The organism is uncultured Erythrobacter sp. (genome assembly GCF_947492365.1).
Classification (GTDB): Bacteria; Pseudomonadota; Alphaproteobacteria; order Sphingomonadales; family Sphingomonadaceae; genus Erythrobacter.
Genome location: NZ_CANLMB010000001.1, coordinates 337,852 through 391,158, shown reverse-complemented (window position 1 = coordinate 391,158; position 53,307 = coordinate 337,852). Strand labels below are relative to the sequence as shown.

Annotated in this window: 63 protein-coding genes (2 of these 63 cut by a window edge); 31 read left to right on the top strand and 32 right to left on the bottom strand. The window is 61.2% G+C overall.

The features are described 5' to 3' along the window. Both Q0887_RS01915 and Q0887_RS01910 read right to left on the bottom strand, forming a co-directional pair. Positions 1-346: the 5' portion of a hypothetical protein gene (locus tag Q0887_RS01915; protein ID WP_299191887.1), read on the bottom strand. Its footprint begins 119 nt before the window's first position; the window shows 346 of its 465 coding nt (coding positions 1-346); it begins with the start codon at positions 344-346; the stop codon falls past the left edge of the window. 112 nt (positions 347-458) lie between these two features. Next, positions 459-2,855 (bottom strand): YadA-like family protein, encoded by a 2,397-nt coding sequence (locus tag Q0887_RS01910; protein ID WP_299191886.1) that lies wholly within the window; start codon positions 2,853-2,855, stop codon positions 459-461. Between the two features lie 284 nt (positions 2,856-3,139). On the opposite strand from Q0887_RS01910, the gene astD reads away from it, so the two are divergent. Next, positions 3,140-4,555 (top strand): succinylglutamate-semialdehyde dehydrogenase, encoded by a 1,416-nt coding sequence (gene astD / locus Q0887_RS01905; RefSeq protein ID WP_299191885.1) that lies wholly within the window; start codon positions 3,140-3,142, stop codon positions 4,553-4,555. Positions 4,556-4,565: 10 nt separating this feature from the next. On the opposite strand, the gene Q0887_RS01900 is transcribed toward astD, so the two are convergent. Continuing rightward, positions 4,566-5,288 (bottom strand): hypothetical protein, encoded by a 723-nt coding sequence (locus Q0887_RS01900; protein ID WP_299191883.1) that lies wholly within the window; start codon positions 5,286-5,288, stop codon positions 4,566-4,568. Positions 5,289-5,643: 355 nt separating this feature from the next. Between Q0887_RS01900 and rarD the strand changes: the two genes are divergently transcribed. Then, a complete protein-coding gene (rarD, locus tag Q0887_RS01895; RefSeq protein WP_299191881.1) occupies positions 5,644-6,573 on the top strand; it encodes an EamA family transporter RarD in 930 nt (309 codons plus the stop codon). Here rarD and pyrC read toward each other — a convergent pair. Then, positions 6,570-7,607 (bottom strand): dihydroorotase, encoded by a 1,038-nt coding sequence (pyrC, locus tag Q0887_RS01890; RefSeq protein ID WP_299191880.1) that lies wholly within the window; start codon positions 7,605-7,607, stop codon positions 6,570-6,572. The two genes, rarD and pyrC, sit on opposite strands and share 4 nt — an antisense overlap. A 66-nt stretch (positions 7,608-7,673) precedes the next feature. On the opposite strand from pyrC, the gene Q0887_RS01885 reads away from it, so the two are divergent. Continuing rightward, positions 7,674-8,561, top strand: a complete 888-nt coding sequence (locus Q0887_RS01885; protein WP_299191878.1) for a hypothetical protein — start codon at positions 7,674-7,676, stop codon at positions 8,559-8,561. Further along, positions 8,558-9,289 carry a folate-binding protein gene (locus Q0887_RS01880; protein WP_299191877.1) on the top strand — a complete coding sequence of 244 codons (732 nt, stop codon included), beginning with the start codon at positions 8,558-8,560 and terminating at the stop codon, positions 9,287-9,289. The genes Q0887_RS01885 and Q0887_RS01880 overlap by 4 nt, the downstream gene beginning before the upstream one ends. Here the strand turns inward: Q0887_RS01880 and Q0887_RS01875 are convergent. The 4 genes from Q0887_RS01875 to rplU form a co-directional block, all read right to left on the bottom strand. Beyond that, on the bottom strand, positions 9,286-9,888 hold the full coding sequence (locus tag Q0887_RS01875) for a helix-turn-helix domain-containing protein (protein ID WP_299191875.1): 603 nt from the start codon (positions 9,886-9,888) through the stop codon (positions 9,286-9,288). The two genes, Q0887_RS01880 and Q0887_RS01875, sit on opposite strands and share 4 nt — an antisense overlap. Positions 9,889-9,964: 76 nt before the next feature. After that, positions 9,965-10,522 carry a GNAT family N-acetyltransferase gene (locus tag Q0887_RS01870; RefSeq protein ID WP_299191873.1) on the bottom strand — a complete coding sequence of 186 codons (558 nt, stop codon included), beginning with the start codon at positions 10,520-10,522 and terminating at the stop codon, positions 9,965-9,967. Between the two features lie 214 nt (positions 10,523-10,736). Further along, positions 10,737-11,006 carry a 50S ribosomal protein L27 gene (gene rpmA / locus Q0887_RS01865; protein WP_299191871.1) on the bottom strand — a complete coding sequence of 90 codons (270 nt, stop codon included), beginning with the start codon at positions 11,004-11,006 and terminating at the stop codon, positions 10,737-10,739. Positions 11,007-11,018: 12 nt separating this feature from the next. Continuing rightward, on the bottom strand, positions 11,019-11,531 hold the full coding sequence (rplU, locus tag Q0887_RS01860) for a 50S ribosomal protein L21 (protein ID WP_299191870.1): 513 nt from the start codon (positions 11,529-11,531) through the stop codon (positions 11,019-11,021). A 226-nt stretch (positions 11,532-11,757) separates the two neighbouring features. Here rplU and Q0887_RS01855 point away from each other — a divergent pair, with 226 nt between their 5' ends. Further along, on the top strand, positions 11,758-12,270 hold the full coding sequence (locus Q0887_RS01855) for a hypothetical protein (RefSeq protein WP_299191869.1): 513 nt from the start codon (positions 11,758-11,760) through the stop codon (positions 12,268-12,270). After that, positions 12,267-12,971 carry a Crp/Fnr family transcriptional regulator gene (locus Q0887_RS01850; RefSeq protein WP_299191867.1) on the top strand — a complete coding sequence of 235 codons (705 nt, stop codon included), beginning with the start codon at positions 12,267-12,269 and terminating at the stop codon, positions 12,969-12,971. The genes Q0887_RS01855 and Q0887_RS01850 overlap by 4 nt, the downstream gene beginning before the upstream one ends. A 41-nt stretch (positions 12,972-13,012) precedes the next feature. On the opposite strand, the gene Q0887_RS01845 is transcribed toward Q0887_RS01850, so the two are convergent. From Q0887_RS01845 to coxB, 16 genes are all read right to left on the bottom strand, one after another. Then, positions 13,013-13,456, bottom strand: a complete 444-nt coding sequence (locus tag Q0887_RS01845) for a hypothetical protein (RefSeq protein WP_299191865.1) — start codon at positions 13,454-13,456, stop codon at positions 13,013-13,015. Positions 13,457-13,534: 78 nt separating this feature from the next. After that, positions 13,535-13,981, bottom strand: coding sequence for a molybdenum cofactor biosynthesis protein MoaE (locus Q0887_RS01840; protein WP_299191863.1), 447 nt, complete (start codon positions 13,979-13,981; stop codon positions 13,535-13,537). 9 nt (positions 13,982-13,990) lie between these two features. After that, positions 13,991-14,233 carry a MoaD/ThiS family protein gene (locus tag Q0887_RS01835; RefSeq protein WP_299191861.1) on the bottom strand — a complete coding sequence of 81 codons (243 nt, stop codon included), beginning with the start codon at positions 14,231-14,233 and terminating at the stop codon, positions 13,991-13,993. A 4-nt stretch (positions 14,234-14,237) separates the two neighbouring features. Beyond that, complete coding sequence (moaA, locus tag Q0887_RS01830; RefSeq protein ID WP_299191859.1) at positions 14,238-15,260, bottom strand: GTP 3',8-cyclase MoaA; 1,023 nt, start codon at positions 15,258-15,260, stop codon at positions 14,238-14,240. After that, positions 15,253-15,570, bottom strand: a complete 318-nt coding sequence (locus Q0887_RS01825) for a Rossmann fold domain-containing protein (RefSeq protein ID WP_299191857.1) — start codon at positions 15,568-15,570, stop codon at positions 15,253-15,255. Before Q0887_RS01825 ends, moaA begins: the two co-directional genes overlap by 8 nt. Positions 15,571-15,574: 4 nt before the next feature. Continuing rightward, positions 15,575-15,958, bottom strand: coding sequence for a dihydroneopterin aldolase (locus tag Q0887_RS01820; RefSeq protein WP_299191855.1), 384 nt, complete (start codon positions 15,956-15,958; stop codon positions 15,575-15,577). Between the two features lie 10 nt (positions 15,959-15,968). Beyond that, positions 15,969-16,868, bottom strand: coding sequence for a class I SAM-dependent methyltransferase (locus Q0887_RS01815; protein WP_299191853.1), 900 nt, complete (start codon positions 16,866-16,868; stop codon positions 15,969-15,971). After that, a complete protein-coding gene (thrC, locus tag Q0887_RS01810) occupies positions 16,868-18,274 on the bottom strand; it encodes a threonine synthase (protein ID WP_299195175.1) in 1,407 nt (468 codons plus the stop codon). The genes Q0887_RS01815 and thrC overlap by 1 nt, the downstream gene beginning before the upstream one ends. Positions 18,275-18,335: 61 nt before the next feature. Next, entirely contained in the window at positions 18,336-18,938 is a 603-nt protein-coding gene (locus Q0887_RS01805; RefSeq protein WP_299191852.1) for an SURF1 family cytochrome oxidase biogenesis protein, read from the bottom strand. After that, positions 18,935-19,219, bottom strand: a complete 285-nt coding sequence (locus Q0887_RS01800; RefSeq protein ID WP_299191850.1) for a DUF983 domain-containing protein — start codon at positions 19,217-19,219, stop codon at positions 18,935-18,937. Before Q0887_RS01800 ends, Q0887_RS01805 begins: the two co-directional genes overlap by 4 nt. Before the next feature lie 95 nt (positions 19,220-19,314). Then, positions 19,315-20,202: a cytochrome c oxidase subunit 3 gene (locus Q0887_RS01795; protein ID WP_299191848.1), complete on the bottom strand. Its 888-nt coding sequence runs from the start codon at positions 20,200-20,202 to the stop codon at positions 19,315-19,317. A 33-nt stretch (positions 20,203-20,235) separates the two neighbouring features. After that, positions 20,236-20,832, bottom strand: coding sequence for a cytochrome c oxidase assembly protein (locus Q0887_RS01790; protein ID WP_299191846.1), 597 nt, complete (start codon positions 20,830-20,832; stop codon positions 20,236-20,238). Between the two features lies 1 nt (position 20,833). Next, positions 20,834-20,959, bottom strand: a complete 126-nt coding sequence (locus Q0887_RS01785) for a hypothetical protein (protein ID WP_299191845.1) — start codon at positions 20,957-20,959, stop codon at positions 20,834-20,836. Continuing rightward, positions 20,956-21,903 (bottom strand): heme o synthase, encoded by a 948-nt coding sequence (locus tag Q0887_RS01780; RefSeq protein ID WP_299191843.1) that lies wholly within the window; start codon positions 21,901-21,903, stop codon positions 20,956-20,958. The genes Q0887_RS01785 and Q0887_RS01780 overlap by 4 nt, the downstream gene beginning before the upstream one ends. 100 nt (positions 21,904-22,003) lie before the next feature. Then, the gene (gene ctaD / locus Q0887_RS01775; protein WP_299191841.1) at positions 22,004-23,713 is read right to left on the bottom strand and encodes a cytochrome c oxidase subunit I; all 1,710 of its coding nucleotides are present in this window, start codon (positions 23,711-23,713) and stop codon (positions 22,004-22,006) included. Positions 23,714-23,769: 56 nt separating this feature from the next. After that, complete coding sequence (gene coxB / locus Q0887_RS01770; RefSeq protein WP_299191839.1) at positions 23,770-24,768, bottom strand: cytochrome c oxidase subunit II; 999 nt, start codon at positions 24,766-24,768, stop codon at positions 23,770-23,772. 243 nt (positions 24,769-25,011) lie between these two features. Here coxB and pyrE point away from each other — a divergent pair, with 243 nt between their 5' ends. From pyrE to ruvX, 7 genes are all read left to right on the top strand, one after another. Further along, positions 25,012-25,617 carry an orotate phosphoribosyltransferase gene (gene pyrE, locus Q0887_RS01765; RefSeq protein ID WP_299191837.1) on the top strand — a complete coding sequence of 202 codons (606 nt, stop codon included), beginning with the start codon at positions 25,012-25,014 and terminating at the stop codon, positions 25,615-25,617. 8 nt (positions 25,618-25,625) lie between these two features. After that, a complete protein-coding gene (locus tag Q0887_RS01760) occupies positions 25,626-26,366 on the top strand; it encodes a pyridoxine 5'-phosphate synthase (protein WP_299191835.1) in 741 nt (246 codons plus the stop codon). Between the two features lie 16 nt (positions 26,367-26,382). Further along, a complete protein-coding gene (locus Q0887_RS01755; RefSeq protein WP_299191833.1) occupies positions 26,383-26,664 on the top strand; it encodes a pyridoxal phosphate biosynthetic protein in 282 nt (93 codons plus the stop codon). Beyond that, positions 26,661-27,065, top strand: a complete 405-nt coding sequence (acpS, locus tag Q0887_RS01750; protein WP_299191831.1) for a holo-ACP synthase — start codon at positions 26,661-26,663, stop codon at positions 27,063-27,065. Before Q0887_RS01755 ends, acpS begins: the two co-directional genes overlap by 4 nt. A 123-nt stretch (positions 27,066-27,188) precedes the next feature. Continuing rightward, entirely contained in the window at positions 27,189-28,085 is an 897-nt protein-coding gene (gene lepB / locus Q0887_RS01745; RefSeq protein WP_299195173.1) for a signal peptidase I, read from the top strand. A gap of 18 nt (positions 28,086-28,103) precedes the next feature. Further along, entirely contained in the window at positions 28,104-29,270 is a 1,167-nt protein-coding gene (locus Q0887_RS01740) for a DUF3089 domain-containing protein (protein ID WP_299191829.1), read from the top strand. Then, positions 29,267-29,737, top strand: coding sequence for a Holliday junction resolvase RuvX (ruvX, locus tag Q0887_RS01735; RefSeq protein ID WP_299195170.1), 471 nt, complete (start codon positions 29,267-29,269; stop codon positions 29,735-29,737). The genes Q0887_RS01740 and ruvX overlap by 4 nt, the downstream gene beginning before the upstream one ends. A gap of 105 nt (positions 29,738-29,842) precedes the next feature. Here ruvX and Q0887_RS01730 read toward each other — a convergent pair whose 3' ends face one another. Genes Q0887_RS01730 through Q0887_RS01720 form a run of 3 tightly spaced genes read right to left on the bottom strand, consistent with a single transcriptional unit; the run spans position 29,843 to position 31,908 of the window. Further along, positions 29,843-30,742 carry a transposase gene (locus tag Q0887_RS01730; protein WP_299191827.1) on the bottom strand — a complete coding sequence of 300 codons (900 nt, stop codon included), beginning with the start codon at positions 30,740-30,742 and terminating at the stop codon, positions 29,843-29,845. Further along, a complete protein-coding gene (locus tag Q0887_RS01725; RefSeq protein ID WP_299191826.1) occupies positions 30,742-31,701 on the bottom strand; it encodes a hypothetical protein in 960 nt (319 codons plus the stop codon). The genes Q0887_RS01730 and Q0887_RS01725 overlap by 1 nt, the downstream gene beginning before the upstream one ends. A gap of 36 nt (positions 31,702-31,737) precedes the next feature. Continuing rightward, positions 31,738-31,908, bottom strand: a complete 171-nt coding sequence (locus Q0887_RS01720) for a hypothetical protein (RefSeq protein WP_299191824.1) — start codon at positions 31,906-31,908, stop codon at positions 31,738-31,740. 103 nt (positions 31,909-32,011) lie between these two features. On the opposite strand from Q0887_RS01720, the gene Q0887_RS01715 reads away from it, so the two are divergent. Then, positions 32,012-32,548, top strand: a complete 537-nt coding sequence (locus Q0887_RS01715; protein ID WP_299191822.1) for a PaaI family thioesterase — start codon at positions 32,012-32,014, stop codon at positions 32,546-32,548. Then, on the top strand, positions 32,541-32,930 hold the full coding sequence (locus Q0887_RS01710; protein ID WP_299191820.1) for a PaaI family thioesterase: 390 nt from the start codon (positions 32,541-32,543) through the stop codon (positions 32,928-32,930). Before Q0887_RS01715 ends, Q0887_RS01710 begins: the two co-directional genes overlap by 8 nt. Here Q0887_RS01710 and Q0887_RS01705 read toward each other — a convergent pair. Then, positions 32,927-35,068, bottom strand: a complete 2,142-nt coding sequence (locus tag Q0887_RS01705; RefSeq protein WP_299191818.1) for a transglycosylase domain-containing protein — start codon at positions 35,066-35,068, stop codon at positions 32,927-32,929. The two genes, Q0887_RS01710 and Q0887_RS01705, sit on opposite strands and share 4 nt — an antisense overlap. A 42-nt stretch (positions 35,069-35,110) precedes the next feature. Next, entirely contained in the window at positions 35,111-36,100 is a 990-nt protein-coding gene (cobS, locus tag Q0887_RS01700; RefSeq protein WP_299191816.1) for a cobaltochelatase subunit CobS, read from the bottom strand. 102 nt (positions 36,101-36,202) lie between these two features. Here cobS and Q0887_RS01695 point away from each other — a divergent pair, with 102 nt between their 5' ends. Genes Q0887_RS01695 through Q0887_RS01685 form a run of 3 tightly spaced genes read left to right on the top strand, consistent with a single transcriptional unit; the run spans position 36,203 to position 38,106 of the window. Beyond that, entirely contained in the window at positions 36,203-37,042 is an 840-nt protein-coding gene (locus Q0887_RS01695; protein ID WP_299191814.1) for an oxygenase MpaB family protein, read from the top strand. A gap of 59 nt (positions 37,043-37,101) precedes the next feature. Beyond that, entirely contained in the window at positions 37,102-37,461 is a 360-nt protein-coding gene (locus Q0887_RS01690) for a DUF1428 domain-containing protein (protein WP_299191812.1), read from the top strand. Positions 37,462-37,464: 3 nt separating this feature from the next. Next, positions 37,465-38,106: a glutathione S-transferase family protein gene (locus tag Q0887_RS01685; protein WP_299191810.1), complete on the top strand. Its 642-nt coding sequence runs from the start codon at positions 37,465-37,467 to the stop codon at positions 38,104-38,106. Between the two features lie 12 nt (positions 38,107-38,118). Here Q0887_RS01685 and Q0887_RS01680 read toward each other — a convergent pair whose 3' ends face one another. Then, positions 38,119-38,724, bottom strand: coding sequence for a J domain-containing protein (locus tag Q0887_RS01680; RefSeq protein WP_299191809.1), 606 nt, complete (start codon positions 38,722-38,724; stop codon positions 38,119-38,121). A gap of 69 nt (positions 38,725-38,793) precedes the next feature. On the opposite strand from Q0887_RS01680, the gene Q0887_RS01675 reads away from it, so the two are divergent. The 4 genes from Q0887_RS01675 to Q0887_RS01660 are packed head-to-tail and all read left to right on the top strand — an operon-like array spanning position 38,794 to position 41,271. Beyond that, positions 38,794-39,066: a BolA family protein gene (locus Q0887_RS01675; protein WP_299191807.1), complete on the top strand. Its 273-nt coding sequence runs from the start codon at positions 38,794-38,796 to the stop codon at positions 39,064-39,066. Continuing rightward, positions 39,063-39,506 carry an NUDIX domain-containing protein gene (locus tag Q0887_RS01670; RefSeq protein WP_299191806.1) on the top strand — a complete coding sequence of 148 codons (444 nt, stop codon included), beginning with the start codon at positions 39,063-39,065 and terminating at the stop codon, positions 39,504-39,506. The genes Q0887_RS01675 and Q0887_RS01670 overlap by 4 nt, the downstream gene beginning before the upstream one ends. A gap of 59 nt (positions 39,507-39,565) precedes the next feature. Next, positions 39,566-40,378: an SDR family NAD(P)-dependent oxidoreductase gene (locus Q0887_RS01665; protein ID WP_299191805.1), complete on the top strand. Its 813-nt coding sequence runs from the start codon at positions 39,566-39,568 to the stop codon at positions 40,376-40,378. Next, on the top strand, positions 40,375-41,271 hold the full coding sequence (locus Q0887_RS01660) for an alpha/beta hydrolase (RefSeq protein WP_299191803.1): 897 nt from the start codon (positions 40,375-40,377) through the stop codon (positions 41,269-41,271). Before Q0887_RS01665 ends, Q0887_RS01660 begins: the two co-directional genes overlap by 4 nt. 75 nt (positions 41,272-41,346) lie before the next feature. Here the strand turns inward: Q0887_RS01660 and Q0887_RS01655 are convergent, their stop codons facing one another. Then, positions 41,347-42,432 carry a DUF2332 domain-containing protein gene (locus Q0887_RS01655; protein WP_299191801.1) on the bottom strand — a complete coding sequence of 362 codons (1,086 nt, stop codon included), beginning with the start codon at positions 42,430-42,432 and terminating at the stop codon, positions 41,347-41,349. 80 nt (positions 42,433-42,512) lie between these two features. Here Q0887_RS01655 and hisG point away from each other — a divergent pair, with 80 nt between their 5' ends. The 8 genes from hisG to Q0887_RS01615 all read left to right on the top strand — a co-directional run bounded on the left by hisG (position 42,513) and on the right by Q0887_RS01615 (position 51,353). Beyond that, positions 42,513-43,202: an ATP phosphoribosyltransferase gene (gene hisG, locus Q0887_RS01650; RefSeq protein ID WP_299191799.1), complete on the top strand. Its 690-nt coding sequence runs from the start codon at positions 42,513-42,515 to the stop codon at positions 43,200-43,202. Beyond that, complete coding sequence (gene hisD, locus Q0887_RS01645; protein WP_299191798.1) at positions 43,202-44,494, top strand: histidinol dehydrogenase; 1,293 nt, start codon at positions 43,202-43,204, stop codon at positions 44,492-44,494. Before hisG ends, hisD begins: the two co-directional genes overlap by 1 nt. Next, positions 44,491-44,958 (top strand): transcription antitermination factor NusB, encoded by a 468-nt coding sequence (gene nusB / locus Q0887_RS01640; protein WP_299191796.1) that lies wholly within the window; start codon positions 44,491-44,493, stop codon positions 44,956-44,958. Before hisD ends, nusB begins: the two co-directional genes overlap by 4 nt. A gap of 23 nt (positions 44,959-44,981) precedes the next feature. Then, positions 44,982-45,812 (top strand): thiamine-phosphate kinase, encoded by an 831-nt coding sequence (thiL, locus tag Q0887_RS01635; RefSeq protein ID WP_299191794.1) that lies wholly within the window; start codon positions 44,982-44,984, stop codon positions 45,810-45,812. A 160-nt stretch (positions 45,813-45,972) separates the two neighbouring features. Further along, complete coding sequence (locus Q0887_RS01630) at positions 45,973-48,108, top strand: sodium-translocating pyrophosphatase (protein WP_299191793.1); 2,136 nt, start codon at positions 45,973-45,975, stop codon at positions 48,106-48,108. 294 nt (positions 48,109-48,402) lie between these two features. After that, positions 48,403-49,500 (top strand): GNAT family N-acetyltransferase, encoded by a 1,098-nt coding sequence (locus Q0887_RS01625; protein WP_299191792.1) that lies wholly within the window; start codon positions 48,403-48,405, stop codon positions 49,498-49,500. Further along, positions 49,497-50,402, top strand: coding sequence for a cupin-like domain-containing protein (locus Q0887_RS01620; protein ID WP_299191790.1), 906 nt, complete (start codon positions 49,497-49,499; stop codon positions 50,400-50,402). Before Q0887_RS01625 ends, Q0887_RS01620 begins: the two co-directional genes overlap by 4 nt. A 33-nt stretch (positions 50,403-50,435) precedes the next feature. Further along, entirely contained in the window at positions 50,436-51,353 is a 918-nt protein-coding gene (locus tag Q0887_RS01615) for an acyl-CoA thioesterase II (protein ID WP_299191788.1), read from the top strand. 256 nt (positions 51,354-51,609) lie between these two features. On the opposite strand, the gene Q0887_RS01610 is transcribed toward Q0887_RS01615, so the two are convergent. After that, positions 51,610-52,428, bottom strand: coding sequence for a universal stress protein (locus tag Q0887_RS01610; RefSeq protein ID WP_299191787.1), 819 nt, complete (start codon positions 52,426-52,428; stop codon positions 51,610-51,612). 133 nt (positions 52,429-52,561) lie between these two features. Between Q0887_RS01610 and Q0887_RS01605 the strand changes: the two genes are divergently transcribed. Continuing rightward, on the top strand, positions 52,562-53,307 hold the beginning of the coding sequence (locus Q0887_RS01605; protein ID WP_299191785.1) for a carotenoid oxygenase family protein. Its footprint extends 748 nt past the window's final position; the window shows 746 of its 1,494 coding nt (coding positions 1-746); its start codon is at positions 52,562-52,564; its stop codon lies off the right edge, out of view.

Sequence of the window (53,307 nt, the reverse complement as noted above, 5' to 3'; positions counted from 1 at the left end):
GGAAGACGCCGCGCACACGGAAGACATCGTTGCTGATCATTGTCGGCGCTTCGTAATAGGTCGGCGGGACCAGCAGCGCGTTGGACAGGTCGATATTGAGATTGCGCAGGCCCGCGAAAATCTCGGTCAGCCGCGCAGGGTTGAAATTGATCTGGAATGTCTGCGCAGAGATGTCGCGCAGCACCGAATAATTGCCCGACTGGTTGGCGTGATCGACCGCGGCGATGGTCGACCAGAGCAGCTTCGACAATTCCAGCTGGCTGGGAACCGGCCGTGCTGATGGCGGCGGTTGAACCGTCGGTACTGGCTGCGCAGCAGGTTGCTGTTGTGCCTGAACCGGCGTCATAGGGAGCGCTGCTGCGACAAGCGCTACTAGTGCAAAACGAAATGCCGGGGCGCTAGGCCCCGGCATCGCATATTTTGTTGCCATATGTGTCATGGCACTGATGTGTAACGGCTTACCAAGCAATTTGGAAGCCGCCGCGTGCGCCGACTTCGCCGCTGTCAAAGCCGACACCGACACCTGCCGAGATCGAGGCATTTTCAGACACGCGAGCGCTCACCGCCATCGTGCCAGCGCCCTGGTCTTCGAAGTAGCCAATACCGCCCGACAGCGCGAAGCTGGTGCCTGCAGGCAGCGTTGGGCTTTCCATCGCCAGTGCCATCGCCACACCTTCATTCGCGCGATCAATCGCAGCACTGTTGGCTGCGGTGATACCGAACAGAGTGTCGATCCGACCGGTGTTCGTAGCGGTCAATTGCTGCAACGCGCCGATATTGGCGGAGTTGGTCGCAATTCCAGCGGTGTTGGTGTTTTGCTGCGTGGTGAGCGCGGCAATGTCTGTCTGGTTGGTAGCGATGGCCCCTTCATTGGCGGTGACCCGCGTATCAAGAGCCGCCACTGCCGTGTTGCTCGCCGCAATCGCCGAAGCGTTGGTTGCGATGCCAGTGGCGTTGGTAGCGATACCAGTCGCATTGGTCGCGATGTCAGTGGTGTTGGTGGCGATACCAGTCGCGTTCGTAGCGATGCCAGTAGCGTTGGTTGCGATGCCAGTGGCGTTGGTAGCAATGTCAGCCGTATTGGTTGCAATCGCGGTCTCGTTCGCGGTTACCCGCGTATCGAGGCCGGCAATCGCCGTTGCATTGGCACCGATTGCTGCGGTGTTGGTTGCGATATCGGCAGAGTTGGTCGCAATATCAGCAGTGTTGGTCGCGATATCGGCGGTGTTGGTTGCGATATTACCAGCATTCGTCGCAATATCAGCCGTATTGCCCGCAATCGCAGTCGCATTGGCATCGATTCCGGACTGCAATGTTGCAGCCGTCGCAGCCAGTTCGGCGTCGGTTGCCAGATCATCGACAGCGATGCCCTGACCCAGTGTACCAGTTGCGTCGGTCGTCGCCACAAAGGCCGTGCCCGTCTGCGCAGCAGTGCTGGCTGCGAGATCGCCGATAGTGACCGAGCTGCCTGCGCCGCCAAGGACAATCTGGTTTGCTCGTGTGGTGGCCGCGAAGGCACCCAGAGCAACCGAGTTGTCGAAAGCTGCATTCGAACCATCGCCAACCGCTACCGAGCTGACGCCCGATGCTGCGCTGAGGTTACCGACTGCAACCGAACCATCGCCCGATGCGTTGGCCGCTTCACCCACTGCGAGCGAACGGATGCCGGTCGCGTTAGCAAGGTGACCAAAGGCCTGAGCACGTTCTGCCGAAGCAACCGAACGCCAACCATAGGCTGTGGCGCCCGGGCCTTGAGCGAAGGCTTCACCGCCCACTGCCGTGGTGGAGTTGCCGTCTGCCGTTGCGCCGCTGCCTGCGTCGTCGCCGCCCAGTGCAACTGCATCAACACCGGTCGCGCTCGAAGCATTACCGATAGCGATGGAAGCAAGCCCGCTGGCCGCTGCCTGATCGCCTTGAGCGATTGCGAAGTCTGCGCTTGCATTGGCGGCCTCACCGACGGCCAGCGAGCGGATACCCGTTGCTTGTGCCAGGTGACCGAAGGCCTGCGCGCGTTCTGCCGAGGCTACCGAACGCCAACCCACTGCGGTTGCGCCGGGGCCTTGTGCCAGCGACTCGCCGCCGATTGCGGTGGTCGAGTTACCAACTGCTGCTGCGCCTGCGCCTGCATCGTCGCCGCCGATCGCAACAGCGTCAACGCCTGTAGCGAGCGAAGCGTTACCGATTGCGATCGAAGAGGCACCCGCTGATTGCGAGAACTCACCGACCGATATCGAATTGTCGCCATCAGCAAGTGACGCGCGGCCAACCGCGATGGCCGAGATGCCGCTTGCAACCGAATCGCGACCCGTAGCGAAGCTGTGTCCGCCGCTTGCCGTGGCGCGGTTGCCGACTGCGGTCGAGAATTGACCCGATGCGACCGAGCTGCGGCCGAGTGCAGACGAGTTGTCTCCAGTTGCCTCTGCAAGCGCACCGAGCGCCGTCGAAGACAGACCTTCAGCCCGTGCGCTAGAGCCGATTGCGGTCGACGATTCGTTGAGCGCGCGTGCGTTGAAACCGAAAGCCGAAGAAGTGTCGCCGGAAGCAACTGTATCTGCGCCGACCGCAGTGCTTTCGTCGCCCGAAGCTTCTGCGTTTTCGCCGCAAGCCAGTGAATTGGCGCCAGAGCCATTGGCACCGCCAGTGGTGTCCGGATTGCCGCCAAAGAGCAGAACATCGCCTTGGCTGTAGGCTTCACCTTCGTTCGGGCCTGTAATGCCGAATCCAGCGCCATCATCGAGAAGACATTCTTCAGCCGACGCAGGCGTCGCGCTGAAACCAAATGCCGCTACGCCAGCGATCACAGCTGTCGAAGTCGACAGACCAAGTGCCGAACGTTTTGATTTTAAAAACTTCATCAGATTTTCCCCTTCGGAAACCGCGCCATTAAGTGCGCAGCAATTTCAATTGCGATCCGATCTTGGAGGTTTGGTCTGATGCCCCACGCATTGCCCATTTAGGCCCGACCCCCCCAGATTGCGGAGTTAACATACTCGAACTCACAAATAAGGGAAGACCCTGAAAGCTTACTCGAACTTACTGGAATTATGCCCGGCACATGGCTACCGAGGCCAACTAGGTGGTCCAGATGACAGGCTGGTAACCATTCTTGAGAGGCATACCTATAAATCGAGCCGCCAGTGTGACCGATAACATCCTGATTTCGATTGCCCCCGCAACCGGGGAAGAAGTGTGGCGCGGCGCCATCGGCGATGTCGATTCGGCGGTCAGCCGCGCACGGCGCGCCTGGCATGCCTGGGCTGCGCGGGCATTGGCGAACCGGGTTGAGATAGCCCGCCGCTTTGCCAATGAAGTGCGCAAGGATGCTGATAAGCTTGCCGAACTGATTGCCAATGAAACTGGCAAACCCTTGTGGGAAGCGCGCACCGAAGTCGATGCGGTGGTCGCAAAGGTTGATATCTCGGTTCAGGCCTATGCCGAGCGCACCGGCAAGAAGAAGCTCGACAGCGCCCTGCAGGGCAGCTCTGCCGTGCGGCACAAACCGCACGGTGTGATGGCCGTGCTGGGGCCGTATAACTTCCCCGCGCACCTGCCCAATGGCCACATGATCCCCGCGCTGATCGCGGGCAATGTGATCCTGTTCAAACCGTCGGAAAAGACGCCCGCCGTGGCCGAGGCGCTGGTCGATTGCTGGAACCGCTCGGGCGCACCCGAAGACACCGTACAGCTCATCATCGGCGGCCCCGACGAAGGCAAAACTCTGGTGGCGCATCCCGGCGTTGACGGCGTGCTGTTCACCGGATCGGCGCAGGCAGGCATCGCGATCAATCGCAAACTCGCCGCCAATCCGTCGAAAATCGTCGCGCTCGAAATGGGCGGAAACAATCCGATTGTCGTCACCGATACGCCCAAACTGAGCGATGCGGCTGCGCTGATTGTGCAGAGCGCGTTCACCACAGCAGGACAGCGCTGCACCGCTGCACGCCGGCTGATCGTGGTCGACCATCTCTATGATGACCTGATGGCCGAACTGCTCCCGCTCGCCAAAAAGCTGGTGGTGGATGAACCCTTTGCCGAACCGCAGCCCTTTATGGGGCCGGTGATCGACAACGAGACTGCCGACCGCTTGAACGAAAGCTTTCTGGCGCTGCTGACAGCGGGGGGCAAGGCGCTGCTTCACATGCGGCGCACCGATCCGGATAAGCCTTTCCTCACGCCGGGCATTATCGACACGACAAATATTCCCGACCGGCCCGATGTCGAGCTGTTCGGGCCATTGTTGCAGGTCATCCGTGTGCCTGATCTCGACGCAGCAATTGCAGAGGCGAACAACACCCGCTTCGGCCTGTCGGCTTCGTTGATTGGCGGATCGCCCGATGATTACGGGCGGTTCTGGGCCAATATTCGCGCAGGGATCATCAACTGGAACCGCCCCACCAATGGCGCATCGTCCAAGGCTCCGTTTGGCGGGATCGGTCTGTCAGGCAATCATCGCCCGGCGGCATATTACGCAGCGGACTACTGCGCCTATCCCGTGGCCAGCACCGAGATGGATCAGCCGCGCGCTAATATCGGGGTTGGTCTGAAAAGCGACTGAGTTTTAGGGCTTATTTGCGCCAGTGCACCACATCAACCTCGGTCAAACCGTTTGGCCCTTCGCGGACATGGACGGCCAGCGCCTGATCGCGGCGATCCGCGCGCAGCTGCACTTCGGGTGCATCAAACCGCTCGACACGAAAACGCGCGCGGTCAGCCTTGGCATAGTGATATTCGAGCACATCGGCGGCATCGGCGGCGGTCAGATAGCGCACAACGCGCACAACGCAGGTGCCCTGATCGACGCCCGCAGCCTGCTGCACCATGCCATGCGGCATGATTGATGAGGTTTCGGGCATCTGAGTCGACCAGCCGAGTCGTCCGTCCATATCGCCAATGCAATCGGGCCGCGCATCAAGCGCTTCGACGATTTCATTGGCTGTGGTCAGGCCTCCCAGAGCCGCAGAGCCGGTGCTTCCGGCAGCGAGCGGAACGGCGGGTATCTGGCCGCCTTCGAGCAATTCGATCCGCGCCGCTTCCCTCGCCCGCGCAGCCGCATCCTCGCTGCCTGCGAAGAGCGGCAGCGGATGACCATCGCGAATCGCAACTGCTGCATTGGCTTCGCTGCGCCATGAAAGATCGGGATCGACCATCAGCGGATCGTTGAGCGCGCGCGCCAGCAAGGGATCCTGAACGACGATTTCGGCAGGCGCATCGGCGGGCTCACTGCCACACGCGGCCAAAGCCGCGATGGCGAGCACGAGCGAAACAGGTTTGAGGGCGCGAATATCCATGCCAGCCGCTTTGACGCATTTTGGTTAATTTTCGCTATGCAGGTGGGCGGGATTCCTGCTCCAGAATCGAAGACGCTCCCAAGCCCCCGAAGGGAGTTGAGAGCGCCTTCCACGGCTGGTGGGAGCCGCGCCCGGGCCGTCCATAGGACGGGTCCAAGTCAAGGGAGGAGCCGACAAGGTGGTGTGGGATAGGTCGCCCCTCGATTGTGTGTTCATATTTACATGATCGAAACTGAACGAAGTGCGAGCGGGCCTGTCGGCGTTCGTTCAGCTTTTTATCGAGAAATCTTACAAGTTTGAGCGCAAGACGCAGCGCTTGCGCCCTGGCCTCGCGCGCCCTAGTGGCCGATGCCTGATGCAAAGCGCCCCTCCCTCACCATCGCCAGATACGCCTTCGGGCCTCCCCGCAGCGCTCGGCGCGTATTTCATCTGGGGCTTTCTACCGCTCTACCTGCTGCTGGTGACAAGCGTGCCGCCGTTCGAATTTGTCGGCTGGCGGATCATATGGACCTTGCCGTTCTGCTTGCTGATCGTGGCCTTGCGCAAACAGTTCCCGGCATTGCGCGCAGCGTTGTCCAATCCGCGCACCATGCTGGCGCTGCTGGCAAGCGCGGTGCTGATCGCGGTGAACTGGTTCGTCTATATCTGGGCGATCATGGAGAACCAGGTCTATGCGGCGAGCCTTGGCTACTATCTCAACCCGCTGCTTAACGTACTGCTTGGCACGCTGCTGCTGGGTGAGAAGCTGTCGAAATGGCAATGGCTGGCGGTTGCGATTGCACTGGCGGCGGTGGCGCTGCTTTCCGCTGGCGCGCTCACCACCTTGTGGATCAGCCTAACTCTCGCATTCAGCTTTGGCCTTTATGGCATTGTTCGCAAACAGGTTGATGTGGGATCGCTGCCGGGCCTCACGATCGAGAGCCTGATTCTGCTCCTGCCCGCATGCGGCATCGCCTGGTATTATGCAGGCAGCCCGGCAGGCACGTCATTCGGTCAGGACTGGTTCCTCAGCCTTGCGATCATCTTTTCCGGCGTGGTCACAGCGGTGCCGCTACTGCTGTTCGCGATAGCGGCGCGGCGGATGAATTACTCAACGCTCGGCTTCATTCAATATCTCGCGCCGACCATCGTCTTCCTGCTCGGCCTGACGGTGTTTGGCGAGCAGCTGCGCCCCGTCCAGCTGGGCAGTTTCATCCTGATCTGGATTGCGGTTGCGATCTTTGTCGCCGACCTGTGGGCCAGCAGCCGCCGTGCGAAAGCCGCAAAGTCGATCGCTGCCGCCTAACCCGCGATCCGCCAGCCGAGGGTTTGGCCTGCGTGCCAGGGCACGATCTCTTCACCCGCCAGTGCGAGCGTTTCAGGAACCTGCACTTCGGCGCGTTCCAGGGTGATCTCTTCATCGTTGACCGGCAGGCCATAGAACGCCGGTCCGTTGAGCGAGGCAAAGGCTTCGAACCGGTCCAGCGCGCCCTCTTCCTCAAACACTTTGAGATAACTTTCGAGCGCGAAGGGCGCGTTGAAAATGCCCGCGCAGCCGCAAGCGGTCTCTTTGGCAGAGCGCAAATGCGGGGCGCTGTCGGTGCCCAAGAAGAATTTGCCGCTGCCCGAAGTCGCCATAGCGCGCAGCGCCAGCCGGTGAGTCTCGCGCTTGGCCACCGGAAGGCAGTAATTGTGCGGCTGGATCCCGCCCACCAGCATCGCGTTGCGGTTGATGTGCAAGTGCTGCGGGGTGATCGTCGCGGCGACATTCGGTCCGGCTTCGGCGACAAAACGCGCCGCGTCAGCTGTGGTGATGTGTTCAAACACCACTTTAAGCTGCGGGAAATCGACGACAATTGCGCGCATGTGGCGCTCGATGAACTCCGCTTCGCGGTCGAACACGTCGATCTCGTTGTCGGTCACTTCACCGTGGACGCACAGCACGATGCCTTCGGTCTCCATCCGTTCAAGCACGGGGTAGATGCGTGTTACATCGCTAACGCCATACGCGGAATTGGTGGTGGCGTTGGCGGGGTAAAGCTTGGCCGCAGTGAACACGCCTTCAGCCGCTCCGCGCGCCAGATCGTCGGCGTCGGTCGTGTCAGTCAGATAGCAGGTCATCAGCGGGGTGAAGCGCGTCCCATCAGGCACCGCTGCCAGAATCCGCTCCCGGTATTCCGCCGCCATCGCCGCGCTTGTCACCGGCGGGGAGAGGTTCGGCATCACAATCGCACGGCCAAACTGGCGCGCAGTGTAGGGAACAACCCCGCGCATCACCTCGCCATCGCGGAAATGCAGGTGCCAGTCATCAGGGCGGCGAATTGTCAGCGTGTCTGTCATCGCTGTGTGCCTTAAGCGGCGTTTGAGGGGCTTTCCAGTCCCCTTGTGTCCGCTTAAGGCGCTGGCATGAGCACAATCGGATTTCTGGCCTGCGACACGACTCTACCAGGAGCAGGTGAGCGGCGCGGCGACGCGTTCGAACACGACCTGATGATGACGGCGATCGAGCCTGCCCTTGCAGATGCGGGCCTGACGCTCAAAGTGATCGACTGGGAAGCGCCGCTAGAGGCCTTTGAAGGCGTCGACCTCGTGATGCTGGGCACAGCGTGGAACTATCAGGACAAGGCCGAGGCCTTCCTCGCCAAGCTCGACGCCTTGGAAGCGCGCGGGATCATCGTGTGCAATTCGGCTGAAGTTGTCCGGTGGAACATTACCAAGACCTATCTGCGAGAACTTGCGACACACGGCGCGGCGACCATCCCGACGCGCTGGCTCGACAAAGTCTCCGCCGCAGAGGCCGAAGCGGCGATGGACGCCTTTGGGTGCGACAGGCTGGTGGTGAAGCGGCAGGTCGGCGCAGGCGCGATGGGGCAGGAAATGCTCACGCGCGGTGAAGTCCCGGCAGGCTGGCAATTCGACCACCCCGCCATGCTTCAACCCTTCCTCCCCGCAATCGCCAGCGAGGGTGAGCTTAGCTTCATCTTCATCGAAGGCGAACTCAGCCACGTCCTGCGCAAGCTCCCCGCCAAGGGCGATTACCGCATCCAGTCGCTCTATGGCGGGCAGGAAAGCGTCCACGCACCCTCACCCGAGGAAGCCAGCGCCGCCGCCGCGATCATCGCCGCCCTCCCCTTCGCCGCGCCGCTCTATGCCCGCATCGACATGCTGCGGATGGAGGACGGCGCGCTTGCGGTGATGGAATCGGAGCTGATCGAACCCTATCTCTATCCCGAGCAAGGGCCGGAACTCGGCGCTAGGCTTGCCCGCGCGGTTCAAAGGAAATGTGCAACATGAGCGCCACTTGGCTGAAATCACGCGCGGTAATCCGCCTGGCGCCGCTGGAGGCAGGCGAAGATGTGCGCAGCTTCCTGCAAGGGCTCGTCACCAACGATGTCTCGGGCGAACTGCCGGTCTATGCCGCAATGCTCAGCGCGCAGGGCAAGGCGATGTTCGACTTTTTCGTATGGGATGGCGGCGATGGCGCCGTGTTGCTGGATTGCGAGGCAGAGCACGCTGACGAACTTGCAAAGCGTCTCTCGCTCTACCGACTGCGCCGCAAGATCGAGATCGCGCGCGATGAAGGAGCCGCTGTGCATTGGAGCCTCGCCGCGCAAGAAGGCTCCGCCTCCGACCCACGCCTCACGCAATTGGGTCACCGATGGTTGGGAGCGCAAGAAGGCTCAGAACCCGCCGATGCAGCATACCTGGCTCACCGGCTCTCACTCGGCGTGCCCGAAGGTCGCGCGGAGCTGGGCGATATCCTCTGGCTCGAAACCAATGCGGTCGAGCTGAACGGCGTCAGCTTTGAGAAGGGCTGCTATATCGGGCAGGAAAACACCGCGCGGATGAATTGGCGCAATAAGGTCAATCGGCGGCTGGTTGTCGTCCCGCTCGATTCGTCTGACGAAGCGCGGCGCAAGGCGGCCTATCCCGAACTCGGGCTGGCGGTCGATCACTTGCGGGTGAGCGATCTCGATCCTTCCGCGCTGCCCGACTGGCAGGCAGCAGGGATCGCAGACTAGGCTTCGGCGGCGTTGTTCTCGGCCAGCGAGGCCTCGAGCGTCGCGGCTGCACGTTGACGCGCCGTGTCACGCGGAAGGCCGAGCGACTTCGCCAAAGCCGCACCGATCAGTGCATCACCCAGCGCCAGAAGCACCAGATTGAGCGTGTCCTTGTGGACGAACATCTCGTCGCCCTGATGATCGGCTTCACCGGGCGCAATCTCGTCCACCAGATCGTGAATGGTCGATATGATCGGGTTGAGCGCGTCCTCATTGCCTGTCAGCAGCATCCAGCTGGTCAGCGCGCCCGCGCCCTCGCGGTCGAATGCATCAAAGGCCAGATCCACCACTTCGCGCGCCGAGCCTAGACCCGCGCGGCTCGCATGGACCGCCTCGATAATCGTCTCGCATACGGTCCGGGCGAGATGCTCAGCCAGCGCCTTTTGCAAACCCGAGGCCGAGCCGAAATGGTGCAGCAAATTGGCATGGGTGCGCCCGATCCGCGAAGCGACGGCTTTCAGCGTCACCGATTGCGGGCCTGTCTCGATCAGCAATGCGCGCGCCGCTTCGAGAGCGGAACTGCGCGATTCTTCGGGACTTAATCTCTTGCGACTTGTCATTGCCCCGACGCGTAATCGAATTGCGTCAGGCGCTCAAGTATAGGACAAGCATGGGCAAGCGCAGGCGGCGCGCTGGTCACGCCGCCTGCGCATTGTCTGCCGCAGATATCCCTTCGAGCGAGAGAGCATATTCCGCCGTCGGAGCCTCTTCCCCGCGCCCACAAGAATGGCGTTCGACCACCCGGCCGGTCGGCTCGAAACCGAGCTTTTCCAGAACCTTGCCTGAGGCAGGATTGTCGAGAAAATGCGAGCCGATGACGCGCGAATAGCCGAGCGTGTGTGCGATTTCGAGCACCGCGCGCCCTGCTTCGGTGGCAAAGCCCTGCCCCCAGAAGGGCCGCGCAATCCAGTAGCCAATTTCAACCGTGCCCGCATCCTGGCCTTCGTCAGCAGGCGGCGGATCGATACCGATGCAGCCGACGACCTGCGCGTCGCGCGCTCGGGTGATGAGGAAACGCGGATGCATCGGCGCGATGGGCAGACGGGTAAAGTTGCGCGCATCCTGCTCGACATAGGGCCATGGAGCGCGCGCGAGATTGCGCACGACGCCCTCGTCAGCGATGCCCGCAAGCACGCCTTTCCAGTCCTCTGGCCAGATCGGTCTCAGCAATAATCTGTCGCTGCGATGGAACACGATACTTCCCTCTCCCGCCCCGCATCGCCCGTTTGGGGGCCATGCATGACACTTGCGTTTCGGCGAAAGGAGATTTCGCCGGACTGTGAGGGAGAAACGACAAGAGGGAGATGGCTCCCCCGGCTATCGGGGTGGCCCTTCTCCCTCTACGTCGCCGGTTCCAATGTCCGGCTAGGACCGCCCCGTTGGACGATCCTTTTCGTGAACCGTCCGGTTATTCGGCTGCTTCCGCAATCGCGTCTACCGACACATATTTGCGGCCAAGCTTACCCTTGTGGAATCGCACCACACCTTCGCCGAGGGCGAAAAGGGTATGGTCCTTGCCCATACCGACATTGGTGCCCGGATAGAATTTGGTGCCGCGCTGACGCACGATGATGTTGCCGCCGATCACGTCCTGACCGCCGAACTTCTTCACACCAAGGCGGCGACCGACTGAGTCGCGACCGTTACGCGATGAACCGCCTGCTTTTTTGTGTGCCATTGGTCCTGATCCTTACTTCTTGTCGGCCTTGGGCGCTGCCTTCTTGGCAGGCGCCTTTTTAGCCGGTGCTTTCTTGGCTGCGGGCTTCTTGGCCGCTGCTTCTTTCTTCGGAGCTGCCTTCTTGGCGGGAGCCTTCTTCTCGGCTTCCTTCTTGGCAGGTGCGGCTTTCTTTGCCGGTGCTGCCTTGGCCTCGGCGTCAGCCTTCTTGGCTGGAGCCTTCTTCTTGCCTTCGCCCACATCGGTGATGCGCAGCAGCGTCATCTGTTGGCGATGGCCGGCCTTACGGCGATAATTGTGACGGCGACGTTTTTTGAAAACGACGACCTTCTCGCTCTTGGCTTGGGCAATGATTTCTGCCGAAACCGTCACTTTCGCAGCGTCGGCGACATTGTCACCTTCGCCAGCGAGCAGAACGTCGCCCAAAGTGATCGTGTCACCCGCTTCACCAGCGAGTTTTTCAACGGCTATCTTGTCTCCGGCGGCAACCCGATACTGCTTGCCGCCCGTGCGCACTACTGCGAACATGGCTTGTAACTCTCAATCTCGTGCTATGTCCGATCCAGTGCTTTTTAGCACCTTACGAACGGCAATGCGGCGCCGCGAGTTTGCAGCGCCGGAAAGATGGGTGCCGTTAAGGGAATGATCTGGCCAAGTCAACGAGAGTCTTGAGACTATTTCGCTTCTCCACCGTGCGCAGACTGTGTGATTGCGGACTTTGTCGGCGGGCGCACCCATGGTAACGGCTCTCGCAATGAAACCCATGCATATTCGATCCTGCATTCTCATCGCCGCAAGCTCAGCGATTCTGGCTGCCTGCGCGGGCGACAGCAGCAAGTATCCCTCGCTCGCGATCCGCGATGCAGAGCGCGTCAGCGGTGAATTTTCCACTGTTGCGCCGGCAGACGCGGCTCCGGCCGCTCCGGTCGCCTCGGATCAGGAGATCGGAAGCATCGCCGCTAGAGCGCGCGCAACCCATCAGCTGTTCTTAGGCGAGCAATCTGGCGCGCTTGGCCTTGTTCGTGAGGCAAGAGGCGGCGGGATCGAAAGTAATGAGCGCGCCCGAGCCGAAACCGCATTGTCCGTGCTCACATCGCTGCGCAGCGATACGCAGCTTGCAATGGCCGAACTGGATACGCTGGAGGCGCGCGTTGCGAGCACATTCGCACCGACAGACGCAATCGCCGTTGCACAAATTCAGGTCGCATCTTTTCTTTCCGAGCAAGACGAAATCCTCGATGCATTGCTTGCGGAACTTGGACAATGAGCCTCGCTTGCGAGACCTGTCCTGTGCGCGACAGCGCGGCCTGCTCGGTTCTCACCCATGACGAGCGAGAGGCGCTTTCCGCTGCAGGGCGCACCCGCATCATCAAACGCGGCGAGATGCTGTTTGCGGCAGGCGATGACGATGCGGCCTGTGCGACGCTCGTCAGCGGAGCTCTCAAAGTGTCGGCAGTCGACCGTGAAGGGACCGAGCAGATCCTCGCCCTGGTCCATCCTTCAGGGTTTATCGGGGAGCTTTTCACCCCCTTCGCGCACCACGACGTAGTTGCGCTGACCGAGAGCAAGCTTTGCACTTTCGCGCGCAAGGATATCGAGCGGGCGATTGAGACCTATCCTGCGCTCGCGCGGGCGCTGCTGCGGCGCAGTCAGGAAGATTTGCTGGCGACGCGCAACCTGCTGGAGCTGACCGCACATGCCAGCGCCGAGGCGCGTCTGGCCGCTTTGATCCACGATTTCGCGGCCGCTGCGAGCGATTCTTCCTGTCACATTGCGCGCTCTTTCGAACTGCCGCTCACACGCGGAGAGATCGCCAATATGCTCGGCCTGACGATTGAGACCGTCAGCCGCAAGCTTGGTGAGATTGAGGAGATGGGGGCGATTGCACGCAAAGGTAAGCGCGGGATCGAACTGGTCGACCCCGCGCTTCTTCAGGCCCTCTCCGGGCGCCAGTCAGCTGATCTTTAACTGAAATCGTGGCGCCGCGTCCGGGCGATCGAGCCCCTCGATCACACCAGCGCGGCTATCGTCACGCAGGCGCAGGCCCAAAGAATGATAAGAACCGGCAGGATCAGCATCTGCACCGCCGCATCGCGCGCGCTGCAATGGCCGGTATTGGTCATGATCCCCTTATGCGCGAATTGGCCAAGGCTCATCGGTTTTGAATTGTTGTCTTTGAGCCGGGTCCAGATCGCCGGGACACCGAAAATCGCGACCACAAGCACCGCGCAGATCGCGATGGGGATGATAAGGCCCCCGGTTGCAAAACCGGCAAGCATTACCGCCAGAAAGGCCAGATAAAGGCCTGCGGTCGCTGCATAAAGATCAACCGGCAGCTCGAAATTGCGATCGACATCGACCTGATGGCGCACAGTGGCGTGCGGGGCGCTGGCAGGCGCATCGACGATACGGGCCTTGCCTTGTTCGAGATTGGTTTGAAGATGTTGGGACATGGGGCTTCTCCTTCGTTCGCACGGAGGATTAGCCGCGGGCGATTCGCCCCACCTTGATCCGGATCAAACTGGCGGGATTTAGTCGCTCCAGCGCGCAAGATCGCTGTGATCGGCGCCGCGTGGTTCGATCCAATGCCACTCACCACCCCTAAGTTCGCGCTTCCAGAACCACGCCGCGCTCTTGAGGTGATCCATGCAGAAATCAACCGCGAGGATCGCATCGCGCCGATGACGCGCGGCCGCCGAAACGCATACGATTGGATCGCCGGGAGCGAGCTGTCCAATCCGGTGGAGCATCAACAGACCCATCAGGTCAAAGCGCTGCGCCGCGCTGTCTCCAAGCGACTGCATGCCGGGCAAGGTGAGCGGTTCGTAATGCGACAGTTCTAACGCCTCGACGCCGCCGCCTGCGCGAACCTTGCCAACAAACGTCGCGATTCCGCCAGCGTCCGGCGTTCCGCAGGCCAGCCGGTCAATCTCGGGGTTCGGGTCTAAAGGCTGATCGAGAAGGCGGATGTCGAGCATCGGCTGTCCTCAGCCGCCTGACACGGGGGGCAATAGCGCTACTTCATCGCCGTCCTTGGCGAGGAGATCACGCTTGTCACCCAGCACCTTGCCAGCGCATGCCACATTGACCCGGTCGCCATGGAGCTGGCTCGCCACCCCTTCTCCGACAGCGTCTAGCAGACCCTGCCAGTCGAGCGGCGCAGCGACCACGCGGCTTTCCTCGCCAGCAATGTCGCGCAAAGAGCCAAGGAAGAGGATGGTCACCGCCATTGGCTTACCCTCCCGTCATCGACATGTGCCGCGCAAGGGCGGGATCAGCGCCGCGCTCATCCATGCGGAAATTGTGCTTCTCCGGCTTGATAATCATAGCCCGGTCGAGCGCCCTGCCCAGCTGCTCTTGCGGTGCTTCCGAGCGCAAGGCCGCGCGCAGATCGACTTGCTCGCTGCCGCCGAGGCAGGGGTAAAGCTGGCCGGTTGCCGTCACCCGCAACCGGTTGCAGCCGTCGCAGAAATTGTGGGTGTGCGGAGTAATGAGCCCCAGCCTTCCGCCCGTCTCTGCGATATCGAAATATCGCGCAGGGCCGCCGCTTGAATGGTCGCTGGGCGTGAGTGTCCAATCGCGCTCGAGCTGCGCACGCACCGCATCGAGCGGGAGATACTGGTCAAGCCTCTCCTCCTCGACATCGCCGAGCGGCATCACCTCGATCAGGGTCACTTCATGCCCCTGACCATGCGCCCACGCGATCAGGTCTGGCAGCTCGTCTTCATTCACGCCCTTAAGCGCAACCGCGTTGAGCTTGACCTTCAGCCCCGCCTCGCGCGCCGCCGCTATACCGTCGAGCACTTTTGACAGCGCATCGCGGCGCGACAATTGCAAAAAGCGCGCGCGGTCGAGTGTATCGAGCGAGACATTGACCCGCTTCACCCCCGCTTTCGCCAAACCGTCGGCATGTTCGGCAAGCTGGGTCGCATTGGTGGTAAGCGTCAGCTCTTGCAGACCGTGGCCAAGCCGGCGCCCAAGCGCGCGGAACAGGTCCATAATGTCGCGCCGCACCAGCGGTTCTCCGCCAGTGATGCGGATCTTGGTGACGCCGCGCTCGATGAAACCACTCGCCAATTGGTCGAGCTCTTCGAGACTGAGAACCTCACGCTTGGGAAGGAAGGTCATGCGTTCCGGCATGCAATAGGTGCAGCGCAGATCGCAGCGATCGGTCACTGACAGGCGCAGATAGGAAATCCTGCGCTTGAACGCATCGACCAGTATAATATCCGGGTGCCGGGTGGGAAGCTCAGTCATGAGCAGCAAGATACTGGCCGGTCACACCGGGCGCATCCCTTAAATATGCCAGCATTGACGCTTTGGCTGCGGCGCCATCTGCACCGATCACATTCACGCGGGCCGGTGTATGCGCGCGGGCAAGATCGCGTGCCAAACTGCGCCGCCAGCCATTTTCGTCCTGACCGGCAGCAGGCAAGACAATCGCCAACGAGGTCAGGCCCTCGCGCGACAAGAGCGTTTGCGCGCGGTCGAGATAATGGCGATAAAAGGCGGCACTTGCGGCAAGGCCGCTTTCTGGCAAGGCCTCGATTTCGAACACCTCTTGCATCCGATCAATCCGCCGGTCGTTCGCGGTGGAGCGTGATCCCGATCCGCTCGTTCGCCTCGGCAATGGCGAGCTTGATAATCTTCACCGTCACCGCCTGCACGCGCGTATCCTGCGCGAAAAGCGTCTCGCAAATATGGTCGGCAACCGCTTCGATCAGCTTGAAATGCACACCTTCGGGCAACCCTTCAGAGGCCGCGAATTTCAGGTCCATGTAATTCTTGCTCGCATCAAGCGGTGTGTCGGGGCCGTAGTGATCGGCAATATCATAGCGCACCTGAACCGTGATGCGCAGCGGCTGGGGCTTGCCGGTCTCCTCCGAATAGATGCCGGTGAGGACATCGACTTCGAGATCGGCAACTTCAAGGATAAGCGAATCGGTCTGTTCCATCATTTTCGCCTTAGCCGGAATTGCTCCAGCGCGCGAAGATGGCAGTCGGGAGCAAGCGGCCACCCTCTCCTTCTTCGCGCACGGCCAGATCGCCATGCTCGATTGTTCCGGGCAAGTGGCGCAATGCTTCTTCGAGCAATCCGGCAATCGAAAGGCTGCTCATCCGCACGGCATAGACGGTGAGGAACAGGAAGGCGCTCTTGTCATCGAGCAGCTTTGCGCAATCGCCGATCAGCTCGGGCAGGCCTTCTTCCAGCCGCCATGTTTCGTTCTTGGGCCCGCGACCAAACTTTGGCGGGTCAAGGATAATCCCGTCATAACGCCGCTCTCGCCGAACTTCGCGCGCAGTGAACTTGGCGGCATCGTCGACCAGCCAGCGGATCGAGCGATCCTCCATGCCCGACAGCTCCGCATTCGCGCGCGCCTGTGCCACCGACTTCTTCGACGCATCGACATGGGTGACACGGCCATGGTCCGACAGTGCGAGTGTGCCAAGGCCGGTATAACCGAACATGTTGAGCGTCTCGGCATCGTCGCGCCCGTGCAATTGCGCGCGCATCCAGTCCCATACGGGCGCCATGTCGGGGAAGAATTGCAGGTGCCGGAACGGGGTTGGCAGCGCAGTGAAACGCACATCGTTCCAGCCCAGCTCCCACCCATCCGCCGGGACGGCAGGATCGAGATTCCAACGCCCACCGCCATCCTCGTCCGAGCCGGGGACAAACTCGCCCGAGGCCGGCCAGTCGGAAAGGCGCGGTTGCCACATTGCCTGCGGCTCGGGCCGGATAAATGCGTGCGGGCCAAAGCTTTCATATTTGCGCCCCGCACCGCTATCGAGCAGGCGATAGGATGCGCTTCCGGGCCAGCCTTCGCACTCCATCACAAGAGGCTGCTGGATGAGCCGCGCCATCAGCCCGCCGATACCGCTGCATTGGCGAGCACGTATGCGCGGGTCGCTTCGTAGTCGCCGCCAAGCTCGGTGAAATGCTCCTCGCGCCCGAACAGATCGCCCACCCGCGCAGGAAGCGCAGGTCGCACTCCGACGGCGCGCTCGACCGCATCGGGGAACTTCGCCGGATGCGCTGTGGCGAGCGTGACAATGGGCGTCCCGATGGAGACCGTGTCGGTCGCAAGCGCCGCGTGCAGGCCAACGCCAGTGTGCGGGTCGATCACCTGACCGGCGCTGCGATAGGCCCATTGCAGCGCCCGCGCGGTTTCATCCTGGTCCGCACGCGCGCTGGTGAAGAGCGCCGCTGCGCCTTCGCGCTGAGCGCCAGTGAGCTGCATTGCGCGCGCCTGTTCAAAGCTGCGCATCTGCTCGCCCAAAGCCATTCCGTCGCGCCCGCCGCAATCGAACAGCAACCGCTCGAAATTCGAGCTGACCTGAATGTCCATCGACGGGGTGATCGTCGCGGTCGTCTCGCCGGTCGAATAATCGCCCTCACCCAAAGCGCGGTGGAGGATGTCGTTGACATTGGTGGCAACGATCAGCCGTTCAATCGGCAGTCCCATCTGCGCCGCGACATAGCCTGCGAACACATCGCCGAAATTGCCGGTCGGCACGCTGTAAGCGACCTTGCGATCCGGCGCGCCGAGCTGGAGCGCGGAGTAGAAATAATAGACCACTTGCGCCATCAGCCGCGCCCAGTTGATCGAGTTAACCGCCCCGATCCGCAGAGTGCCGGTCACGCTCTTATCGGCAAAGATCGCCTTCACATGGCTCTGCGCATCATCGAAGCTGCCATCAATCGCGAGGTTGTGGACATTGGGCGCGCGCACTGTCGTCATCTGGCGGCGCTGAACGTCGCTGACACGGCCATTGGGGTGGAGCATGAATATCTCGACCCGCTCGCGCCCCGCCACCGCATTGATTGCTGCCGAGCCGGTGTCGCCGCTGGTCGCGCCAACGATGGTGAGCCGCTCGCCGCGCCGCGCCAGAAAAGTCTCGAACAGATGGCCGAGCATCTGGAGCGCGACATCCTTGAACGCGAGCGTCGGGCCGTGGAACAGCTCCAGCAACCAATGCGTCTCGTTCAGCTGGACCAGCGGCGTGACCGCGCTGTGGCCGAAATCGCCATAGACCGCCTCGCACAAGGCTTCGAGCTCATCATCGCTCAGGCTGCCCGCAACAAATGGCCGCATGATCCGCACAGCAAGTTGCGCGTAGGAAAGCCCGCGTAGCGCGCGGATGTCCGTCTCGCTCAGACGCGGCCATTCGCGCGGCAAATACAGCCCGCCATCAGAGGCAAGGCCTGCCAGAGTTGCGCCTTCAAAGTCGAGTGCGGGCGCTGCGCCGCGGGTGGAGATATACTGCATCGTGCTTTCGCGGTTAGCGGGGGCTTTGCGGCGGGGCAAGCAAGGCTCGCTTGCTATTCACCTAGTCGCGCTTTGCGAGCCGCGCGCGCAACGCGAACCCGTAGATGATGAGGGCGGTCAGCGCGAAGAGGAACCACTGGCCAGCATAGGCAAGGTGGTTGTTGGGCAGATCGTTGGGATCGGGCTTGGCAAGTGGTTGTAGCCCCGCAAGCGGCTCGCTAGCCACGAGCTTGAAATCATCGCCTAGACGGACAAGCACTCCCTCAACATTGCCCCCGTTGAAGTCGGGCTGTTGAGGAGAGTTGGACCAACCAATATCGGCATAGGTCACGATAGGAGGGGCTGGAGGAACATCGTACGAAAATAGCGTTTCAATGTTGCAGACGAAGCGGTGCGCAAAGCCGCTCTGCCCTCGATCACTCCGTCCGGCGACTGCTTGCCAATCACGCGGTTGGTCGCAGGAAAGGCGGACATTGCGATACACAAGGCGATCGTTGCCGCCCACGATCTCGTGAATCTCTGTATCGGTTGAACGCTCCTCGAACTCGGCGATCAGCGCCGCCTTCTCGTCTGCACGGCCCAATTGCCAGAAGCCAAGCCACACCATCGTCGCAGCCGCTGCCAGCACCAGCACCGTCGGGATAACAGGCAATTTGCGGATCATTCTTGCGGCCCCTCAAGCTCTTCAAAGTTTTCGTAGAGCAATTTCGTCTTGAACAGGCGCAGTGAGTAAATCACCACGCCCACCGTCACCGGCGCCCAGAATGCCGCCTGCAACCAGATCGGCGGGCGCAGTGCGTATTCGATTCCCAGCGCGATCATCATCAGGACTATCGCCACAAAGGCCGTCAACACACCCCCCAGCCTTCCTCCGCGTTCAAGCGCGCCAAGGTTAAGCTCGCAATCTGAACATTTGAGCGCGACGCGCGCCGGTGCCTCGAACAAGGTCGGCTCGCCGCAGCGGGGGCATAAACCCAAAAGGGCAGCCCGGAAGATACCGGACTGCCCTTTGGTTGTTTCAGGGCCTTTGCCCGAATTCATCAGTGGAATTCGGCTCCCGCACCGCCCCAGACATAGACAGCGATGAACAGGAACAGCCACACGACATCGACGAAGTGCCAGTACCAGGCCGCCGCCTCAAAACCGAAATGCTGGCGCGGGGTGAAGTGGCCCTTGTAAGCGCGGAACAGGCATACGGCGAGGAAGATGGTTCCGACGAGGACGTGGAACCCGTGGAAGCCGGTCGCCATGTAAAACGCCGAGCTGTAGGTGTTCTGGCCGAAGTTGAACGGCGCAACGCTGTACTCGTAAGCCTGGATCGCGCTGAACAATGCGCCAAGGGCAATGGTCGCCCACAGGCCCTGCTTGAGACCTTCGCGGTCGCCATGGATCAGTGCGTGGTGCGCCCAGGTCACCGTGGTGCCCGAGCAGAGCAGGATCATAGTGTTGAGAAGCGGCAGGCTGAACGGATCGAGCACTTCCATACCCTCAGGCACGAGGGTGCCGAGGCCCGTCAGCCCTTCGGTAAGGAAAAGATTGTCGGTCAATTGCGCGGCAGTGCCCGCACCCTCAACCGTCAGCGGCGCAGGGAACAGGGCGAAGTCGAAAAAGCTCCAGAACCAGCCGACGAAGAACATCACTTCCGATGCGATGAACAGGATCATGCCGTAACGCATGTGGAGCTGGACAACCGGCGTGTGATCGCCGCGCTGGGCTTCGATCACGACATTCTTGAACCAGAAGAAGAAGGTCGCCAGCAATCCGGCAAGACCTGCCCACATGACAACACTGCTGGTTGCTGCCCCCAGAACGCTGGGATTCAGGTTCAGGACGATACCAGAGGTAAAAGCGAGCGCGGAAAAAGCACCGATCAGCGGCCAGATATCCGGCTCCAGAATGTGATAGTCGTGGTTTACATTGCCAGCCATGGTTGTCGTCCCGTGCCTTAGAAAAGTTGGATCTTATTGCGAGCGGTCAAGAGCGCTCGATACGGGCTCTTTCGCGCGATGAAAAGTGTAACTCAAGGTAATCTGCTCGATATCGCCGATAACCTCGTCGTCGAGGATCGCCGGATCGACGTAATAGAGCACCGGCATGTTTACTTCTTGGCCGGGCTCAAGCGTCTGCTCGGTAAAGCAGAAACACTGGATCTTGTGGAAATAGACGCCGGCCTGCGAAGGCTCGACATTGAATGTCGCAGTGCCGGTGATCGGGCGCGATGAATTGTTCTTCGCCACATAGGTCGCGAGGTCTCGCTGACCAATCCGGACCGTGTCGGTCGGCTGCGAAGGGCGAAACTCCCACGGGATGTCACGCGAAACAGATGCATCAAAACGGATCGAAATATCGCGGGTTGTGCCGATGGCAGCAGCGGCATTGGCCTCAGCCTCGCTTGCCACTTGCGTGGTTCCGCCAAAGCCGGTGACGCGGCAAAACAGATCGTAAAGCGGTACGGCCGCATAGCCGAGGCCCAGCATGCCGAGCGCACCGATCATGGCGAGGATGCCGGTCTTGGCATTCCTGCGCGCGGTTTCGCCGTCAAAGGTTGCGGTCACCATCTTAGTCGCCCAACCGGACCAAGGTAATCGCGTAGAACAGCACCGCAAAAAAGATCAGCGTCCCGCCGACCACGAGGTTGCGACTTTTCTGGCGGCGCTTGGTTTCGGCTTCTTCGTCAGGGGTCATGCGAAGGCTCCCGGTGCAATAATGCCCTGCGCCTCCAGCAGCCGGTCAGCGACCAGTGCGGCAAAGAGCGCGAAGAGGTAAAGGATGCTGAATTTGAACAGTGTCTTTTCAGGCTGCATGTCGTCGCTCTCGCTCCGCTTGCGCAGCCCCACCGGCAATGCGAGCGCGAAGAAGGCCAGCGAGAGCGCTACCGACGCCCAGCCATAGATCCAGCTCGTCCCGCCGATCAGCCATGGCGCGATGGCCACAGGTGCGAGCAGGACGGTGTAAGCGAGTATCTGCAAACGGGTCGATTTCTCGCCTGCGACATTTGGCATCATCGGAATGCCGACATTTGCGTAATCCGTCTTCACAAACAGCGCGAGCGCCCAGAAATGCGGCGGCGTCCACATGAATATGATTGCGAACAACAGCACCGGCATCGCGGTGATCTCACCGGTCACAGCGATCCAGCCGATTAGCGGCGGAAACGCGCCTGATCCGCCGCCGATGACGATATTCTGCGGGGTGCGCGGCTTGAGCCACATTGTGTAGATCACCGCGTAATAGACAATCGCAGCGGCCAGCATCAAAGCGGCGAGCCAGCCGATAGCGAGCCCCATCACCATGACTGAAACGCCCGAAAGGAAGATGCCGAAATCGCGCGCGTCGTCGCGGCGCATCCTGCCTGCGGGCAAAGGGCGCGACTGGGTTCGTTTCATCCCCGCATCAATGTCAGCTTCCCACCACTGATTTAGCACCGCCGAACCGCCTGCGCCCATCGCAATCGCGAGGATCGCGGTGAAGCCCAGGATTGGGTGGATCGTGCCGGGCGCGGCCAGCAATCCGCAAATCGCCGTGAAGATCACCAGCGTCATGACGCGCGGCTTTGTGAGCGCGAAGAAATCGCGCCACTCCGTCGGCATCACTTGTGCCCCTAACTGGGTTTCTACGCTTGTGGTCATATTCGCAGTGTTACTTAATCCGAAGGAGAGCACACCAGATCGGCGCGCCCTCCCCCTTTTCATTTCTTGTGCCCGACGCCTTTAGGCGCCGGTCAAAGCCTTACGTGCTGGCCGGACGATGATCGTGGTAATCGTGGTGATCCTCGATCACAGGCAGCGTTTCGAACTGGTGGAACGGCGGCGGGCTCGACAGCGTCCATTCCAGCGTCGTTGCACCTTCGCCCCACGGATTCGCTTCAGCCTTGCGGCCTGCGATGAACGCGTAGGCGATGTTGATGAAGAACAGCGCCATCGATGCAGCCATGATCATGTAGCCGATCGAGCTGATCTCGTTCCAGTAAGTGTAGGCTTCGGTGTAGTCCGGATAGCGGCGCGGCATGCCCTGCAGACCCAGGAAGTGCTGCGGGAAGAAGATCACGTTCACGCCGATGAAGAAGCCCCAGAAATGCAGGTGCGAAAGCAGCTCGGAGTGCATCTTGCCGCTCATCTTCGGGAACCAGTAATAGAAGCCCGCGAACAGCGAGAACACCGCACCCATCGACAGCACGTAGTGGAAGTGAGCCACCACGTAATAGGTGTCGTGGAAGTTGTCGTCGATGCCGCCATTGGCAAGCACAACGCCGGTCACACCGCCAACAGTGAACAGGAAGATGAAGCCGAGCGCCCAGACGAGCGGCGACTTGAACTCCATCGAGCCGCCCCACATCGTGGCGATCCAGCTAAAGATCTTCACGCCGGTCGGGACCGCGATCACCATGGTGGCGGCGGTGAAGTACATCTTCGTGTTTACGTCGAGGCCGACCGTATACATGTGGTGCGCCCACACGATGAAGCCGACAACGCCAATCGCGACCATGGCATAGGCCATGCCAAGATAGCCGAAGACCGGCTTGCGGCTGAAAGTCGCGACGATCTGCGAGATCATGCCAAAGCCCGGCAGGATCATGATGTAAACCTCGGGGTGGCCGAAGAACCAGAACAGGTGCTGGTAAAGCACCGGATCACCGCCACCGGCCGGATCGAAGAAGGTCGTGCCGAAGTTACGGTCAGTCAGCAGCATCGTGATCGCAGCGGCAAGCACCGGAAGCGCGAGCAGCAGCAGGAAGGCTGTGACCAGCACCGACCACACAAACAGAGGCATTTTGTGCAAGGTCATACCCGGCGCACGCATGTTGAAGATGGTGGTGATGAAGTTGGTCGCACCCAGAATCGAGCCAGCGCCCGCCAAGTGCAAAGAGAAGATCGCGAAATCGACTGCCGGCCCCGGAGAGCCGGTGGTCGATAGCGGCGCGTAAACCGTCCAGCCCACGCCTGCACCAGTCCCTGCTGCTCCGGGCACGAACATGGAGAAAAGCAGGCTCAGGAAGCCAACGACCGTCAGCCAGAACGAGATATTGTTCATGCGCGGGAAGGCCATGTCCGGCGCGCCGATCATCAGCGGCACGAACCAGTTGCCGAAACCGCCAATCATCGCAGGCATGACCATGAAGAAGACCATGATCAGACCATGTGCGGTGATGAAAACGTTCCACATGTGGAGCGCCGCATTGGTATCACCGGGCGTGTTGCCCATGAAGTCCGCCCAGAATTGCAGATATTGGATGCCCGGCTCTGCCAGCTCCATCCGCATGATGCCCGAAATCGCACCGCCGATGATCCCTGCAAAAATCGCAAAGATCAGATAGAGCGTGCCGATATCCTTGTGGTTGGTCGACATGAACCAGCGGGCGAAAAAGCCCGGCTTGTGATCGGCATCATGATGCCCGTGATCACCGGCGTGGGCGTCGAAATTGTCTGCGGTGGTAGCCATTATCTCTGGTCTCTCACATTCAGTCTAAGTCGTGTTTCTCAGCGCTCGGCGGCCATTCAGGCGGCCGGCTCCTCAGCGGTTTCTTCAGCCGCATCAGCCTCGGCAACTTCCTCAGTGCCGGGGATCGAGCCGCCATTTTCAAGCACCCAAGCTTCAAACTCTTCCATCGGCAGCGCTTCGACCGCGATCGGCATGAAGGCGTGGCGCGGGCCGCACAGTTCGGAGCACTGGCCGTAATAAACGCCCGGCTCTTCAATCACGAGCATACGCTCGTTCAGACGGCCCGGAACCGCGTCCAGTTTGAACCACAGCGACGGCACGGCAAAGGCGTGGATCACGTCAGCGGCGGTGGTCTGGATACGCAGCGGAACACCGGCAGGGACAACCATTCGATTGTCTGCGGCCAGTTGGAACGGCTCGCCACTTGCAGCGGCCTGCTCTTCAGTCAGCATGTTGGAGACGACTTCGACCCCGTGGTCAGGATATTCATAACCCCAATACCACTGGTAACCGACCGCCTTCACGGTGATCGCATCCTCGGGCGGATTTTCATATTGAGCGGCAAGCAATGTCAGCGAAGGCACCGCGACAACGACCAGAATTATAACCGGAACAATCGTCCAGATCACTTCGATCAGCGCGTTATGCGTCGTCTTCGAAGGGGTCGCGTTGGCGCGGCGGTTAAACCGGACGCAGACATAAAGCAGCAAAGCCAACACAAAGAGGCTGATAATCGTGATCAGCGGCATCAGGATCGCATCGTGCATCCACAGCGCATATTGGCCGTCGGCAGTGTATTGATCCTGAAAAGTCATGCTCTTGAGCGCGTCATCTTCAAACGCGGTCGGCATGCCTTTGCCTTCGGTCGGCGCCATCGGCGTGTAGCCACCCGCCGCCTCGACTTCGGTTTCAGCCGCAGCAACCGTCTCGGCGGTCGCCGCATCCTGCGCCAGTGCCGCCTGCGGTGCGACAACAACCATCACTGCTGCCATCAGCGTCAAAACGCCAAGCTGCAATCCAAACTTCATGCGGGCAAATGCCTGACCCATAATCATGCCTAATCGGTTCTCGAATTTATCCCATGCCGGAAAGCGCATAACGTTTTGCAAGCCCCACGCGTCCGGCGCACCGGTGACACCTTGTCACAGTCGATGCCCCCTTAGCCTCGCTTGCCCAGTGCCTCAAGCGCTTCTAGGGAGAATTTTATGCAAGCCCCGATGAAGAGAGCGCAATGGCGCCTTTCTCAAAGGGGTAAAATTCCATATCAACCCGATCAATTCTGCGGATAAGTGCCCCATATGACTACAAACGAGACGATTCCCGCGACCCTTGAAGACGTGCTGGCCGAGTTCCGCGAAAGCGGCGCATTGCTCGAAGGGCATTTCAAGCTCTCTTCAGGGCGGCATAGCGGACACTACCTACAATGCGCGCGTGTTTTGATGAATCCGGCGCGCGCTGGACGGCTGGCGCAAGCGGTCGTCAATGCGATTCCCGCCGATGTGATCGAGCAGATCGACGTTGTGGTATCGCCTGCGATGGGCGGGATCATAATCGGCCACGAAGTCGCGCGGGTGGTGGGCAAGGACGCCCTGTTCCTTGAGCGGCCAGACGGCGTTTTCCACCTGCGCCGCGGTTTCGCACTGGAAAAGGGCGCGCGAGTCTTGATGGTTGAAGATGTGGTGACCACCGGCCTTTCCAGCCGCGAAGCCATTGCCGCTGTCGCGCGTGAAGGCGGAGAAGTCATCGCCGAATGTTCGCTGATCGACCGCTCAGAAGGCACAGCCGATCTGGGCGTTCCCTTCTACCCGCTCGCCGCCTTTAACTTTCCGACTTATGCCGAGGTTGAAGTGCCAGAAGCGCTTGCCGCAATCGAAGTGACTAAGCCGGGCAGCCGGAAGGAATAGACGCAAACATGAGCAACCGTCTTCGACTGGGTGTGAACATCGATCACGTCGCCACCATCCGCAATGCGCGGGGCGGCGATCACCCCGATCCCGTGCGCGCGGCGGAGATCGTGGCGCGCGTCGGCGGCGACGGCATCACCGCTCACCTGCGCGAAGACCGTCGCCACATTCGCGATGAAGACCTCGCGCGCATTCAGGAAGCGACCGACCTCCCGCTCAACCTGGAAATGGCCGCGACCGAGGAAATGCTCGAAATCGCTCTGCGCCACAAACCCCACGCGGCCTGTATCGTCCCCGAAAAGCGCGAGGAGCGCACCACCGAAGGCGGGCTGGACGCGGCGGGTCTCGACAACACGATCGCCCCGATTGTCGAACGACTGCGCGAAGCGGGCATTCGGGTGTCGCTGTTTATCGAGGCAAACGAGCGGCAGCTTGACGCCGCCCTGCGACTGAGCGCGCCGGTTGTGGAGTTTCACACGGGCGAATACGCCCACGCCTTTCTCGATGGCGACGGCGAGAGGGTGGAGCGCGAGCTGCGCCGCATCTCCGATATGGCAGCGCTAGCTGCCAAAAACGGGATCGAACCGCATGCGGGCCACGGTCTGACCTTTGAAAACGTCCAGCCAATCGCCGCGATCCCGCAGCTGGCCGAGCTCAATGTCGGGCATTACCTTATCGGCGAGGCGGTGTTCACCGGCCTCGAACCAGCGATCCGGCGGATGCGCGAAATGATGGACGACGCTCGATGATGGGGCAACGCGGCTGATGGGCGAAGAACTCCCCACCCTTTCTCGCGCGCAAAAAGTGTGGTCGCTTGCCGCAGCGCTCCTGTTCCTGTTCGCGATCGGATTTCTCGGCTTCGCGCTCAACACCGGCATTCTGCGCGGGTTCGCGATTGGCTGGGTGGGCTTGCAAATCTTTGGCTTTGTCGGAGCGATCAAGTTCGCAAGGGGCGACTTCGCTCACCCTCTCTTCGCCAGTCAGGTCATGCTACATGCGATCGCGCTGGTGTTGCTCGTCACGATTATAGTGAGGGCGTCGTCATGATCATCGGCCTTGGTTCGGACCTTTGCAATATTGAACGGATTGCCAACTCACTCGAACGTTATGGGGAGCGTTTCGAAAACCGCGTCTTTACCGATATCGAGCGCGCCAAAGCACAGCGGCGACCCTTTACGATTGCCGGAACCTACGCGAAACGCTTCGCCGCCAAGGAGGCGTTCAGCAAAGCAGTCGGCACCGGGTTCAAGCGCGGCGTCTATATGAAGGATATTGGCGTTGTAAACGCCCCATCGGGCGCACCAACGCTGGCTTTAACCGGCGGAGCGGCCAAGCGGCTTGAAGAATTGACGCCAGCGGGCCATGAGGCGCGCATTCATCTAACCCTCACCGACGATCACCCATGGGCACAGGCCTTTGTCATTATCGAGGCCTTTCCCAAGGTCTGACCCAGCGAGCATCGAAGACTTACCTTGAACAACAACGATAACACCACTTCCGGTCCAGAAAAGCAGGACACCGGCTCGCCCGACAATGAATCGGCGGTGCTGAGAGCTGCCGCAGATGCGGAGATTGCAGCGGGCAAGGAAGAGAACGAAAAGGTCGACTGGTTCGCAGAGTTTCGCGGACTAGCGCTGATGCTGCTCGCGGTGCTGGCGTTCCATAGCCTCGTCGCAAAGCCGTTCTACATCCCGTCGACTTCGATGATGCCGACTTTGCATGTCGGAGACCGCTTGATCGTCAGCAAGTATCCCTATGGCTGGTCATGGGCATCGGCGAGTTTCCACCTGTTGCCGCGCGGCGAGTGGCGGGTGTTCGGCGCAACTCCAGAATATGGCGATATCGTGATTCCCGTCCACCCGACCCGCGACGAGGATTATATCAAGCGCGTCGTCGCTCTGCCGGGCGATACGATCGAAGTGCGCGACGGCCTGATCATCCTCAATGGCACGCCGATCAAGCGTGAAGTGATGCCGCCGGTCCGCATCCCTTACGAACCCTCGCTCACATGTGACGGCAACCCCTGCCTTACCGGATTCGAAGATTTCCGTGTGCGCTTGCCAAGCGGAGAGCAATTCTTCGAGCCGCCCACCTACCGCGAAACGCTGCCCAATGGCGCGACCTATCTTGTGATCGACCACCTGGATCAGAGCAGGTTCCGCAGCGGCGGCGATGATCTCGATAACTACGGCCCTTACACCGTGCCTGAAGGCGAGGTCTTCGTGATGGGCGACAACCGCGATTCGAGCGCTGACAGCCGCGCGCCTGCAAACAATCGCGGGCTTGGCGGAGGCATTCCGCTGGAAAATATCGGCGGGCGGGCAGAGTTCATCACATTCTCGCTCGACGGATCGGCGACGTGGAACCCGTTCACCTGGTATTCGGCCACGCGCGGCGATCGCGCATGGAACACTCTGCGCCCAGCGCTTGTGGAAGAAACCGGCGAAGATACCGGCACGGATCAATAGGCTAGAAAGCTCTCACCTATGGCCAAGAAATTCCTCTATTTCATCGCGATCTGCATCATCCTCTTCCTGATCGGGCGGATCAGTTACGAGATGTTTCAGGACGAGCTGGCCGCATTCGCGCTGGTTCCGTCAAGCGAGTTCACGCCGACTGAAGCGCTTGAGGAAAACGCCTATCAGGATCCCGCTCTTTGGTATTCGCGTCCGGGCATCGGTGTGAACGATCCGGCGCGCTGGCAACCTGCGCTGGCGGGCGAACCGGTCGATCCGCAAGGTGCTGAGTTCGGCGGCCAAGGCGAGCTGCCCGATTTCGCGGTCTTCTTCATCCACCCCACCAGCTATCTCAGCCGTGACAATTGGAACGCGCCGATTGGCGATGAAGATGCAGAGAACATCGCGCGCATCTATGTTCGCGGAATGGCCAGCCCGTTCAATGCAGCAAGCGAAATCTGGGCGCCGCGTTACCGCCAGGCGACGATGGGCTCCTTCCTGACCGACGCGCCCGAGGGCCAGCAGGCTATTGATGCCGCCTATGGCGATGTGCTTGAATCCTTCCGCTATTTCCTCAGCTCGATTGACGAGGATATTCCGGTGGTTCTGGTCGGGCACAGCCAGGGCTCGCTCCATCTGCTGCGGCTGCTGCGCGAGGAAGTGAACGGCACGCCGCTCGCAGACCGACTGGTTGCAGCCTACGCCATCGGCTGGCCAATCTCTGTTGAGCACGACCTGCCCGCGCTTGGCCTTGCCGCCTGCGCCACGCCCGCGCAAACCGGTTGCATCATTTCTTGGTCGAGCTTCGCCGAGCCTGCCGATCCGTCAAAGGTGATTGAAACCTATGCCGCCTCGATCGGCTTTGACGGGCAGCCCCGCGGCGACAGCACCATCCTTTGCACCAATCCGCTCACCGGAACATTTGGCGGCGAAGCGGCATCGAGCGCCAATATCGGCACGCTTGTCCCTGACGATACGATGTCCACCGGAGAGCTTGTTCCGAATGCCGTCCCGGCGCGCTGTGATGATCGCGGTTTGCTGCTGATCGGCGACCCGCCCGAACTTGGCTCCTACGTGCTGCCGGGCAACAATTACCACGTCTATGACATCCCGCTTTTCTGGGCCAACACCAAGGCCGATGTTGCGCGGCGGGTGAGAGCACTCGCGGGGTCTCCAGAAGCGGAACCGGCAAACTGATTACCGAGTTCGCACCCGATTTTGCCGAGGCACTGCCCGATGGCGGCGTGCTTCTTGGGCTGGACCTTGGCACCAAGACTATTGGCACCGCGATTTGCGATGCGGGCTGGCGCTTTGCCACCAATGGCAAGACGATCCAGCGCGGCAAATGGGGGCGGGACAGGGACACGCTCAAAGAGTTGATTGCAGCCCGCGAGGTCAAGGGCCTCGTCCTCGGCCTTCCGCGCAACATGGACGGCTCCGAGGGGCCGCGCGCGCAGGCCAGCCGCGCCTTTGCCCGCAATGCTGACAAAGCTTTCGGCCTGCCCCTCCTGCTGTGGGACGAACGCTGGTCCACCCAGAGCGCCGAGGCGGCGATGATCGGGCAGGATATGAGCCGTGCCAAACGCGCGACGAGCATCGACAGCCACGCTGCAGCCGTCATCCTGCAAGGTGCGGTTGACCGGCTGGCGGGCGGAGTGATCTAGGAGACCAAAGCGATGGAGTTCGACTTCTTCGAATTGCTACCACGCAAGGCTCAACTCGGATGCCTTGTGATTCTGGTCGTTATTGTAGCTGGCACAATTCTTTATCTAGAGTTTGGCTAACGCCGCCCGCCTCTCGCGAGCAACCGCTGCCACCATACGGCTTCCGCTAAGCTCGCCTTCGCGCCAGATGTCTTCGCGCGCCGTCTGATCCGTCTGCCGTCCCGCTCGCGCTTCGAAGCTCGCCAGTCTCAGCCGCTCGCTAGGATGCGAATTGCCGACCCAATGCGCGAATTCTTCCGCCTCGTCCGATCCGCCAGCAACCGCCGCGCGCAGGAACACTTCGTTCGCATTGGGGCTCAGCACGCGGGTGACCCGCTTGCTCTCCAGCTCAAAGCCATATTGGTCGAACCACGCCTGTGCCGGATCGACATGCATAATGTTGAGCGAGATCGACAAAGCCTTGGGCGGCAATTGCGAATGCACATCGCGGTGCGCGCGGTAGAGCATCAGCCTGCCTTCATGCAGCGCGCTGCGTTCGACAAAGCGCAAATCAGCCAGTTCTCCCGAATAGCCAGTTACGCCCTCGTAATCATATTCGAAGTAATCGCTTTCATAACCCGGGCCGAGATAGCCGCAGGTCAGGAATGCAAAATTGTGATCGTGGGGGACGCCATAGACGAAGGTCTTCGCCCCGCTGTTCCTGAAACACAGATCGTGTTCTGCAGGCCAGATATTGGCACGCAGAAACATATTGCCGCGCAAGGGGCTGAGCACGATTGCTTGCGGGCCATAGCCGCTTTCAACCATTGTCTCGGTCCGCCCAGCCAACCGGTCAAGCAACACTCGCCCGAGGAATTCACGGTTATTGGCGAGCTTGCGCAGCCAGTCCGCGGCTTCGCGCGTCGTGGCCTCATCGCGAGGGTCGAAATCGAACTGCGCCAACGCCTCGATCGCTTCGGGAAGTGAGCAGTTTTGATCGCACGGATTGTCGATGAGCTGAGGCATCACTGGTTCTCCGGAACAATGTCTTGAAGCGCGGGATGGCTGGCGATCAGCTGCGCCCGCAATTCCGCTGCGGCGTGCGCCAATGGATCACCGGGGCCGAAGCTGGCAAGCAGTTCCATCCCCCGTCCGGTGTCCAGCGCAAGCGTTTGGCGCAAGGCCTCCCACCTAGCATCGCGATCATTGGCCGGGTCGCGGGCGAAGCTGTCCATTTCACCCAGCGCCTCGCAATGTTCGAGCGCACCCAGAACGCTCAGCGCCATCAACTGCTCGCTGGCACGTTTATCGCCGCTAATCTGCTGCATCAGCGCGCCGTTATCGAGCCGGTATTCGCGCGAAGGCCTTGGGCTCTTTGGCGTGCGGCTGAGTTGCAGGACCAGCAGGCTTTGGCCGACATCCACAAATTCGCGAGCCTCGTTAAGCGGCTGCTGGACTATGTGATCGCCTGCCCGCCATTGCCGCTCAAAGGTTGAAATCCTGGCTGGCGCTTTATCGCCAAGTTCGAGGCGATGAACCCGCCCACGCCCTGACCCAGCGATGACCATCTCTTGAAGTTCGCAATCGACAAAACGTGCGGTTTGCGCCGCTTTGGGTTCTGCCACTGGCTCGTAAACGCAAAGCGACAGCACCGCTGTGCCGCTTTGCATCAGTTGCAGCCGCGCAAATCCGGCGCTCGAACTGTGGCGCAAAGGCACTTCGCCAAGCGTCGCCTCGCGCTGTGCGGCAATGAAACGGCGGACAAATCCGTCAACGAATTCGCGCGCTGCATCCACCTCTCCCATCAGCACCGCCAGAGCCGGATAGCCGACTAGCGCCCCGCCCCCATCATAAGCGCTCAACGCCGCAGCCACCTCGCTCTCGGAAGCAAGCCAGTCGCACTTGGCCGCCTCCATCCGCGCGCGGGAGCGGCGCTGCGAACCGGGGTCCAGTCGCAGCGCCGCCACAGCCGGATGCACATGCATCAGCCGCTATCCCTTAAAAGCATCAGCCGCTATCCCTTAAAAGATGCCCGGCGGAGGCGGGGGCGGAGGCGAGGTGTCATAGATATAGACCATGACCGCGACGATTGAATCGTCATAGGTCGCCGCCTGGACCCGTTCGCTCACAGCGCCAAACAGCGCCTGCGCCGTTTCCAATCCTGGAATGCTCGATAGTTCGATTTTTGGCATGATTTTGTGCCCTCCTGTTATCGCGCCGTCCAATCCTGCTGCGGCGCTGAGAGGGAACTTGGGCGAGAAATGGCCCGCCAAGAAATTAAGAGATTGTAATGAAATGCCCCTCGCTCCAAACTTACTGACGATGAGCAAAACCACCCCTACAGAACCGCCGCATTTTGATGCACGCGAGGCGAGCAAGTTCTTTTTCCGCGGCGGGCATACGGGCTGGCTGGGATTGAAATTTCTCGACCAAGGCGAAAATTGGGTCGAGTTGGAATTGCCATGGCGGGAGGATCTGCTGGGCGAATCCGACCGGGCCGTGCTTGCCTCAGGCCCGATTGTCAGCCTGATGGACATGGCAAGCGGAATGTCGATCTGGCAGACGCGCCGCAGCTTTGCCCCGATCGCAACGCTCGATCTGAGAGTCGACTACCAGCGCCCCGCACGCGAACGCAGTGCAGTGCGAGGCCGCGTCGAATGCTATCGCACCACGCGATCTGCTGCCTTTGTTCGGGGGATCGCCCATGATGGCGACATCGATGATCCGGTGGCGCATGTTGCAGGGGTCTTTATGACGATCAACTTTGACCCGCGTCAGGGCAAAGTGCCATCGGTGGTCGAAGCAAGCGAAGCGGGAACGGGCGATGAGTGAATTTGAACTCCCCGCCTATGCTCGTGCGCTTGGCATCACAGTTCACGAAATCGACGAAGGAACTCCGATCCTGACAGTCGAATTCGGCTCCAATGTCGAAGGGCGTCCGCAGCACTATCACGGCGGAGCCACTGCCGGATTGCTCGAAAATGCAGGCTATGCCGCTTTACGCGCCCGGCTGATCGAGGAAGGCCGCGAAGCCCAGTTCAAGCCGATCAATATCACGGTGCAATATCTCTCCGCCGGCAAGTCACGCCCGAGCTTTGCCAAAGGCCGGGTCACGCGGCTGGGACGGCGAAATGCCAATATCACGGTCGAGGCGTGGCAGGATGATCGCGGCCGCCCGATTGCAACGGCGATCATGAATATCCTGATGGCCTAATCCGGCTCTACTGGCTCGACCCTCAACCCGTCTTCATCGAGTCTGAATTCTACCGGCACGCCGTCTTGCGAAAGGACGATCCCGTCCTCTTCGAAGCGCAGAGAGGTGCCGTCTTCGCCCAAGGGAATCTCTTCGCCTTCCTCGATATCGAAGGGCTGCACCGGCCCTTCGGGGTCAGGCGAAGCACGCGGACGCGGCGGGGGAAGCGATAGGGCGGAGCGCATGAAGTCTTTCCAGATACGCGCCGGAAGCCCCCCGCCCGAAACACCATTGAGCGGCGAGTTGTCGTCATTGCCGACCCACACACCAACCACCAGATCGCCAGCATAACCCACAAACAAAGCATCGCGAAAATTCTGCGTCGTGCCGGTCTTGCCGTAATTGGCAATCGGCAGTTCGGCCGCCCTGCCCGTCCCGCGATTGATCGCCGCGCGCAGCATTCGTTCGATATCCTCATGCGTCCGCGCCGAAGCGCTGTCGACTGGCGAAGTGAGCCATTCCCACCAACCCTGCTCCTCTTGCGCAAAAGCATAGGGACGCACCGGATATTGGTTCGCAGCGACACCGGCATAGGCCGATGTCAGTTCGAGCAAGGTCATGGTCGAAGTGCCAAGCGCAAGGCTGGGATCGCCCTCGGGCAGATCAGAGGTGACACCCAATGATCGCGCGGTGCGGATCACCCGCTCGCTGCCAATCTCGTTGAACAGCCGCACCGCCGCGACATTGCTGGAAGAGGCAAAGGCGTCCTCCAGCGTAATGGACTCAGAGTAACGCTCGCGCGAATTCTTGGGGCGATAAGAGCCTGCTTCGATCGCGGTGTTGTCGATCGTGTCTTCGGGGTCCCAACCCGCTTCGAGCGCGGCGAGATACACGAACAATTTGAAAGTAGAGCCCGGCTGTCTGCGCGCCTGAGTCGCGCGGTTGAAGGGAGATTCGGCATAATTGCGCCCGCCCACCATGGCGACCACCTCTCCGCTGGGACGCATCGCTACCAGCGCGACTTGCGCATCGCCCAGTGCAGCCCGGCTCGTCACCCTGCTCGCCAGCGCCTGCAGCTGCGAATCGAGCGTCGTGGTAAGCACCTGGCTCGCATAGCCCGTCTCCAGCCCTTCGCGAGCGATCGGAAGCGCCCAATCGGCGAAATATGTGCCGGTGGGCAGATCATTGCTTGTGCGCACGTCAAGCACCGGATCAGGCAGAGCATCGGCCTCTGCCTGCGTCAGATAGCCGACATCGACCATCGCTCCGACAACGAGGTCCATCCTCGCCTTGGCCCGGTCATAATGCTCGGTTGGCGCATAACGTGAAGGCGCCTGAAGGAGCCCCGCAAGCATCGCCGCCTGCTGGGGCAGCAGATTTTCAGGCTGGCGATAGAAGTAGTGCAAGCTCGCTGCGCGCAGCCCATACTGATTGTCGCCGAAATAGGCGTTGGACAGATAGCGTTCGAGGATCTCGTCCTTGGTCAGCCACCCTTCCAGCCAGAAAGCGATCAGCGCCTCGCGCGCCTTACGCGTCAGGGTCTGTTCGGGGGTAAGGAAAGTGAACTTGGCGAGCTGCTGGGTAATGGTCGATCCGCCGCCGGTGCCAGTCCACACCGCCCGCGCGATACCGCGTGGATCGACACCCCAATGCGAATAGAACCGGCGATCTTCGATGGCGAGGAAGGCTTGAACAACATGGGGCGGCAGGTTCTCGATCTCGACCGGCTCACCCACCATCGCCCCGCGCCGCGCAATCGGTGTCCCGTCGCTCGCCAGCAAAGTGACTTGCGGGGGCGCAATTGGCTCAAGGCTCTTGGACAAGGGCGCAGTGATCGCGAGCCAAGCAAAGAGGATGAGGAAAAGTGCCAGCATTGCCGCCACAATGCGCACCGCCCACCAACGCTTTCGCCGCCCCTGCCAAAAACCGAGGCGCCAGAATGGCAGTCGCCGCCGTTCTTCGCGCTCCACCGAATGATCGAGCGTGCCCAGCCGGGAATCCCAGGAATCGTAATCGGGCGAACCCGCAGTACGAAAGCGCAAGGGCTCGTCATCGTGATCGAGCGGTCGCTGCGATTCATAGAGCGCGTAAAACCCGCTCTCGCCGCTTTGCGCTCCACCCGCACCGCGGCGCTTCCAGAATCGATCAAGCAGGCCCATAGCCTAGTGTGTTAGCAGGCTAATACGGTATGGTGCAAGCGGTCAGCTACCCTTTGCCGCGCCCTCAGGCAGATCTTCGTTGAAGACGCGCTGGTAATATTCGCTCACCAATGTCCGTTCGGCCTCATCGCATTTGTTGAGGAATGACAGGCGGAAGGAGAATCCGATCGAGTTGAAGATCGCTGCATTTTGCGCCCAGGTGATGACCGTGCGCGGGCTCATCACAGTTGAGATGTCACCGTTCATAAAGCCTTGGCGGGTCAGTTCGGCGACCTTGACCATGTCGGCAATCACCGCGTCATTGGTTTCGGGTGTCTTCGATTTAACGATCTGCTGTTCGATTTCGGCAGGTAGATAATTGAGCGCGCACACAATATTCCAACGGTCCATCTGCGCCTGATTGATCGCCTGCGTGCCATGATACAGCCCGCTCGTATCGCCAAGGCCGACCGTGTTGGTGGTGGCAAACAGACGGAAGTAGGGATTCGGCGTGATGACCCGGTTCTGGTCGAGCAGGGTCAGGCGGCCATCAAATTCGAGCACACGCTGGATCACGAACATGACATCGGGACGGCCCGCATCATATTCGTCAAAGGTCAGCGCGACCGGGTGCTGCAATGCCCAGGGAAGGATGCCTTCCTTGAACTCAGTAACCTGAAGACCGTCCTTGAGCACAATCGCATCGCGCCCGATCAGATCGATCCGGCTGATATGCGCGTCGAGGTTTACGCGGATGCTCGGCCAGTTCAGGCGGGCTGCGACTTGTTCGATATGGGTGGACTTGCCGGTGCCGTGATAGCCCTGGATCATTACTCGGCGATTATGCGCAAAACCGGCAAGGATCGCGAGCGTCGTGTCCGGATCGAACACATAGCTTTCATCGAGCTCGGGCACATGTTCGTCATTCGCGCTGAAGGCCGGAACCTGCCAGTCGACATCAATGCCGAATGTGTCGCGCACGTCGATGGTCGCGTCGGGCTTGGACGGGATGGCGCTGTCGCCGGTGAAGTTTTCTGATGCAGGAGCGTTCATTTCAAGCGCGGCGTTAATGCGAGCAACGCTAGTGGGCAAGAGGCTCGTGCCCATCTGACACCATCATTTCAAATAGCTGCGGGTGCGCCTATGCATTCGGGAATGGCCGATCCGATTGAATCCCTCCGCATAAAACTGGTCGAGCATGTGCGCGGTGTGTTCAACGACACCTCCAAGGGCGAGCGCCCTACTCCGCCGTCTGATGACGCCTTGTTCGAGAAAGACACGCCGATCCGCATGGTCCATGCCGATCTGGTCGGTATGATGACTGGCGGTATCAGAAGTCTGCTGCTCCAGATGCTTCACCCGCATGCGTTGCAAGGTGTGCTCGACCATTCCAATTTCCGCGAGGATATGCATGGGCGACTGCGGCGGACCGCGCAATTCATTGCGGTGACGACCTTTGGACACCGCGACCGCGCCCATGCCGCGATAGAACGGGTCAATGCGATCCATTCAAAGGTTAGCGGCACTTTGCCCGATGGCGCACCCTACAACGCCGCCAATCCGCGCACGCTTGCATGGGTGCATGTGGTCGAAGCGCAGAGCTTTCTTGCGGGCTATCTGCGCCATGTCCGCCCCTCGATGCCGGTAGCCGAGCAAGATGAATATTACCGCCAGTTCGCAGTAATTGCCCGCGCCTTGGGAGCCGACCCGGTCCCTGAAACGCGCCACGAAGCTGAGGCGATCTTCCGCGAACTGCGCAGCGATCTGCGTCCCACACCCGAAGCGCGCGAAATCGCACAGCTCGTGCTTACCCAGCGTCCCGAAGGCACCCCGCCCGGCGTCCAGGCGTTGCTGGGTGCCGAAGCGATTGCCATGCTCCCCGATTGGGGGCGTTCGATGCTGCGCCTGAAACGTCCGGTCTTCACCGCCCTGCCCGCACGCGCAGCGACATGGGGCGTCGGCAGGACGCTTCGCTGGGCCTTCAAGCAGAACTAACCGCATCGCGCGGCAAATGTGCTAAATGCTCTTTGCGACACAGCTGAAGGAGAGCGGTAATGTATGTGGCAGTGGCGGCACTATCGGTGCCAGAGGCAAACAAGCAGGCCTATATCGAGGCCGCCGAATTCATGGCCGACTGGTCGATCGCCCATGGCGCTCTGGAAGTAATGGAGGCCTGGGAGGCGAATGTCCCCGAAGGCAAAAACACCGACCTGCGCAAAGCCGTGGCTGCGCCCGAGGGCGAGAAGATCGTCACTGGCTGGGTGATCTGGCCTGACAAGGAAACGCTCGACAAAGCCAAGGAATCGATGGGCAAAGGCGAAGGTTTCGAGGACTATCCCGAAGGCGACCCGCCTTTTGACGGCTCACGGCTGATCTTTGGCGAATTTGAACCGCTGCTCACAAGGGGACGTTGATCCATGGCCGACTTCACCTTCTACACCGTCGCGATGAGCCGCGGGCAAATCTCGCGCTGGGCGCTGCATGAGGTTGGCGCGAACTATGATCAGGTTGTCTTCGGCTGGGGCCAGCGGCCCGAGGGCTTCACCGACATCAATCCGATGAACAAGGTGCCCGCGCTGGTCCATCATCATCGCCAAAAAGACGGGGGCGACCACGACCACATCATCACCGAAGCCGCCGCCATCAATCACTATCTCGCCGAGACGCACCCAGACAAAGGCCTGCTGCCCGATGCACATGAACGAGCCGCCTATTTCCGCTGGCTGTTCTTCTCTGCGGGTCCGATCGAGCAGGCGGTGATCGCCTCGGCTATGGGTTGGGAGGTTCCGCCCGAGCGCACAGCGATGGCGGGCTTCGGCACCCTCGATCTGGCGCTGACAGCGATGGAAGGCTGGCTTTCAAAACACGATTTTGCCGCAGGTAGCCGCTTCACCATGGCCGACACCTATGTCGGCAGCCAGTTCGTCTGGGGCCTGCGCTTTGGTTCGATCCCTGAACGTCCCGCATTCAAGGCCTATGTCGAGCGCGTCATCCAGCGTCCAGCCTATGCCGAGGCCAATGCGATTGATGCGAAACTGATCGAGGAAGCGGGCGAGTAACGCGTCCTTTGTTCAGGCAATCGAGGCGCATTTGCGCAGCGTTTGATAGGCGTCGACCACCTTGTTGAGCCGCGCCTCATAACTTCGGTCGCCGCCATTGCGGTCGGGGTGATAACGGCGAACCAGCTCAGAATAGCGTCGCCGTAAGCGCCGCCGGTCGGTGTCGGAACCAAGACCCATTGTTTCGAGCGCCTCCGCTTCATCCTTGGAGAATTTGCCAGACCCATAGGCGTTTCGGGCCATTGCCGCTTCGCGCGCAGCCCGGCTGCGAATACCGCTCGCACGCGCGGAAATGGCATCGAGCGGATCGTCGAAATCGGCCCAACGCGGCATGCCATCCACGCCAGCGCGCGGACCGAAACTCGGGCTTTCCGTGCGCCAGCCGCTCGCCGGAGCCTGCGCGGCCAGCACTTCTTCCGCGCTCATTCCTTCGAACCAGTCATAGCCCGAATTGAATTCGCGCACATGGTCAAGACAGAACCAGCGCCATTCGCCCGGACCGTCAAATCCGTTGGGACGATAGCCCGGCGCGCGGAACTCGCCTGCCTCGCGGCAGGTCGGGTGCTCACACTCCCGTTCCTGTGTTTCGTACCGTCCATGGAATCGCGCGCTAGACATGAACCCTTGAGAATGGCGATAGAGTCGCCAGATTCCAACCCGGTAGATTTGTAATCAGGAAATGCAGCGATGAGCGGAACAGTAGCAGAGGAAATGCGCGAGCTTTTGAACGAGGCCTTCGCCCCGACTCAGCTCCAGATCATCAACGATAGCGCCCAGCATTCGGGCCATGCGGGTGATGATGGGTCAGGCGAATCGCATTTCACCATCCTGATCGAGGCCCCCGCCTTCGCCGAAATGTCACGCCTTGGCCGGCAACGAGCGGTGATCGCGGCGCTCGGTGACATCGTTGGCGAGCGCGTCCATGCGGTAGCGATCAAGGCCAACGCTCCGGCATCATGACAGCCAGGCGCATCCGCCGCTCTGCGCGCCTGATCGTGCTCGACCCGAGTGAACGGGTGCTGATGTTCCGCTTCGATGTTGCAGGCCGTCCGCCATTCTGGGTCACGGCAGGCGGCGAATGCGAACCGGATGAGAGCTTTGAAGAGGCCGCGCGGCGCGAATTGCTCGAAGAAACCGGCATATCCGCCGATCCAGGCGAGCAGATCGCGCGCACCACGCCCGAATTCGTGACTGTCGAAGGCGAGCCGGTGCAGGCAGACGAGCGCTACTTTCTGGTGCGCGTGCCAGAGCCCTCGATCTCCACTGACTGTCACACCGCGCTTGAACAGCAGGTGATGACGCAGCACCGCTGGTTCAGTCTCGACGAGTTGGGAGGCTGGCACGAGGCCTTGTTTCCGGAAAATCTCGCCAAACTGATAGAAATGGCCAGACCAAGCTGATTGCGCGCCCTCCATTCGCCTCCTATCGGTAGCAAAACGAGACTGGAGAGGAATGTTAGATGGATTATGCGGGCAAGGTCGTCTGGATCACGGGAGCCTCCTCTGGGATCGGCGCAGCACTGGCGCGCGATGTCGCAAGACGCGGGGCGCATGTGGTCCTGTCAGGACGCGATGAAACGCGGCTGGCCGAGGTCGCAGCAGACTGCGGCGAGACGCTCATTCTGCCCTTCGATGTCCGCGACGATGATGCTCTTGCCGATGCGACGGCCAAGGCGACCGCGTGGGAAGGCGGGGTCGACATCGCCTTTGCCAATGCCGGTGTCTCGCAGCGCAGCCGCGCGCTCAAAACCGATATGAAGGTCTACCGCGACATTATCGACATCGACCTCACCGCGCAGATCGCCTTCAGCCAAAGCCTGATCGGACACATGGCAGAGCGAGGCTCGGGCGCTTTGGCCTTTATCTCGTCGATCGCGGGCAAGGTCGGTGTGCCGATGCGCACCGCCTATTGCGCGGTGAAGTTCGGGCTTGCCGGATATGGTGACGCCTTGCGCGCGGAATTGTCGCAATCCGGCGTCAGCGTACACGTCATCTATCCCGGTTCGGTTGCGACCGATGTCGCGCGCAACGCGCTGGTCGGTGACGGCAGCAAGCGGGGCAGTTCGGACAAGGTCATCGACGAAGGCATTCCGGCTCCCGATGCCGCCAAGATCATGCTCGACGGCATGGCCAATGGCGAGCGCGAGATTATCGTCGCGCAGGGAGTGGAAGCGGGCATGGGAGAGCTGCGCCGGACGCCCGAGGAATTGCTCGATCAGGTCGCGGGCATGGTCGCGGCGGGTTATATGGAGAAGATCGAGGCGACAGAGTGACCTCGCTCGAACAGACCCGTATCGCGCTCGCCAACGGGATAGAACTCAACGTGGTGGACATAGGCCCGCGCGATGCGCCAGCGCTCATCTTCCTCCACGGCTTTCCCGAAAACCACCGCACATGGCGGCACCAGCTCGCCCATTTCTCTGACCGCTATCGCTGCATCGCCCCTGATCAGCGCGGCTATGCAGGCTCGTCAAAACCGCAAGGAGCCGAGAACTACACGCCCGACAAGATGATCGGCGACGTCTTTTTGCTGGCCGATGCCTTGGGAGTCGAGACATTCACCATCGTTGGTCACGATTGGGGCGGAGCGATTGCCTGGGGTGTGGCACTGGGCGGGCAGCATGCGCGGGTCGAGCGGGCTATTATTGCCAATGCGCCGCATCCGGCGATCTTTCAAAAGCTGCTTTACACCCATCACGGCCAACGTGAGGCGAGCCAGTATATTCGCGGGTTTAAGGACCCGGCCAATGACGCTCTAATCCGCGAAAAGGGCCTCACCGGCATTTTGCTGCAAGAGGTCAATTGGGACCGCCCTGATGCGATGCCCAAGGAGGAGCGCGCGCGTTTGCTGCGCGAATGGGAGGATCGCGATGCCTGTTTCGGGATGCTCAATTACTATCGCGGCAGCACGATGCACGTGCCGACCATGGATGAGCCGTTCGAGATTCCCGCTGATTACTCCCCGCCAGATCTGCCCAAGCTGACGATCCCGACGCTGGTAGTTTGGGCGATGGACGATCTCGCATTGCCGTCAGAGAATATCGAAGGTCTGGACAATGTGATCGACCCGCTCACGATCGAGCCAGTCTATGGCTGCGGACACTTTGTGACCTGGGAAGCGCCGGAGGCGATGAACGCGGCGATGGAGAAGTTTTTGGCAGAGTGAGCTCCTGCGAAAGCAGGAGCCCATTGGATAGCTCGCTGGATTCCTGCTTTCGCAGGAAATCACGGAGGGTTGAGATTAGCCTCCCACCCACTCGACCCAAGCACCATGCGGATGGGCGTGGCTGAGCAAGGTCGTCGCGCCATCATCCGCGCCGCCATTCCAGTAACGCACTTTCAACTCGTGGCGGAAGGTCGCGGGGTCTGTCTCGAGACTGACCCAGCCCAGCGGGCGCTCTGGCGTGGCTTTTGCCCCTGCATCTTCCATCGCGGCGGTGATCGCGTCCTGCGTTTCGGACGGCATATATTGCCACATGATGGAGTGGAACATCGCCCGGGTCGTGCCCTCGGCTTGCGGTCGGGCGAGCATTTCCGCGGCAAAATCGCCCGCATCTTGCTTGACCAGATCAGGTGCCCGCTCCCCCGCCAGCTGGATTGCCGCGTCGATCCGCGCCATTCTGACCGGAGCATCCGGCCAGACATAGGATTTGAGCTTGAGCGCGCTGGCCGTGTCCGACAGATCAACCGGAGCGACATCGCAGCCTCGCACTGACAGGATTTTGAAAGCTTCGGGCGGGGCTGGCGGTGACCCACCTCCCCCGCGCCATTTAGGCTCGATCTGCATCGGTGATTTCGCTGGACCAACCTCAGTCGCGCCGAGTTTGAAATGATACCGGTCCAGCATCGTGTTCACGCCCGCGCTGGCGCCCAGTTCGAACAGCTCGAAGCGGGGTACGGTGCGCTGCGCCAGCCACAAGAGCCCCGCCATCAGGCTGGCCGAACGCCCAGCCTCGTTGGTTTGCGGCGGCCCGTCGAGCCATGGGAGAAGGAGGGTGTCGTAGGTTTCGACCAGCTCGCAAACCAGCCGGTCGACCTGCCCCTGATCGCTTATCTGGCCCGAATAGACCCGCGCAAGCCGCTCATCCTCGCCTGATAGCAGCAGGTGATGCAGACCGCCCGCCATCCTCAGCGGCATCGCATCTTTGAGCGTTAACCCCTGCCAGTTCGCTATCCGCCGTCCGGTCGCGGTGTCACCCTCGCGCACTTTGGCAAGCGCACGGATCACGCGAGCAGTGCACGGTGCATCGTTCTCTTCAGCATGCGCCGCCTGCCAGTCGAGCGCCGCTGCGAACTCCTCAAGCCCCATGATCCCACCATCGCTCATCGGTCCACCACCTTTGCCTTATTTGAGTTGCCGCGTTTATGTTGCCCTTTGATCGCCCAGTGCCTAAGTCCCGCCGCGCAATGACGAGCAACTCGAAACCTTCCGCCACAGGCCAGCTGACATTCGCTGTGCCCAAGGGCCGCATTCTGGACGAAGCGCTGCCAGTAATGGCGCGCGCTGGCGTCGTGCCCGAGGATGGCTTTCACGACAAGTCCAACCGCTCGCTTTCCTTTGGCACATCGCGCGATGATATGCGGCTGATCCGGGTGCGCGCATTCGATGTGGCGACTTTTGTAGCGCATGGAGCGGCGCAGGTGGGAATCGTCGGATCGGATGTGATCGAAGAATTCGACTATTCCGATCTCTACGCGCCAGTGGACCTCGATATCGGTCACTGCCGCCTTTCAGTTGCGCGTCTTGCCAGCGATCCTGAAGAGACTGCTGGAGCTAGCCATCTGCGCGTTGCAACCAAATATCCCAGCCTCACCCGCCGCCATTTTGAACGGCAAGGCGTTCAGGCCGAATGCGTGAAGCTCAACGGCGCGATGGAACTGGCTCCGTCGCTTGGGCTGGCGCGCCAGATTGTCGATCTGGTCTCAACCGGCACGACGCTGAAGCAGAACGGTCTGGTTGAGACGCAGAAGATCATCGACATCACCGCGCGCCTGATCGTGAACCGCGCCGCGCTCAAAACCGATCCGCGCGTTGCTGATCTGGTCGCGGCTTTCCGCGCCGATGCTGAAGGTCGTGCTAAGGGCGAAGCCGCCTGATGCAGCAGATTTCCACCCTCGATCCCGATTTCGAGCAACGCTTCAAACGCGTGGTCGAAGCGCGCCGCGAGGCCGATAGCGATGTCGCGGGTCAAGTCCTCGACATATTACGCACTGTAAAGACCGGCGGCGATGACGCGCTGGTTCAATATACGCAGCGTTATGACGGATATTCGCTGATCGACGATGCCGACTGGAAGGTCACGGCGGAGCGTTGCAGGGAAGCTTACGAGCAGATCGAGCAGGAGCAACGCGAGGCGCTCGACCTCGCTGCCTCCCGCATCCGCGCCTATCACGAGGCGCAATTGCCGGAAAATCGCGACTTCACCGACGAAGCCGGCGTGCGGCTTGGCGCGATCTGGCGGCCGGTAGATGCGGCGGGGCTTTATGTTCCCGGAGGGCGCGCCGCCTATCCCTCCTCGCTGCTGATGAACGCCATTCCCGCGCGCGTGGCCGGGGTTGAACGGGTTGTCGTCGTAACGCCAACGCCCAAGGGCAAGTCAAACCCGCTGGTGCTCGCTGCGGCGCATATTGCCGGTATCGACGAGATCTGGCGCGTAGGCGGTGCGCAGGCTGTGGGCGCGCTCGCCTATGGCACCGACAAGATCAAGCCGGTCGATGTCATCACCGGCCCCGGCAACGCTTATGTCGCAGAGGCAAAGCGCCAGCTATTCGGCGTTGTCGGCATCGACATGGTTGCAGGCCCGAGCGAAATCCTAGTGGTCGCAGACGGCAAGAACGACCCCGACTGGATCGCCGCCGACCTGCTTTCGCAGGCCGAACATGACCCAACCTCGCAATCGATCCTAATCACAGACGATCAGGGCTTCGCCGCGCAGGTGCGCGCCTGCATCGATCTCCAGCTGACCCAGCTCGACACCGGCAAGACAGCAAAAGCGAGCTGGGATGACTACGGCGTAATCATCATCGTCAACGATATCGCCGAGGAAGCGCCCGCGCTGATCAACCGTTTGGCCGCTGAACACCTCGAACTCGCTATTGACGAACCCGAAGCGCTGATGCGCGAAGTTCGCCATGCGGGCAGCATCTTCCTTGGCCGGATGACGCCCGAGGCAGTGGGCGATTATGTCGCTGGACCCAACCACGTCTTGCCAACGGGCCGCCGCGCGCGCTTTTCCAGCGGGCTCTCGGTGCTCGACTTCATGAAACGCACCAGCTTTATCGGGCTTGATGATGCCGCGCTCGGCAAGATCGGACCCGCCGCTGTTACTCTGGCCCATGCAGAGGGCCTTCCCGCACACGCCAAATCGGTAGAATTGCGCCTCAAATGACAACTCCAGCCCGTTCCCAAGCCCGCTCCACTGCGCGCCTCGCCGCCGTTCAGGCGCTTTACCAGCAGCACATGGAGAAGACCGCGCTCGCCAAGCTGCTCGATGAGTTCCACCAACACCGTCTGGGCCGCGAGGTGGATGACGAGGACCACGAAGGCGAGGTCTTCGCCGATGCCGAGGTCGAGTTCTTCGACGACATCGTGCGCGGTGTCGATGCGCGGCGCGACGAGATCGACGCGGTGCTGACCGCCAAGCTTGCCGGCGGGTGGACACTCAAACGGCTCGACAAGACGATGCTGCAAATCCTGCGCGCAGGCACTTACGAGCTGATCGCCCGCGCCGATGTGCCGGCAGCCAGCGCGATCAGCGAATATGTCGATGTCGCCAAAGCTTTCTTCGATGACCGCGAGGCGAAATTCGTGAACGGCATCCTTGACGCGGTGGCCAAAGAGGTGCGGTCATAGACGAAGCGGCTTTCATCGCCGCCTTGCGCGCATTGCCGCTCCATCAGGGCGCACGCGGGCTCAATGATGATGCCGCAGTGATCGAGATCGGCGGCGAGACGCTTGTGCTCACCCATGACACGATGGCCGAAGGCACGCATTTCCGTGCTGATGCCAACCTGCGCGATGTCGCCTGGAAGTTGGTGGCGAGCAACCTGTCAGACCTTGCAGCAAAGGGCGCAGAGCCGGTCGGTGTGATGCTTAGCTATCCGCTCGGCGACGAAGATGCGGAATTCGTCAGCGGACTCTGGCAAGCTTTGGACGCGATGGATGTCCAATTGCTGGGCGGCGACACATTCGCGGCCAAGGGCGCACGCACAATCGGTCTAACCGCTATCGGCCGCGCCACGCACATTCCGGTCCCGGCGCGCTCAGGTGCGCAGATCGGAGATGCAATCTACGTCACCGGCACTTTGGGCCGAGCAATGCTCGGCTTTGAAGGTGTTCAAGAACACCTCGACGCCTTCAACCGCCCCGAACCGCGCATGCTCGAAGGTCGCACGCTTGCGCCTTGTGTCACGGCGATGATGGACATTTCGGACGGGCTGCTGCTCGACGCATTTCGGATGGCCGAAGCAAGCGAGGCGACGTTCGCGATCGAGGCAGCCGCAGTGCCTGTTGCGTCAGCTGACCGCCGCGATGAGTGCATGCGTTGGGGCGATGATTACGAACTGCTCTTCACACTTCGAGAAGGCGCCGAGAGCCCGGTCCCGGCCTCACGCATCGGCACTGTCGAACCGCTCGGATTTGCTCCGCTGGTGCTAGACGGGCATCCGCTGGTCAACCAACAGGGCCTTGGCTTTCAGCACGGCTGAGCCGCGACACGGGCCGATTCCCTCCCAAATCTGGTGAGACACACGCTTTTGAGCCGTTTTCCGGCTTGCCTCATGGTCGTTTACGACTATGGGAGGGGGCCTTGCGCCAGCAGGAAAACCTGTCGCGGCGTATTTTCCACGCAATAGAGGGGATTCTTCCGTGGACCTTATTCTCATATCAATCGGGTTGGGCGTGCTCGCAATCGTTTACGGTTTCGTGACGAGCCGCCAGGTGCTGGGTGCCAGCGCCGGTAATGAAAAAATGCAGGAAATCGCAGGCGCGATTCAGGAAGGCGCACAGGCCTATCTGAACCGTCAATACACCACGATCGGCATGGTCGGTGTGGTTGCTGCGATCGTAGTTGGACTGTTCCTCGGCTGGATCCCAGCCGTCGGCTTCATCATCGGCGCAGTGCTTTCGGGCGTTGCGGGCTATATCGGGATGAACATCTCGGTGCGCTCGAACGTTCGTACTGCGCAGGCTGCAAGCGAAGGTCTGCAACAGGGCCTCACCATCGCGTTTCGCGCTGGCGCCATCACCGGCATGCTGGTGGCTGGTCTCGCGCTGCTCGCGATTGCGGTGTTCTTCTACGTCCTCGTCGGCCCCATGGAACTCGCACCAGACAGCCGCAAAGTGATCGACGGTCTTATCGGCCTCGCATTCGGTGCGTCGCTTATCTCGATCTTCGCGCGTCTGGGCGGCGGTATCTTCACCAAGGCTGCTGACGTCGGGGCCGACCTTGTCGGTAAAGTCGAGGCCAGCATCCCTGAAGACGATCCGCGCAACCCCGCCACCATCGCTGACAATGTCGGCGACAATGTTGGCGACTGTGCTGGTATGGCAGCTGACCTGTTCGAGACCTATGTCGTCACCGTTGGTGCGACCATGGTTCTGACCGCGCTGCTCTTCGCTACACAGCTTGGCGATCTGCTGCTTCCGATGATGGCGCTTCCGCTCCTGATCGGCGGCGCCTGCATCGTGACCTCGATCATTGGCACCTACTTTGTCCGTCTGGGCAAAAGCGGCCCCGGGGCAACCAACGTCATGGGCGCGATGTACAAGGGCTTCATCGTCACCGCAGTCCTCGCCATTCCGCTGATCTATCTGGTCACGCAATACGCGCTTGGCACGGGAGGAGCAGATATGAACCAGGTGCTTGGCACCGGTCCGGGCGGCGTTGAGTTCAACGGCATGGACCTGTTCTACTGCTCGCTGATCGGCCTTGCGCTGACCGGCATCATCATCTGGATCACCGAGTATTACACCGGCACGAATTTCCGTCCGGTTCGCTCGATCGCCAAAGCTTCGGAAACGGGCCACGGCACCAACGTGATCCAGGGTCTGGCAATCAGCCTTGAATCGACCGCACTTCCGACAATCGTCATCATTGCGGCGATCATCGGTGCGTATCAGCTCGCTGGTCTGATCGGTCTGGCCTTCGGCGCAACCGCAATGCTCGCCCTTGCTGGCATGGTCGTCGCGCTCGACGCTTACGGTCCTGTTACCGACAATGCTGGCGGCATCGCCGAAATGGCCGGTCTGGACGAAAGCGTCCGTGAAAAGACCGACCTGCTCGACGCGGTTGGCAACACCACCAAGGCTGTGACCAAAGGTTACGCAATCGGTTCGGCCGGTCTTGCAGCACTCGTGCTGTTCGCTGCCTACACCGCCGACCTTCGTGCATTCTTCCCGGATGCCAATGTCGATTTCGGCCTTGAAAACCCGTATGTCATCGTCGGCTTGCTGCTCGGCGCTCTGCTCCCGTACCTGTTCGGCGCGATGGGCATGACCGCTGTGGGCCGCGCTGCGGGCGATGTGGTTGTCGATGTGCGTGACCAGTTCGCCAAAGACCCGGGCATCATGGCCGGCACCAGCCGTCCTGACTATGCCCGCACGGTGGACCTTGTGACCAAGGCCGCGATCAAGGAGATGATCGTTCCGTCGCTCCTGCCGGTGCTCGCACCGATCGTGACCTACTTCGTGATCCTGTGGATCGCTGGTCAGGACAACGCCTTCGCTGCGCTGGGCGCTCTGCTGCTCGGCGTGATCGTAGGCGGTCTGTTCGTCGCGCTTTCCATGACCGCTGGCGGCGGCGCATGGGACAATGCGAAGAAGTACATCGAAGACGGCAATCACGGCGGCAAGGGCTCCGAAGCTCACAAGGCTGCGGTGACCGGCGACACTGTTGGCGATCCTTACAAGGATACCGCAGGTCCGGCTGTGAACCCGATGATCAAGATCACCAACATCGTCGCGCTGCTTCTGCTCGCGGCGCTGGCTGGCGGCGCGCACTAAGCGCTCCTTCAGAACCGACCTTTGCAAAACCCCGTCCGGAGTGATCCGGGCGGGGTTTTGTTTTGCCCGATTTGCAATTGCGCCGCCGGTTGTGCCGATCTGAACCACATGCCCAAAGCCCGCCCCAAACCTAACGCTCTGTTAACGATGCATACGTAGCCCGGTTTCAAGAGCGCGCATTCAGGCGGGTTCTGCAATGTTCGCAATGGGGTTTACGCAGTGGATTTGGCGGCAGCGCCTTCCCTTCCAGCCCAAAAGGGCGCACCGGATCGCCGAGCAGTCGGCGCAGGACAGGTGCGTCTGATTGACTGCGAGGAAGCCGCTAGCACCGCATTCCTCGCCGCATGGCAGGCGCTTGCCGAGCAAGCGAGCGAACCCAACCCGTTCTTCGAAAGCTGGTTTGCGCTCGGCTCGCTTGACCATTTCAGCGAAGATTCCGCGCCCGAGCTGTTTGCGCATTATAGCGATGGACAGCTCATCGGACTTTTGCCGCTCGCGCGAAAGCCGCGCTATTACGGCTATCCGGTGCCGCATATTGCAGGCTGGCTCCATTCCAATGCCTTTTGCGGCAGCCCGCTTGCGGCTCGCGGGTTTGAACGTGCTTTCTGGCGGTCCTTGCTCGCGCATCTTGACCAAGAAGCGGGCCGCGCGCTGTTCCTCCATTTGCCCCAGCTGCCCGCTGACGGACCGCTCAACGCCGCGCTCGATGCGGTTCTGGCAGAGAGCGGACGCCGCGCCGTCACGGTTGATGCAGGCGAGCGCGCGATGCTCTCGCCGCCGGATGACTACCCCCACGCGCAAGCCTATCTCGACGCAGCAATGAGCACCAAGAAGCGCAAGGAGCTGCGTCGCCAGCGCAAGCGGCTATCCGAATTGGGCACGCTGACCGTTGAACGCCTAGAGGGCAGCGTGGGAATAGACACATGGATCGCCGAATTCCTCGCGCTGGAAGCAGAAGGTTGGAAAGGCGAAGCCGGTTCGGCGCTTGCAAGCGCGCAGAGCACTCGCAGCTTCTTCACCGCCACACTCACATCGGCGGCGCAGGCTCATAAGCTTGAGCGGCTGGCACTGCGGCTTGACGGCAAGCCGGTCGCAATGCTCGCCAACTTCATCACCATGCCGGGCGTGTTCAGTTTCAAGACCACCTTTGACGAGGCCTATTCGCGCTTCTCCCCCGGCCTGCTGCTCCAGATCGAGAATCTCGATCTTGTCGAGCGTCCCGGCTTTGAATGGGCGGATAGCTGCGCGGTCGAAGGTCACACGATGATCGAGCGGATCTGGCGCGAGAAACGCCGCATCATCTCTCGCAATATTGCCATTGGCGGCTCCCTACGCCGCACTGCCTTTCGCGCGCTGATGGCCTATGAAACCCGAGGACAATCCCCCGAATGAATGCCCCCTCACGCCTCCACCCGACAGACCACCGGAGCTTTGATCCCACCGCTTCGAGTTGGGACATATTCGATGCGCGCGCGCGGCAGGACTTCGCGGCGGGCTACCCCGAAGTTCCGCATGTTCTGAGCCACGCGCTAAACCGGCATCCGCTACTCGAACTGGAGGCTCTTGCCGAGCTGGCCGAGCAACTTGACGAACAAAGCGTCGAGTTCAATCGCGGCGACCTGCCAATCGGCGTGGACGGAAAGCCGGGCGCAACCGGCCTCTCGATCGGCGAGACGATCCGGCATGTCGCCGAAGCCAACAGCTGGGCGGTCCTGAAGAACGTCGAGCAGGTGCAACCCTACCAGTCCTTGCTGCTCGATCTGCTGGGCGAGCTGCGCGGCGGTATCGAGGCGAGGACCGGCGCGATGCTGACCCCGCAGGCCTACATCTTCATCTCCAGTCCGAACGCGGTCACGCCCTACCACTTTGATCCGGAGCACAACATCCTGCTTCAGGTCAAAGGCTCCAAAGTGATGACGCAGTTCCCTGCAGGCGATCCGCATTACGCACCGGACGAGGTGCATGAGAGCTACCATGCGGGCGGCCCGCGTGAGCTGGCGTGGGACGATGCCTTTATGCAGGGCGCGCGCGAGTTTGCGCTGGCTCCCGGTCAGGCGGTTTATGTGCCGGTTATGGCGCCGCATTTCGTGCGCAACGGGCCGGAAAGCTCGATCTCGCTTTCGATCACATGGCGTTCGGAATGGAGCTATGCCGAAAGCGACGCGCGCGGGCTCAACCATCTGCTGCGTCAACGCGGGTTTACTCCTGCAGCGCCGGGTCGCTGGCCCAAGGGCAACCGGGGCAAGGCCTTCGCCTTCCGCGCCTTGCGCAAGCTCGGCCTCACTGGCGCTTGACCTCGCCCGCGACCCTGCGCATTGCGAGCGGCGATGAACGACATTCCAGACAATCAGCGCCTCGTTGACGGGCTCGTCCGCCTGCTGACAGTCGAGCAGCGCGCAAGCGACATCTATGCCGGGCGCGAGCAGAAGGACGGCATTGGCCGCGTCTTTGGCGGGCAGGTGCTCGCCCAGGCGCTTCAAGCCGCACAATGCTCGCTCACCGATGGCAAGCAGGCGCATTCGCTCCACGCCTACTTCCTGCGCGGCGGGCGCGAGGGCACACCGATCGAGTACCGGATCGAGCGCGACTTTGACGGGCGCAGCTTCGCCAATCGGCGCGTCGTGGCCTCGCAAGCCAACGAGGACGGCACCCAAAGCCCGATCCTCAACCTCACTGCCAGTTTCCAGACCGTCGAAGAGGGGCTGGAGCATGACGACAGTCCGATGCCCGATGTCGAAGGGCCGGAGACACTCAAGTCCGACACGGTGCTGCGCCGCGAGATGGCGGAGCGCATGGGTGACAAGCTTGGCGAGGCGCAGCGCAAGCTGATGCTGCGCCCTCGCCCCATCGAGATGCGCACCCTCGACAAGCTGCACTGGATGAACTCCGAGCCCAAGCCGCCGCATGCGCATAGTTGGTTCCGCACCGTCGCGCCGCTGCCCGACGATCCGGCGCTGCACCGCGCGGTCATCACCTATGCCAGCGACTTCACGTTGCTTGGCACCAGCGCGCTGCCGCATGGCCTGAGCTGGATGCGCGGCGAGCTGGTCGGCGCAAGCCTCGACCACGCGATCTGGTTCCACCGCGAAGCGCGCGCCGATGAGTGGTTGCTCTACTCCACCGACGCGCCGTGGTCGGGCAAGGGTCGCGGCTTCAACCGGGGCCGCATCTTCAACGCATCCGGCGAGCTAGTTGCCAGCGTTGCGCAAGAGGGCATGATGCGAAGGCGCAAAGCCAAGGGGTGAAACCTGTTACACCCGAGTGGCCTCTTTAAGAAAAACCACTTCTTTTCAAGTGACTGTTTGCATGTGAAAATTTTCGCTTTTTGCCGCCGTGAAGTGTCAACTTTCATCTTTGGCGGATGCGCAGCAGCAAAATTCGCACGAAACAAGCGGTGCAGACGATGAGAAAGAGCCGCGCGGTTCATACACTGACCGACCAATGTAGGAAAATCACCGCGCGGCGCTCCGATGCTAGCTAAGGCGCCATCTAAGGCGCCAGCTAATGCGCCAGCAGGATCGGCAATTGCGGCTCGCTCAGCATCCGGCGCGTCACCCCGCCCAGCAGCATTTCGGCGAGCCTCGAATGGCCGTAAGCGCCCATCACCAGCATCCCGCATTCGCGCGCAGCAGCGGCTTTGGCCAGCACCTCGGAGATCTTGCCCTTGCCGCGCGGGATTTCGACCACTTCGGCCTCGACCCCGTGGCGCACCAGATATCGCGCGGCCTCGCTTGCGGGAAATTCAAAACGTTCAGTGTCCTTTTCTTCCTTCACGCTGGCGAGGAACACCCGCTCCGACAATGCCAGCAACGGCACTGCCGCGCGCAAGGCCACTGCGGCCTCTGACGAGCCGTTCCACGCCACCAGCACCGGTGCGCGAACGTCCAACCGCTTGATCGACCCCGGCACCACCAGAACCGGCGCAGGCGCATCAAGCGTAAGCTCGCCCGCCATGGCCGAAGGCCCGCGCGAGCCCTCTTCGCCAATGTCATGCGGGCCAACGATGATGATGTCGTGCAGCGCCGATTGTTCGAGCAGGCGATGCTCCGCCGCGCCGTAGAGAAAACGCCAGTTCCACGCGACATCTTCATTGGCGAGGTCGGCTTCGATCTCCGCCCGCAAATGCTCGGCGGCTTCGCGGATACGGGGAATTGCAGCAGCCATCGCGTTTCCGGCAAAATCGCCGGGTGCGAACACCTCGTAACTCACCGCTTGAAGGCAAGTGATATGCGCGTCGCAGGCGCGGGCAATGTCCATTGCGACTTGCAGGCGCGCTTCCATGCAGGAATCGTCATTGATGTGCAGCAGGATGGATTTCATGGGGCTTCTCCTTTGTTGCCACCTGACTCTTGCGCGGTTGGAGAGCGGCTGCATTGATCAGGATCAATTTGCGCTGGTTGCATTTCGTGCTTTAAGCTCATCCAGAGCGCATTGATGCGCAGGAGAACACCCAATGCAGGTCACACGCCATCCGCCGGTCCGCGTTACGCTGGAGCCGTCGAACCATCCCTATCTCTCTGGCGCATGGACGCCGGTTCATGAGGAAGTGGATGTGGCCGAGCTGGAAGTAATCGAAGGCGAGATTCCGGCTGATATTGACGGTATCTATCTGCGCAACACCGAAAATCCGGTCCACCAGCCGCTGGGCCGCCACCACCCGTTCGATGGAGACGGGATGGTGCATCAGGTGTCGATCAGCGGCGGCAAGGCGAGCTATCGCAACCGGTTTATCCGCACCCATTGCTTCGATCAGGAACAGATCAATGGCGAGGCGCTATGGGGCGGGTTGATGGACCCGCATGGCACTTCGAAGCGCCCCGGCTATGGCGCGCATGAGGGGCTGAAGGACACTGGCTCCACCGACATTATCGTCCATGCCGGCACCGCGCTTGCGACCTTCTACCAATGCGGCGAAGCGTGGCAGATGGACCCTGTGACGCTGGAGAATCTGGGCAAGGCTTCATGGGGGCCATTGGACGGCGTTTCCGCGCATCCCAAAGTGGACGAGACGACCGGCGAGCTGATGTTCTTCAACTATTCCAAACACGCGCCCTATATGCATTACGGCGTGGTCGACCGCTCCGGCAGCCTTGTGCACTACGTGCCGATCCCGCTTTCGGGTCCGCGCCTGCCGCATGACATGGCGATCACGAAGAACTGGTCGATCCTCAACGATATGCCGCTTTACTGGGACGCCGA

What these genes read in the sequence shown, in the direction of transcription:
- Q0887_RS01910 (WP_299191886.1), bottom strand. Translation starts at nt 2,855, where the DNA reads ATGAAGTTTTTAAAATCAAAACGTTCGGCACTTGGTCTGTCGACTTCG.
- Q0887_RS01900 (WP_299191883.1), bottom strand. Translation starts at nt 5,288, where the DNA reads ATGGATATTCGCGCCCTCAAACCTGTTTCGCTCGTGCTCGCCATCGCG.
- rarD (WP_299191881.1), top strand. Translation starts at nt 5,644, where the DNA reads ATGCAAAGCGCCCCTCCCTCACCATCGCCAGATACGCCTTCGGGCCTC.
- pyrC (WP_299191880.1), bottom strand. Translation starts at nt 7,607, where the DNA reads ATGACAGACACGCTGACAATTCGCCGCCCTGATGACTGGCACCTGCAT.
- Q0887_RS01885 (WP_299191878.1), top strand. Translation starts at nt 7,674, where the DNA reads ATGAGCACAATCGGATTTCTGGCCTGCGACACGACTCTACCAGGAGCA.
- Q0887_RS01880 (WP_299191877.1), top strand. Translation starts at nt 8,558, where the DNA reads ATGAGCGCCACTTGGCTGAAATCACGCGCGGTAATCCGCCTGGCGCCG.
- Q0887_RS01875 (WP_299191875.1), bottom strand. Translation starts at nt 9,888, where the DNA reads ATGACAAGTCGCAAGAGATTAAGTCCCGAAGAATCGCGCAGTTCCGCT.
- rpmA (WP_299191871.1), bottom strand. Translation starts at nt 11,006, where the DNA reads ATGGCACACAAAAAAGCAGGCGGTTCATCGCGTAACGGTCGCGACTCA.
- rplU (WP_299191870.1), bottom strand. Translation starts at nt 11,531, where the DNA reads ATGTTCGCAGTAGTGCGCACGGGCGGCAAGCAGTATCGGGTTGCCGCC.
- Q0887_RS01855 (WP_299191869.1), top strand. Translation starts at nt 11,758, where the DNA reads ATGAAACCCATGCATATTCGATCCTGCATTCTCATCGCCGCAAGCTCA.
- Q0887_RS01850 (WP_299191867.1), top strand. Translation starts at nt 12,267, where the DNA reads ATGAGCCTCGCTTGCGAGACCTGTCCTGTGCGCGACAGCGCGGCCTGC.
- Q0887_RS01845 (WP_299191865.1), bottom strand. Translation starts at nt 13,456, where the DNA reads ATGTCCCAACATCTTCAAACCAATCTCGAACAAGGCAAGGCCCGTATC.
- Q0887_RS01840 (WP_299191863.1), bottom strand. Translation starts at nt 13,981, where the DNA reads ATGCTCGACATCCGCCTTCTCGATCAGCCTTTAGACCCGAACCCCGAG.
- Q0887_RS01835 (WP_299191861.1), bottom strand. Translation starts at nt 14,233, where the DNA reads ATGGCGGTGACCATCCTCTTCCTTGGCTCTTTGCGCGACATTGCTGGC.
- moaA (WP_299191859.1), bottom strand. Translation starts at nt 15,260, where the DNA reads ATGACTGAGCTTCCCACCCGGCACCCGGATATTATACTGGTCGATGCG.
- Q0887_RS01825 (WP_299191857.1), bottom strand. Translation starts at nt 15,570, where the DNA reads ATGCAAGAGGTGTTCGAAATCGAGGCCTTGCCAGAAAGCGGCCTTGCC.
- Q0887_RS01820 (WP_299191855.1), bottom strand. Translation starts at nt 15,958, where the DNA reads ATGGAACAGACCGATTCGCTTATCCTTGAAGTTGCCGATCTCGAAGTC.
- Q0887_RS01815 (WP_299191853.1), bottom strand. Translation starts at nt 16,868, where the DNA reads ATGGCGCGGCTCATCCAGCAGCCTCTTGTGATGGAGTGCGAAGGCTGG.
- thrC (WP_299195175.1), bottom strand. Translation starts at nt 18,274, where the DNA reads ATGCAGTATATCTCCACCCGCGGCGCAGCGCCCGCACTCGACTTTGAA.
- Q0887_RS01805 (WP_299191852.1), bottom strand. Translation starts at nt 18,938, where the DNA reads ATGATCCGCAAATTGCCTGTTATCCCGACGGTGCTGGTGCTGGCAGCG.
- Q0887_RS01795 (WP_299191848.1), bottom strand. Translation starts at nt 20,202, where the DNA reads ATGGCTGGCAATGTAAACCACGACTATCACATTCTGGAGCCGGATATC.
- Q0887_RS01790 (WP_299191846.1), bottom strand. Translation starts at nt 20,832, where the DNA reads ATGGTGACCGCAACCTTTGACGGCGAAACCGCGCGCAGGAATGCCAAG.
- Q0887_RS01785 (WP_299191845.1), bottom strand. Translation starts at nt 20,959, where the DNA reads ATGACCCCTGACGAAGAAGCCGAAACCAAGCGCCGCCAGAAAAGTCGC.
- Q0887_RS01780 (WP_299191843.1), bottom strand. Translation starts at nt 21,903, where the DNA reads ATGACCACAAGCGTAGAAACCCAGTTAGGGGCACAAGTGATGCCGACG.
- ctaD (WP_299191841.1), bottom strand. Translation starts at nt 23,713, where the DNA reads ATGGCTACCACCGCAGACAATTTCGACGCCCACGCCGGTGATCACGGG.
- coxB (WP_299191839.1), bottom strand. Translation starts at nt 24,768, where the DNA reads ATGATTATGGGTCAGGCATTTGCCCGCATGAAGTTTGGATTGCAGCTT.
- pyrE (WP_299191837.1), top strand. Translation starts at nt 25,012, where the DNA reads ATGACTACAAACGAGACGATTCCCGCGACCCTTGAAGACGTGCTGGCC.
- Q0887_RS01760 (WP_299191835.1), top strand. Translation starts at nt 25,626, where the DNA reads ATGAGCAACCGTCTTCGACTGGGTGTGAACATCGATCACGTCGCCACC.
- Q0887_RS01755 (WP_299191833.1), top strand. Translation starts at nt 26,383, where the DNA reads ATGGGCGAAGAACTCCCCACCCTTTCTCGCGCGCAAAAAGTGTGGTCG.
- acpS (WP_299191831.1), top strand. Translation starts at nt 26,661, where the DNA reads ATGATCATCGGCCTTGGTTCGGACCTTTGCAATATTGAACGGATTGCC.
- Q0887_RS01740 (WP_299191829.1), top strand. Translation starts at nt 28,104, where the DNA reads ATGGCCAAGAAATTCCTCTATTTCATCGCGATCTGCATCATCCTCTTC.
- Q0887_RS01730 (WP_299191827.1), bottom strand. Translation starts at nt 30,742, where the DNA reads ATGCCTCAGCTCATCGACAATCCGTGCGATCAAAACTGCTCACTTCCC.
- Q0887_RS01725 (WP_299191826.1), bottom strand. Translation starts at nt 31,701, where the DNA reads ATGCATGTGCATCCGGCTGTGGCGGCGCTGCGACTGGACCCCGGTTCG.
- Q0887_RS01720 (WP_299191824.1), bottom strand. Translation starts at nt 31,908, where the DNA reads ATGCCAAAAATCGAACTATCGAGCATTCCAGGATTGGAAACGGCGCAG.
- Q0887_RS01715 (WP_299191822.1), top strand. Translation starts at nt 32,012, where the DNA reads ATGCCCCTCGCTCCAAACTTACTGACGATGAGCAAAACCACCCCTACA.
- Q0887_RS01710 (WP_299191820.1), top strand. Translation starts at nt 32,541, where the DNA reads ATGAGTGAATTTGAACTCCCCGCCTATGCTCGTGCGCTTGGCATCACA.
- Q0887_RS01705 (WP_299191818.1), bottom strand. Translation starts at nt 35,068, where the DNA reads ATGGGCCTGCTTGATCGATTCTGGAAGCGCCGCGGTGCGGGTGGAGCG.
- cobS (WP_299191816.1), bottom strand. Translation starts at nt 36,100, where the DNA reads ATGAACGCTCCTGCATCAGAAAACTTCACCGGCGACAGCGCCATCCCG.
- Q0887_RS01695 (WP_299191814.1), top strand. Translation starts at nt 36,203, where the DNA reads ATGGCCGATCCGATTGAATCCCTCCGCATAAAACTGGTCGAGCATGTG.
- Q0887_RS01690 (WP_299191812.1), top strand. Translation starts at nt 37,102, where the DNA reads ATGTATGTGGCAGTGGCGGCACTATCGGTGCCAGAGGCAAACAAGCAG.
- Q0887_RS01685 (WP_299191810.1), top strand. Translation starts at nt 37,465, where the DNA reads ATGGCCGACTTCACCTTCTACACCGTCGCGATGAGCCGCGGGCAAATC.
- Q0887_RS01680 (WP_299191809.1), bottom strand. Translation starts at nt 38,724, where the DNA reads ATGTCTAGCGCGCGATTCCATGGACGGTACGAAACACAGGAACGGGAG.
- Q0887_RS01675 (WP_299191807.1), top strand. Translation starts at nt 38,794, where the DNA reads ATGAGCGGAACAGTAGCAGAGGAAATGCGCGAGCTTTTGAACGAGGCC.
- Q0887_RS01670 (WP_299191806.1), top strand. Translation starts at nt 39,063, where the DNA reads ATGACAGCCAGGCGCATCCGCCGCTCTGCGCGCCTGATCGTGCTCGAC.
- Q0887_RS01665 (WP_299191805.1), top strand. Translation starts at nt 39,566, where the DNA reads ATGGATTATGCGGGCAAGGTCGTCTGGATCACGGGAGCCTCCTCTGGG.
- Q0887_RS01655 (WP_299191801.1), bottom strand. Translation starts at nt 42,432, where the DNA reads ATGAGCGATGGTGGGATCATGGGGCTTGAGGAGTTCGCAGCGGCGCTC.
- hisG (WP_299191799.1), top strand. Translation starts at nt 42,513, where the DNA reads ATGACGAGCAACTCGAAACCTTCCGCCACAGGCCAGCTGACATTCGCT.
- hisD (WP_299191798.1), top strand. Translation starts at nt 43,202, where the DNA reads ATGCAGCAGATTTCCACCCTCGATCCCGATTTCGAGCAACGCTTCAAA.
- nusB (WP_299191796.1), top strand. Translation starts at nt 44,491, where the DNA reads ATGACAACTCCAGCCCGTTCCCAAGCCCGCTCCACTGCGCGCCTCGCC.
- Q0887_RS01620 (WP_299191790.1), top strand. Translation starts at nt 49,497, where the DNA reads ATGAATGCCCCCTCACGCCTCCACCCGACAGACCACCGGAGCTTTGAT.
- Q0887_RS01615 (WP_299191788.1), top strand. Translation starts at nt 50,436, where the DNA reads ATGAACGACATTCCAGACAATCAGCGCCTCGTTGACGGGCTCGTCCGC.
- Q0887_RS01610 (WP_299191787.1), bottom strand. Translation starts at nt 52,428, where the DNA reads ATGAAATCCATCCTGCTGCACATCAATGACGATTCCTGCATGGAAGCG.